Source organism: Treponema sp. OMZ 798, from assembly GCF_024181385.1.
In the GTDB taxonomy this organism is placed as follows: domain Bacteria; phylum Spirochaetota; class Spirochaetia; order Treponematales; family Treponemataceae; genus Treponema_B.
Genome location: NZ_CP051305.1, coordinates 2,595,086 through 2,652,453 on the forward strand (window position 1 = coordinate 2,595,086; position 57,368 = coordinate 2,652,453).

The 57,368-nt window shown below is 36.9% G+C and carries 55 protein-coding genes, 5 tRNA genes and 2 other RNA genes (2 of these 62 running past the window's edge); 40 read left to right on the plus strand and 22 right to left on the minus strand.

The genetic code is table 11. From position 1 onward, the window contains the following. Nucleotides 1-255, minus strand: partial view of an O-acetyl-ADP-ribose deacetylase gene (locus E4O07_RS12015; RefSeq protein ID WP_253686158.1) — the beginning only. 276 nt of this gene lie to the left of the window's left edge; only the first 255 of its 531 coding nucleotides appear in the window; the start codon lies at nucleotides 253-255; the stop codon falls past the left edge of the window. A 281-nt stretch (nucleotides 256-536) separates the two neighbouring features. Here E4O07_RS12015 and dnaN point away from each other — a divergent pair, with 281 nt between their 5' ends. The 13 genes from dnaN (at nucleotide 537) to E4O07_RS12080 (ending at nucleotide 8,812) form a co-directional block, all read left to right on the plus strand. After that, nucleotides 537-1,640 carry a DNA polymerase III subunit beta gene (gene dnaN, locus E4O07_RS12020; RefSeq protein WP_253686160.1) on the plus strand — a complete coding sequence of 368 codons (1,104 nt, stop codon included), beginning with the start codon at nucleotides 537-539 and terminating at the stop codon, nucleotides 1,638-1,640. 8 nt (nucleotides 1,641-1,648) lie between these two features. Then, nucleotides 1,649-2,731, plus strand: coding sequence for a DNA replication/repair protein RecF (locus E4O07_RS12025; RefSeq protein ID WP_253686162.1), 1,083 nt, complete (start codon nucleotides 1,649-1,651; stop codon nucleotides 2,729-2,731). A gap of 198 nt (nucleotides 2,732-2,929) precedes the next feature. Then, nucleotides 2,930-3,457: a GNAT family N-acetyltransferase gene (locus E4O07_RS12030; protein ID WP_253677610.1), complete on the plus strand. Its 528-nt coding sequence runs from the start codon at nucleotides 2,930-2,932 to the stop codon at nucleotides 3,455-3,457. Between the two features lie 170 nt (nucleotides 3,458-3,627). Next, nucleotides 3,628-3,930, plus strand: coding sequence for a hypothetical protein (locus tag E4O07_RS12035; protein ID WP_253686164.1), 303 nt, complete (start codon nucleotides 3,628-3,630; stop codon nucleotides 3,928-3,930). A 195-nt stretch (nucleotides 3,931-4,125) separates the two neighbouring features. After that, nucleotides 4,126-4,395, plus strand: a complete 270-nt coding sequence (locus tag E4O07_RS12040) for a type II toxin-antitoxin system RelB/DinJ family antitoxin (protein WP_253686166.1) — start codon at nucleotides 4,126-4,128, stop codon at nucleotides 4,393-4,395. Nucleotides 4,396-4,910: 515 nt separating this feature from the next. Then, complete coding sequence (locus E4O07_RS12045) at nucleotides 4,911-5,165, plus strand: type II toxin-antitoxin system TacA family antitoxin (protein ID WP_253686168.1); 255 nt, start codon at nucleotides 4,911-4,913, stop codon at nucleotides 5,163-5,165. Further along, a complete protein-coding gene (locus E4O07_RS12050; RefSeq protein ID WP_253686170.1) occupies nucleotides 5,162-5,683 on the plus strand; it encodes a GNAT family N-acetyltransferase in 522 nt (173 codons plus the stop codon). The genes E4O07_RS12045 and E4O07_RS12050 overlap by 4 nt, the downstream gene beginning before the upstream one ends. Nucleotides 5,684-5,708: 25 nt before the next feature. After that, nucleotides 5,709-6,482: a Fic family protein gene (locus E4O07_RS12055; protein WP_253686172.1), complete on the plus strand. Its 774-nt coding sequence runs from the start codon at nucleotides 5,709-5,711 to the stop codon at nucleotides 6,480-6,482. A 145-nt stretch (nucleotides 6,483-6,627) separates the two neighbouring features. After that, the gene (locus E4O07_RS12060) at nucleotides 6,628-6,810 is read left to right on the plus strand and encodes a hypothetical protein (protein ID WP_253686174.1); all 183 of its coding nucleotides are present in this window, start codon (nucleotides 6,628-6,630) and stop codon (nucleotides 6,808-6,810) included. Between the two features lie 26 nt (nucleotides 6,811-6,836). Then, complete coding sequence (locus E4O07_RS12065; RefSeq protein WP_253686176.1) at nucleotides 6,837-7,082, plus strand: hypothetical protein; 246 nt, start codon at nucleotides 6,837-6,839, stop codon at nucleotides 7,080-7,082. Beyond that, nucleotides 7,079-7,477, plus strand: a complete 399-nt coding sequence (locus tag E4O07_RS12070) for a type II toxin-antitoxin system VapC family toxin (RefSeq protein WP_253686178.1) — start codon at nucleotides 7,079-7,081, stop codon at nucleotides 7,475-7,477. Before E4O07_RS12065 ends, E4O07_RS12070 begins: the two co-directional genes overlap by 4 nt. A 33-nt stretch (nucleotides 7,478-7,510) precedes the next feature. Continuing rightward, nucleotides 7,511-8,317 carry an MBL fold metallo-hydrolase gene (locus E4O07_RS12075; RefSeq protein WP_253686180.1) on the plus strand — a complete coding sequence of 269 codons (807 nt, stop codon included), beginning with the start codon at nucleotides 7,511-7,513 and terminating at the stop codon, nucleotides 8,315-8,317. 6 nt (nucleotides 8,318-8,323) lie between these two features. After that, nucleotides 8,324-8,812 (plus strand): DciA family protein, encoded by a 489-nt coding sequence (locus E4O07_RS12080; RefSeq protein WP_253686182.1) that lies wholly within the window; start codon nucleotides 8,324-8,326, stop codon nucleotides 8,810-8,812. 238 nt (nucleotides 8,813-9,050) lie between these two features. Here E4O07_RS12080 and E4O07_RS12085 read toward each other — a convergent pair whose 3' ends face one another. Together E4O07_RS12085 and E4O07_RS12090 are read right to left on the minus strand one after the other, a co-directional pair. Next, on the minus strand, nucleotides 9,051-9,569 hold the full coding sequence (locus tag E4O07_RS12085) for a methylated-DNA--[protein]-cysteine S-methyltransferase (RefSeq protein ID WP_253686184.1): 519 nt from the start codon (nucleotides 9,567-9,569) through the stop codon (nucleotides 9,051-9,053). 25 nt (nucleotides 9,570-9,594) lie between these two features. Continuing rightward, entirely contained in the window at nucleotides 9,595-10,824 is a 1,230-nt protein-coding gene (locus E4O07_RS12090; RefSeq protein ID WP_253686186.1) for a class I SAM-dependent methyltransferase, read from the minus strand. A gap of 216 nt (nucleotides 10,825-11,040) precedes the next feature. Between E4O07_RS12090 and E4O07_RS12095 the strand changes: the two genes are divergently transcribed. The 8 genes from E4O07_RS12095 (at nucleotide 11,041) to E4O07_RS12130 (ending at nucleotide 13,973) form a co-directional block, all read left to right on the plus strand. Then, nucleotides 11,041-11,125 (plus strand) — tRNA-Ser (locus E4O07_RS12095). Nucleotides 11,126-11,151: 26 nt separating this feature from the next. Then, nucleotides 11,152-11,238: transfer RNA gene (locus E4O07_RS12100), tRNA-Ser, on the plus strand. Nucleotides 11,239-11,250: 12 nt separating this feature from the next. Beyond that, nucleotides 11,251-11,324, plus strand: a tRNA-Arg gene (locus tag E4O07_RS12105). A 155-nt stretch (nucleotides 11,325-11,479) separates the two neighbouring features. Further along, nucleotides 11,480-11,564: transfer RNA gene (locus E4O07_RS12110), tRNA-Ser, on the plus strand. A gap of 46 nt (nucleotides 11,565-11,610) precedes the next feature. After that, nucleotides 11,611-11,697, plus strand: a tRNA-Ser gene (locus tag E4O07_RS12115). Then, nucleotides 11,698-11,796, plus strand: an RNA gene (ffs, locus tag E4O07_RS12120) — signal recognition particle sRNA small type. It begins immediately after the preceding tRNA gene. Between the two features lie 49 nt (nucleotides 11,797-11,845). Then, entirely contained in the window at nucleotides 11,846-12,790 is a 945-nt protein-coding gene (locus tag E4O07_RS12125; protein ID WP_253686188.1) for a cyclic di-GMP binding protein, read from the plus strand. 46 nt (nucleotides 12,791-12,836) lie between these two features. Then, nucleotides 12,837-13,973 (plus strand): tetratricopeptide repeat protein, encoded by a 1,137-nt coding sequence (locus tag E4O07_RS12130; protein ID WP_253686190.1) that lies wholly within the window; start codon nucleotides 12,837-12,839, stop codon nucleotides 13,971-13,973. 103 nt (nucleotides 13,974-14,076) lie between these two features. Here E4O07_RS12130 and E4O07_RS12135 read toward each other — a convergent pair whose 3' ends face one another. The 6 genes from E4O07_RS12135 to E4O07_RS12160 form a co-directional block, all read right to left on the minus strand. After that, nucleotides 14,077-15,138 carry a zinc-binding metallopeptidase family protein gene (locus E4O07_RS12135; protein WP_253686192.1) on the minus strand — a complete coding sequence of 354 codons (1,062 nt, stop codon included), beginning with the start codon at nucleotides 15,136-15,138 and terminating at the stop codon, nucleotides 14,077-14,079. Nucleotides 15,139-15,151: 13 nt separating this feature from the next. Next, nucleotides 15,152-16,099: an ABC transporter ATP-binding protein gene (locus tag E4O07_RS12140; protein WP_253686194.1), complete on the minus strand. Its 948-nt coding sequence runs from the start codon at nucleotides 16,097-16,099 to the stop codon at nucleotides 15,152-15,154. Continuing rightward, nucleotides 16,096-17,124 (minus strand): ABC transporter ATP-binding protein, encoded by a 1,029-nt coding sequence (locus tag E4O07_RS12145; protein WP_253686196.1) that lies wholly within the window; start codon nucleotides 17,122-17,124, stop codon nucleotides 16,096-16,098. Before E4O07_RS12145 ends, E4O07_RS12140 begins: the two co-directional genes overlap by 4 nt. 9 nt (nucleotides 17,125-17,133) lie before the next feature. Continuing rightward, on the minus strand, nucleotides 17,134-18,015 hold the full coding sequence (locus E4O07_RS12150) for an ABC transporter permease (protein WP_253686198.1): 882 nt from the start codon (nucleotides 18,013-18,015) through the stop codon (nucleotides 17,134-17,136). A 17-nt stretch (nucleotides 18,016-18,032) separates the two neighbouring features. Next, entirely contained in the window at nucleotides 18,033-18,950 is a 918-nt protein-coding gene (locus E4O07_RS12155) for an ABC transporter permease (protein ID WP_253686200.1), read from the minus strand. 152 nt (nucleotides 18,951-19,102) lie between these two features. Beyond that, a complete protein-coding gene (locus tag E4O07_RS12160) occupies nucleotides 19,103-20,647 on the minus strand; it encodes an ABC transporter substrate-binding protein (protein ID WP_253686202.1) in 1,545 nt (514 codons plus the stop codon). A 386-nt stretch (nucleotides 20,648-21,033) separates the two neighbouring features. On the opposite strand from E4O07_RS12160, the gene E4O07_RS12165 reads away from it, so the two are divergent. The 3 genes from E4O07_RS12165 to ssrA all read left to right on the plus strand — a co-directional run bounded on the left by E4O07_RS12165 (nucleotide 21,034) and on the right by ssrA (nucleotide 23,153). After that, nucleotides 21,034-22,011: an ABC transporter substrate-binding protein gene (locus E4O07_RS12165; protein WP_253686204.1), complete on the plus strand. Its 978-nt coding sequence runs from the start codon at nucleotides 21,034-21,036 to the stop codon at nucleotides 22,009-22,011. Continuing rightward, on the plus strand, nucleotides 21,983-22,732 hold the full coding sequence (locus E4O07_RS12170; protein WP_253686206.1) for an ABC transporter permease: 750 nt from the start codon (nucleotides 21,983-21,985) through the stop codon (nucleotides 22,730-22,732). The genes E4O07_RS12165 and E4O07_RS12170 overlap by 29 nt, the downstream gene beginning before the upstream one ends. 70 nt (nucleotides 22,733-22,802) lie before the next feature. Then, nucleotides 22,803-23,153: a transfer-messenger RNA gene (ssrA, locus tag E4O07_RS12175) on the plus strand. Between the two features lie 6 nt (nucleotides 23,154-23,159). Here the strand turns inward: ssrA and cobO are convergent. The 4 genes from cobO to E4O07_RS12195 all read right to left on the minus strand — a co-directional run bounded on the left by cobO (nucleotide 23,160) and on the right by E4O07_RS12195 (nucleotide 27,651). Beyond that, nucleotides 23,160-23,675, minus strand: a complete 516-nt coding sequence (gene cobO / locus E4O07_RS12180) for a cob(I)yrinic acid a,c-diamide adenosyltransferase (protein ID WP_253677668.1) — start codon at nucleotides 23,673-23,675, stop codon at nucleotides 23,160-23,162. 69 nt (nucleotides 23,676-23,744) lie between these two features. Next, the gene (locus E4O07_RS12185) at nucleotides 23,745-25,031 is read right to left on the minus strand and encodes an ArsB/NhaD family transporter (RefSeq protein WP_253686208.1); all 1,287 of its coding nucleotides are present in this window, start codon (nucleotides 25,029-25,031) and stop codon (nucleotides 23,745-23,747) included. 70 nt (nucleotides 25,032-25,101) lie between these two features. After that, entirely contained in the window at nucleotides 25,102-26,262 is a 1,161-nt protein-coding gene (locus E4O07_RS12190; RefSeq protein WP_253686210.1) for a glycerate kinase family protein, read from the minus strand. 33 nt (nucleotides 26,263-26,295) lie between these two features. Then, nucleotides 26,296-27,651 (minus strand): GntP family permease, encoded by a 1,356-nt coding sequence (locus tag E4O07_RS12195; protein WP_253686212.1) that lies wholly within the window; start codon nucleotides 27,649-27,651, stop codon nucleotides 26,296-26,298. Between the two features lie 185 nt (nucleotides 27,652-27,836). On the opposite strand from E4O07_RS12195, the gene E4O07_RS12200 reads away from it, so the two are divergent. Next, on the plus strand, nucleotides 27,837-29,630 hold the full coding sequence (locus E4O07_RS12200) for a leucine-rich repeat domain-containing protein (RefSeq protein ID WP_253686214.1): 1,794 nt from the start codon (nucleotides 27,837-27,839) through the stop codon (nucleotides 29,628-29,630). Nucleotides 29,631-29,644: 14 nt separating this feature from the next. Here the strand turns inward: E4O07_RS12200 and E4O07_RS12205 are convergent, their stop codons facing one another. Both E4O07_RS12205 and gltX read right to left on the minus strand, forming a co-directional pair. Further along, nucleotides 29,645-30,709, minus strand: a complete 1,065-nt coding sequence (locus E4O07_RS12205; RefSeq protein ID WP_253686216.1) for an adenylate/guanylate cyclase domain-containing protein — start codon at nucleotides 30,707-30,709, stop codon at nucleotides 29,645-29,647. A 272-nt stretch (nucleotides 30,710-30,981) separates the two neighbouring features. Next, nucleotides 30,982-32,502 (minus strand): glutamate--tRNA ligase, encoded by a 1,521-nt coding sequence (gene gltX / locus E4O07_RS12210; protein ID WP_253686218.1) that lies wholly within the window; start codon nucleotides 32,500-32,502, stop codon nucleotides 30,982-30,984. Nucleotides 32,503-32,631: 129 nt separating this feature from the next. On the opposite strand from gltX, the gene E4O07_RS12215 reads away from it, so the two are divergent. Next, nucleotides 32,632-33,654: a hypothetical protein gene (locus E4O07_RS12215; RefSeq protein WP_253686220.1), complete on the plus strand. Its 1,023-nt coding sequence runs from the start codon at nucleotides 32,632-32,634 to the stop codon at nucleotides 33,652-33,654. A 146-nt stretch (nucleotides 33,655-33,800) separates the two neighbouring features. Here the strand turns inward: E4O07_RS12215 and E4O07_RS12220 are convergent, their stop codons facing one another. Further along, complete coding sequence (locus E4O07_RS12220) at nucleotides 33,801-34,079, minus strand: flagellar biosynthesis anti-sigma factor FlgM (protein WP_371921980.1); 279 nt, start codon at nucleotides 34,077-34,079, stop codon at nucleotides 33,801-33,803. 73 nt (nucleotides 34,080-34,152) lie between these two features. After that, nucleotides 34,153-34,824, minus strand: a complete 672-nt coding sequence (gene rsmI, locus E4O07_RS12225) for a 16S rRNA (cytidine(1402)-2'-O)-methyltransferase (RefSeq protein ID WP_253686224.1) — start codon at nucleotides 34,822-34,824, stop codon at nucleotides 34,153-34,155. 61 nt (nucleotides 34,825-34,885) lie between these two features. Here rsmI and E4O07_RS12230 point away from each other — a divergent pair, with 61 nt between their 5' ends. Genes E4O07_RS12230 through E4O07_RS12240 form a run of 3 tightly spaced genes read left to right on the plus strand, consistent with a single transcriptional unit; the run spans nucleotide 34,886 to nucleotide 39,104 of the window. Continuing rightward, nucleotides 34,886-35,296, plus strand: coding sequence for a hypothetical protein (locus tag E4O07_RS12230; RefSeq protein WP_253686226.1), 411 nt, complete (start codon nucleotides 34,886-34,888; stop codon nucleotides 35,294-35,296). Between the two features lie 2 nt (nucleotides 35,297-35,298). Continuing rightward, entirely contained in the window at nucleotides 35,299-36,915 is a 1,617-nt protein-coding gene (locus E4O07_RS12235) for an ABC transporter transmembrane domain-containing protein (RefSeq protein ID WP_253686228.1), read from the plus strand. A gap of 26 nt (nucleotides 36,916-36,941) precedes the next feature. Beyond that, nucleotides 36,942-39,104, plus strand: coding sequence for a leucine-rich repeat protein (locus E4O07_RS12240; protein ID WP_253686230.1), 2,163 nt, complete (start codon nucleotides 36,942-36,944; stop codon nucleotides 39,102-39,104). Between the two features lie 51 nt (nucleotides 39,105-39,155). Here the strand turns inward: E4O07_RS12240 and E4O07_RS12245 are convergent, their stop codons facing one another. Further along, nucleotides 39,156-40,145, minus strand: a complete 990-nt coding sequence (locus E4O07_RS12245) for an asparaginase (RefSeq protein WP_253686232.1) — start codon at nucleotides 40,143-40,145, stop codon at nucleotides 39,156-39,158. After that, nucleotides 40,130-40,336, minus strand: a complete 207-nt coding sequence (locus tag E4O07_RS12250; RefSeq protein ID WP_253686234.1) for a type II toxin-antitoxin system VapB family antitoxin — start codon at nucleotides 40,334-40,336, stop codon at nucleotides 40,130-40,132. The genes E4O07_RS12245 and E4O07_RS12250 overlap by 16 nt, the downstream gene beginning before the upstream one ends. Nucleotides 40,337-40,445: 109 nt before the next feature. Here E4O07_RS12250 and E4O07_RS12255 point away from each other — a divergent pair, with 109 nt between their 5' ends. From E4O07_RS12255 to E4O07_RS12285, 7 genes are all read left to right on the plus strand, one after another. Then, on the plus strand, nucleotides 40,446-41,585 hold the full coding sequence (locus tag E4O07_RS12255) for a vWA domain-containing protein (RefSeq protein WP_253686236.1): 1,140 nt from the start codon (nucleotides 40,446-40,448) through the stop codon (nucleotides 41,583-41,585). Nucleotides 41,586-41,688: 103 nt separating this feature from the next. After that, nucleotides 41,689-43,704 carry a helicase gene (locus E4O07_RS12260; RefSeq protein ID WP_253686238.1) on the plus strand — a complete coding sequence of 672 codons (2,016 nt, stop codon included), beginning with the start codon at nucleotides 41,689-41,691 and terminating at the stop codon, nucleotides 43,702-43,704. Between the two features lie 19 nt (nucleotides 43,705-43,723). After that, nucleotides 43,724-44,488, plus strand: a complete 765-nt coding sequence (locus E4O07_RS12265; protein ID WP_253686240.1) for a prolyl oligopeptidase family serine peptidase — start codon at nucleotides 43,724-43,726, stop codon at nucleotides 44,486-44,488. Between the two features lie 13 nt (nucleotides 44,489-44,501). Continuing rightward, the gene (locus E4O07_RS12270) at nucleotides 44,502-45,527 is read left to right on the plus strand and encodes a virulence RhuM family protein (protein WP_253686242.1); all 1,026 of its coding nucleotides are present in this window, start codon (nucleotides 44,502-44,504) and stop codon (nucleotides 45,525-45,527) included. Then, nucleotides 45,520-46,080 carry a protein adenylyltransferase Fic gene (fic, locus tag E4O07_RS12275; RefSeq protein WP_253686244.1) on the plus strand — a complete coding sequence of 187 codons (561 nt, stop codon included), beginning with the start codon at nucleotides 45,520-45,522 and terminating at the stop codon, nucleotides 46,078-46,080. The genes E4O07_RS12270 and fic overlap by 8 nt, the downstream gene beginning before the upstream one ends. A 26-nt stretch (nucleotides 46,081-46,106) precedes the next feature. Next, a complete protein-coding gene (locus E4O07_RS12280) occupies nucleotides 46,107-46,994 on the plus strand; it encodes a DMT family transporter (RefSeq protein ID WP_253686246.1) in 888 nt (295 codons plus the stop codon). A gap of 32 nt (nucleotides 46,995-47,026) precedes the next feature. Beyond that, nucleotides 47,027-47,815 (plus strand): sulfite exporter TauE/SafE family protein, encoded by a 789-nt coding sequence (locus E4O07_RS12285; protein WP_253686248.1) that lies wholly within the window; start codon nucleotides 47,027-47,029, stop codon nucleotides 47,813-47,815. 1 nt (nucleotide 47,816) lies between these two features. Here the strand turns inward: E4O07_RS12285 and E4O07_RS12290 are convergent, their stop codons facing one another. The 3 genes from E4O07_RS12290 to E4O07_RS12300 all read right to left on the minus strand — a co-directional run bounded on the left by E4O07_RS12290 (nucleotide 47,817) and on the right by E4O07_RS12300 (nucleotide 51,781). Next, nucleotides 47,817-48,716, minus strand: coding sequence for an adenosine deaminase (locus E4O07_RS12290; RefSeq protein ID WP_253686250.1), 900 nt, complete (start codon nucleotides 48,714-48,716; stop codon nucleotides 47,817-47,819). Nucleotides 48,717-48,826: 110 nt separating this feature from the next. Further along, the gene (locus E4O07_RS12295) at nucleotides 48,827-49,594 is read right to left on the minus strand and encodes an alpha/beta hydrolase (protein ID WP_253686251.1); all 768 of its coding nucleotides are present in this window, start codon (nucleotides 49,592-49,594) and stop codon (nucleotides 48,827-48,829) included. Nucleotides 49,595-49,666: 72 nt separating this feature from the next. Beyond that, entirely contained in the window at nucleotides 49,667-51,781 is a 2,115-nt protein-coding gene (locus tag E4O07_RS12300; protein ID WP_253686253.1) for a methyl-accepting chemotaxis protein, read from the minus strand. Nucleotides 51,782-51,950: 169 nt separating this feature from the next. On the opposite strand from E4O07_RS12300, the gene E4O07_RS12305 reads away from it, so the two are divergent. The 4 genes from E4O07_RS12305 to E4O07_RS12320 all read left to right on the plus strand — a co-directional run. After that, nucleotides 51,951-53,276, plus strand: a complete 1,326-nt coding sequence (locus tag E4O07_RS12305; protein ID WP_253686255.1) for a hypothetical protein — start codon at nucleotides 51,951-51,953, stop codon at nucleotides 53,274-53,276. A 104-nt stretch (nucleotides 53,277-53,380) separates the two neighbouring features. Further along, entirely contained in the window at nucleotides 53,381-55,195 is a 1,815-nt protein-coding gene (locus E4O07_RS12310; protein ID WP_371921981.1) for an ABC transporter permease, read from the plus strand. Next, complete coding sequence (locus E4O07_RS12315) at nucleotides 55,195-56,850, plus strand: ATP-binding cassette domain-containing protein (protein WP_253709147.1); 1,656 nt, start codon at nucleotides 55,195-55,197, stop codon at nucleotides 56,848-56,850. The genes E4O07_RS12310 and E4O07_RS12315 overlap by 1 nt, the downstream gene beginning before the upstream one ends. A 49-nt stretch (nucleotides 56,851-56,899) precedes the next feature. Beyond that, nucleotides 56,900-57,368, plus strand: partial view of a tetratricopeptide repeat protein gene (locus tag E4O07_RS12320; protein WP_253686261.1) — the beginning only. It continues 725 nt past the right edge of the window; only the first 469 of its 1,194 coding nucleotides appear in the window; the start codon lies at nucleotides 56,900-56,902; the stop codon falls past the right edge of the window.

Genomic DNA, 57,368 nt, shown 5'->3' on the forward strand with positions numbered 1-57,368 from the left:
GACAGGACCCGGCGTATGAATTACATATTTTGAAGGAAGTTTATAAGCCTTTGTTATCTTAGCTTCCCCTGTCTTACAGCCTTTTAATTTTCTACATTCTTCCAATAATTCAGGGCCTGCAGCGGCATGAATAGCCCCGTCAACCCCGCTTCCGCCTAAAAGAGTGGTATTTGCAGCGTTTACAATGGCATCAACCCTTAATTTTGTAATATCGGCATTAATTATTTCCATAGATGAAGTACTTGTATTTTCCATAAATTAGATTATAACACAAAAAATCAAAATAAAACACTCCATTTTGATTGTATAACCCCTGTATTTTTTTTAGAATATATGTTAATATATATCCAAGTTTTGTGGATAATTCTTTTACCGCTGTATAACCAGTAATAAAATGTTTATAATTTTACGGACTTATAAATATTATAACTCTATATTCAATATAGAATTAAGCAGCTTATCAACAAATTCACAAGGCTTACTACTATAACTACTAATTATTATAATATAGATATTATAAAACAAGGAGAAAAAATATGAAAATAAGTTTTGACAGAGACACTCTTTTAAAAGAAATCTCTATCGCTCAGGAAATTATCGCTACAAAAACAGCCCTTACGATCCTTTCAAATGTATTGTTATCCGTTAAAGATGGAAGCCTTACAATAAAAGCAACCGATATAAAGGTAAGCTTTGAAACAAAGATACCCGTAAATATCATTGAAGAAGGCTCAACAACAGTTTTTTGCGATAAATTCGCCGGTATTCTTTCATCCTTGCCCTCAGGTGAAGTAGAAATAGAGCAAAAAGATCAAAAGCTCACAATAAAATCGGTAATAAAAAAGGCAAAATTCCAGCTTAAAACAATACCGGAAAACGACTTCCCTGCCTTTACAGAACCTACAAATGTAAACTTCTTTAATATTCCTACAAAAGAATTTAAAGAAATGATTCATCAAACTATTTTTTCGGTTTCAGATGATGAAACTCGTTATTTTATGAACGGTGTTTATATCGAAAACAAAGAAGATACCTTATACTTTGTTGCAACCGACGGAAGGCGCCTTGCTCATATTAAGAAAAATTTCGGAATCCCTATCCCCGAATTTAAAGGAGTTATTGTTCCTCCTAAAATTTTAAACATCATCAATAAAAGAGCATCCGATGAAGGAAATATAGAAGTAGGAATAGGAGAAAAAAACATATTCTTTAATTTTAACTCTTATAAATTCTCTTCCGTTTTGATTGACGGTCAATTCCCTAACTACGAAAGGGTAATCCCTGAAAATCAAAACCTTTCTTTTGAAGTTTCAAGAACAGAATTTATCGAAGCCTTAAAGCGTGTTTCTCTTTTGGTAGAATTAAAAACAAGAAGAATCTTTTTAAACATTCTTCCCGGTTCTCTTATAATTTCTTCTCAAGAAAACGAAATAGGAAGCGCACGTGAAGAAATTCCTTGTAAATATGACGGCCAAGAGGTTATGCTTGCCTTAAACTATGTTTATATCGAAGACCCATTGAAAACCATAAGTTCGGACAGAATAAAGGTAGAATTTACCGAAGCTATGAAGGCTATTACCTTGAAGCCTGAACCGGAAGAAGACTTTTTCCATATAATAATGCCGATGCAGACGGAGTAAGGTTCTAAGTGCCCTTTCTTTCCGCCTCTTTCTATAATTTTAGAAATCTGGAAAATGCCACAGTAGATATTTCTTCCCCCGAAGTTTTTTTGGTAGGAAAAAACGGACAGGGGAAGACTAATTTTTTGGAAGCTCTCTATGTTTCTTCCTATGGAACTTCTTTTAGAACCCGCTCTTTAGCTCAAATATGTACAAGGGACGAAAAGGAGTTCAGCGTAAGGGCTCTTTATAAAGAAACCGATCAAATAAGCCATACAATTTCGATAATAATTCAAGATAAAAAAAAAGACATTCAAAAGAATTTTAAAAAGATTAAAAATTCCAAGGAATTGATAAGCACTGTTCCTTGTATCCTTTTTCATGGAGACGATATAGAATTTGCTGTCGGAACCCCTTCCCGAAAGAGGTTTTTTATAGATCAATCGGTTTCGCTTTGTAATTCCGACTTTATAGAAACCTTAGTAAGATATTCAAAGGCCTTAAAATCACGAAATGTAATATTGGAGCAAAAAAAGGCTTCTCTTTTAGATTCTATAGACGAAATTTTTGCTTCCCTTGCTCTTTTAATCACAAATGAAAGAAAGAATATCGTAGATGAGTATTCAAAGCATTTTTCTTCTATTTACGAGGATATAAGCGGCGTTTCCGGTGTAGAAATGGTTTATCGTCCCTCCGTTAAGGTAGAGACTGAAGAAGATTTGCTCATTTTGCTTGCCGAAAAACGCCAGAACGATTTAATCGATAGAACAAGCTCTACAGGGCCTCACCGCGACCGCATTCATTTTATAAAGGATAAAAAGCCCTTTACCGAAAGAGCCTCAAACGGCCAAAGGAGGCTTATCTCCCTTGTTTTAAGAATGATTCAAGCCAAAATCTATTCCGAAAAAACCGGCCGAAAGCCGATCTTTTTGATGGACGATATTCTTTTAGAACTTGACCCCGAAAAACGCCAAAAATTCATGGAACTCCTCCCCCCCTATGAACAACTTTTCTGTACCTTCCTCCCCGGCGAACCCTACAAAAACTACCAAAAAGAAACCACCAAAATATTTTTTGTTGAAGATGGGAGGTTTAGTGCGGAGAGGGGGTAGAATTTTTCTGATAAAATTTAATAAAGATAAATCTAATCTGCCAATAGTTTATTTATACGGTCGATTACTATGGTAGAAAAAGCTGATTTTTGATCTTATGATAGTTTAGGTTGAAAACTGTAATTTTTTTTGATATAATGAGGAAGAGTAGAAGGAATGTTGGAAGGACGCCTTCGGCGCAGAGTAATAGGAAAATATATGAAAACAAGAATAACGATACTTGAGAACAAGGACTGTGAATTAATTTCCGAAGAATTTAAAAAACAGAATTGGGATAAGCCGGTAAAGCAATATCAGAATTATTTAGTTGAACAAACTAATAAACAAAGAATAGTTTTGGTGTATTGGATTGATGATAAATTTGCTGGATATCTCACGGTTAAATGGGAATCCTATTATTCCTATTTTAGGGAAAATGATATTCCGGAAATCATGGACTTGAATGTTTTAGAGAAATATCAGGGTAGAGGTGTTGCCTCCAGTTTAATGGATGAGGCGGAAAAATTAGTATTTGCAAGTTATTCTAAAATTGGTATTAGTGTTGGATTAACAAAAAATTATGGAAAAGCACAAAGATTATATTGTAAAAGGAATTATATTCCAGATGGCAATGGAATCATTTATAATGATAATTATGTCAAGTATTTCAGTAGCGTTAGAGCTGATGATGATTTAGTCTTAGCATTGATTAAAGAAAAAAGACTTCCAACAACTGCTTCAACTTGACTCACCTGCGGTTCGCAGGTTAAGCGAATGTTAAACATCTTTTTACATATTACAATTTAGTATTTGAAAATACGGTACTATTGATATGTATTATTGTATATACTTTAAAAAAATTAATTTATCGACAAAATCAAGGTAAGTATTGTATAATCATGAGATGAGAATAAGCTATGGATTATGTTTTTGTAAAAGATATGGAAGGATTTGTCGCTAAAAAGTTAAAATCACAGGTAGAATTTGATGAAAAAATCATATCTGAGGCGGAATATAAAGAATTGTCAGGTGATAATTATTATGAAGTTCATTTTGGGCATGGAGGTAAAAGACCCGGAGCCGGTAGAAAACAAAAGCTAGGCTCTCCCTTAAAATTTCAAATTAGAGTAACGGAAGAAGAAAAAGAATTTATCAGCTATGCACGTGAACATAACTTTGACTATAAAAAGGTTATGAAACAAAATCGGATTACAGAATAGTGAAACAAATCTTTATAAAAGTGTATAAAATAGTTTTTTAGTTACAATTGATTTTCAGATCAAAAATGGAACAATAATTCCAAGTTTCATCTTTTTATTTCTTGTTGGTGGATTTATAATCTTGAAAAATTGCTTATTTAAATATATAATATTAATACAAATGTATGAATACCGAATACTTAAAAGGAGTCAATAATGGCAAATACAACGCTTGTTCAATTCAGAGTTGATGAAGCCCTAAAAGATGAAGTTACTAATATCTATAAGCATTACGGGCTGGATTTACCGACAGCCATCAGGATTTTTATGAAAAAAACGGTTGCAGTTAATGGACTTCCTTTCGATCTTAGAGATGATACAAATAAAAAAAATATCTCGCAATATTTTGGAAGCGGTAAAGATATCGAAATGAATATACCCAATGAACCTGATTTCTCTGCTTGGTGTGATAATCGGTCCCAATGATATGATGATTGCAGCAACAGTTTTAGCAAACAACGGAACACTGATAACACACAATGTCGGGGAGTTTTCAAGAGTCGAAGGTTTATTAATTGAGGATTAGGCTATAGAAGATTTGGTATAACTATCAAAATTTAATCAATTTGTATCTTAAAGACTGCACAAAAAAGAAAAAAAAGTTGGATATACAATTTTAGTAAAGACCGAAAATATTAACTTCATAAATCAGTGCAACCGCACCGGAATGTTTCTGAAGCGGTTGCCTTCCTTACTGTGCGAAATTTTGAACAAAATTTCGCATATTTTTCAAAAAAGGGCAACCGCATCATGAGGGTAAATAAAATAGCAAAAAAATGGGCTGTGAATACCTCTCTTGCAGCCGCACAGCGGCGAAAGGCGGGTTGAACAGCCTATGTTTTTTGCGAAGATAAAACTATTATGCGTTTGCCCTGATTTTATATCATATTGTGTGTACAAATTACAGGTATTATGATATATTTAATATGGAGGTAACGAAAATGGCAATTACATTAAAAAATGTTAGAATTGATTTGAGAGCCAGCAGCCACCAAAAATCTATACTTGAGAGAGCTTCTGAGCTTAAGCATATTTCTCTATCTTCATATATTCTTTCGACTGCATTAAAACAAGCACAGAGAGATTTAACAGAAAATGAAACTCTTATACTTTCTAATCGGGATCGAGATTTAATGATTGCTGCTTTAGATAATCCGCCGGAACCTAATGAGGCTTTGAAAAGATTATTTCAATGATTAGTGATTATAGATTAGTTTCAATAAAAGAAATACAGCAAAAATCTCTACTTAAAAAATTTGATTGCGGTATTGAGCAATTAAATGAGTTTTTATCGCGATATGCAATAAAAAATGAGGAGTTGGGTATAGGTAGAACTTTTGTTGCTCTGAATGCCAATAACCGGATTTTAGGCTATTTTACTTTAGCTACAGCTCAAGTCGCTTATCAAGAGATTCCGGATGAATATAGAGATAAATTACCAAAATATCCAATTCCTGCACTAAGAATTGCGAGGCTAGCTGTTGATAAAGAGTTACAGGGGAAAGGAATAGGAGGATGGCTTCTTTCACAAGTTTTTATAAAGGTTATTCAAGTAGCAGATATAACCGGCCTTTATTTGATAATAGTAGATGCAAAAGAAACTTCAAAAAACTTTTATGAACATTACGGTTTTCAAAAATTCATGGATGAGGATTTATCTTATTTCATGGTGATTGATACAATCAGAAAAGCAATCCTCCCCGTCTTTTCTTAAATAATTTTTTAGGTTATAATAGGCTATGGACTTAAAATCGGAACTGCTTGAGATCGACAAACTCAAGGCAGAATTGGATTTGTTACGGCCTCTTTCGCTTAAACAGCTTCAAAACCTCAAAAGATTGTTTGATGTTGATTTTACCTATAACTCTACAGCGATAGAAGGAAATACATACAATCTTCAAGAAACGCGTATTGTGCTTTTGGAAGGTATAACCATCGGAGGCAAATCCGCTCGGGAACACTTAGAAATCGTTAATCATAAAGAAGCCATAGATTATATAGAAAAACTTTCAAAGAAGAATTTAAGCGGTTTTACCCGTAATGATATTTTAAATATTCATCATCTCATACTAAAAGGCATCGATACCGAAAATGCCGGCATTTTTAGAAAAGTTCCCGTTTATATTAGATTAAAAAACGGCACAATTCATAAATTCTGTGATCCGCTTAAAATTCTTGATGAAATGGATAACTATTTTAATTGGCTTTTTTCCAAAAAAGAAGAACATCCTGTACTTATCGCTGCCGAAGCACATACAAAGTTGGTTAGCATTCATCCTTTTATCGACGGAAACGGCAGAACAGCCCGCTTAATTATGAACCTCATCCTCATCCGATACGGTTTTCCGCCTGCAGTCATAAAGGTAAGCCTGCGAAATGAATATTTAGATGCAATCGAAAATTGGCAGCAAAACAATGATGAGATTCCTTTTAAAAAACTCCTCATTGCTTCTTTAAAAGAAAGTCTTGAAATATATTTAGACACATTAAAAAATAATATAATATGGAAATAACCTTTTCAGACCTAAAAACAAAAATCGATGTTCTCTTAAAACAAACATCCGAGGAAAAAATAATACCTATATTGCAAGATATAATGCATACTCTTTTATCCGGTTATGTATTTAAAAGAATATTGATAAACTTGAATCTCAAAAAATGCTTATAAAAGAAGAAAAACCGGATGCAAAATTTTACCTAAGTTCAAGAATAAATATAAATTCAAATAAGAAAGATGCATTTTTAAGAATGGTGCGTATCGAAGATAATTATTTTACAGGCTTAAAAGAAATTAATAAACTTAAAAACGGCCTTTTTCCATTGATAAATCATACAAAATGATGTATATTGTATGCAGGAGGTACGATATGCCGCTCTTGCAAGTGCGGGAATGTCCTGAAGATATTTATAAAAAAATTACTTATGCCGCAAAAAATGAAAATAGAACTATTGCACAGCAAATCATTGTTTTACTTGAAAAAGCCTTGGGGCAAGAAGAATCAAACATTTCACGCCGAAAAAATATTCTAAAAAAGATTCAAAGCCGGGATGTTTCTTATGAAATAAAAATCGTAAATCCTGTAGAACTTATCAGAGAGGACAGAGACAGGTGATTATAATTCTTGATGTAAGTGCTGCAATAGAAATACTTTTTCAACGGGAAAAGAGCAGCTTATTCTCCGAGCTTTATTCTAAAGCCGGTTGGATTATAGCTCCTGATTTATTTGTTGCCGAGATCACAAATGTTTTATGGAAGTATTATAAAGCCGGACTTATAACATATGAAGATTGTATTCAATATGTACAAGACGGGCTTGATATGGTGGATGATTTCATTGATGCAAATACATTGTGGAAAGAATCTTTATCTGAAGGAATCAAAAATAATCATTCAATTTATGATATGTACTATTTGGTTTTAACTCGAAGAAATGACGGTACATTAATCACTAATAATACGGCCCTAGCTGAGATTTGTAAAAAAATGAAGATAAAAGTTTGTAATTAAAATTAGAGTGTATTATATGCAGGAGGAAAACACATGAACTTAATAGAATTTTTCGGAACTACGGTAAAGCCTAAAATTACTAAAGGCAAAAATATGCTCAATCCCATACCTACAGGGAAGATCACGGATGATATTTTTTGTATAAGAGATAAGGACGTAAATGTCTTTTTAATCAAAGCACAAAACTACTATATAGCCATAGATTCCGGCTATAAAAACAGTGAAAATCTTATTAAGGGTTTAAAAGAGCTTAATATAGACAAAAACGATGTAAAATACCTTTTTTTAACTCATTTAGATTTAGATCATGCCGGCGGCATTGACGGGAGATGTGATAATATCTTCCCGAATGCAAAAATATTTTTAGGAAAGGAAGAAGAAAAATACCTTAAGTCGATTTATTTCCGCAAAAAAGTGCTTTTTTTTAACCTTAAAACTCCTATCAAAATATTTAAAGATTATACCTGCCTTGAGGATGGCGAAACCGTTAATTTGGATGGGACTAGCATAGAAGCCGTTTTTACTCCTGGCCACACCCTCGGGCATCTTGCTTATATCTTGAACAATAAAATCATCTTTTCGGGCGATTGCCTTATAATGAATGATGAAGGCGGCTACAGTATGTATGACCTATGGAATATTGATACGGCACAAAATATCCGCTCGCTTTTTAAACTAAAAGAAATCGCCCTTCAAAAAAAATGTGAAATGATCATAAGTTCCCATACCGGTTTTACCGCCGATATTGACATGGCTTTTAAGCATATAGATAAGACTCCCGATTGGAAGGTCAAAGGGTTCAAGTTTATCGAAAATGCCGTAGAAAATCTGTATGATTAAAAAAATATGAAGCTTTTTAAAACATCCAAAGAAATAGTAGATAATTTTTCTCAAAAATTTAATAAAATGCTTGAACTTACTTCAAATTTGGATGGAGAGCAAGCTTTATCCGTTTATGAAAGTTGGGAAAAAGTAATAGGCGATAAAAAATTAGCTTCTTATTGCGAGCTTTACGATATAAAAAATGATACGGCAATTATAAAAACCAAGCATACAGGCTGGAGTCAGCAGCTTTTAATGCGAAAGAAAAAAATAATATATAATTTTAATAAATTTTATCCTGCATTGGGTATACAAAATATATCGGTTTTTGTTGAGTCCGAATTTGAGCTAAAGAAAAAAGCAGATGTATCTGAAAATCTTAGAAACGGCTTGACAACGGATATTGAAGAAGATAATCAAAAATCAATTAACGAGCCCGATAAAAATCTCCCGCCCGAATTGGCAAAAGCTTTAAAAGATTTAAAAAAATCCATATTAAAAAAGAATAAGTAAAGTGCAACATATTCACAGTTATTCAAATTTAATAAACAAGTTATCCACAAGCAAAAATTAGAATATTTTATAAAATCTTTTTATATCGATATCTTTTTTTTGAAAAAGGAAGAAAAAAGGTGATAAAACTCTAAAAAGTCCATCAAAAAGGCTATTTTAGGCTTATTTTTGCCTATCTTATAAATAAAAATGTTTCACGTGAAACATTGCTTTTATGCTTAATTTTAACCTAAGTTTATCACAAGTTATCCACAAGAGGAATTAGCTCGATTTGGCATTCTTTTTGCTCTAGGTTTAAAAGAAATCTTTTACGATCCAAGCCTGCGGAAAAACCGCCTAATTTTCCTCCGGTGCAGATTACTCTGTGGCATGGAATTATAATCGGTATAGGATTTTTCCCGTTGGCGTTTCCTACGGCACGGTAGGATTTAGGATTATTTAAATTTAGAGCAATCTGCTTATATGATAAAATTTTTCCGTAAGGTATTCTACAAAGCTCTTTCCAGACAGACCTTTGGAAGTCTGTACCTTCAGGAGCAAGAGGAACCGTAAATTGTTTTAAACTTCCTTCAAAGTATTGTTTTAATTCTTCTTTAGCTTGAGTGCAGATTTTTACGGCTTGTTCGACATTTTTTTGAGTTGATTCAGGAATCTGTATGACAGAATCCTTGTTTGCAAATCTCAATTCTTTTAAACCGGAGTTATCGGCAATGATAAGTATCTTTCCGATAGGACTATCTATTTGTTCGTATATCATAATTTCCTCTATACCATTGTTTTTCTTAGTTTTCATTTAACAGCTTTTCCAAGCAAGGCTCAATTAAAAAAGCTTGTTTTATTTCTTTAAATTCCTCTTTGGCTTTTTCAATAAGTACCGTTTTAGTTTTTGAGTTATCATCAAGCTTTACAGCCTTGATTAAAATGTTTTTAGGAGTATGTTCCGTTTCGATAAATTCCTCTACGCTCACCCTATATCCTTCCGATTCGAGGAGTTTTCCTCTAATTGTATCCGTCATAAGGGAAGCAAATTTTTCTGTAATAATACCGTAATCAAGCATAGGCGAAAAAGACTTTATAACCTTGTCCTTATTTTTACGTATTTGGGTATTAAGCTCATGCTGACAGCATGGAACTGCAAATATTATTTTTGCCTTACTTTTGATGGCCTTGGCTATAGCCAAGTCGGTAGCAGTATCGCAGGCATGGAGGCTTATAACCATATCCGGATCCTTATCAAAACTGAATCGGCCTATATCTCCTACCTTAAATGTTAGCTTATTAAACTTACATTCTTTGCTTAAATTATTACAAAAATCTATAACATCCTGTTTTAGATCCAAGCCGCATATCTTGACCGGCAACCTTTCAATTTCAGTCAAATAATAGTAAAGAGCAAAACTTAAATAGGCCTTTCCGCAGCCGAAATCTACAATCTGCAGCTCCTTCTTTTCTTTTAAAATATCTTTTAATTCGGGCAAAACCGATTTTATAAATTCCAGATACTTATTTATCTGCCGGAATTTATGATATTTGCTTTGAATTATTTTTCCTTCATCAGTAAAAAAGTTGAGCTTTTTTAAAAAGATAGGCATTTCGGAAGTGCTTAGAATATACTCCTTTTGCTTGTCATGCTCAAAAATTTCAGTTGACGATACATCTGCTTTATTTGTATGATTTTCTTTTTTTATAGCTTTTGTCTTAAAATGAATAAGCCCCTTATTGTTTTGCAAAAAAATAAGCCAGTTTTTTGAAGAACTAAATTCTGCAATCTTAAAATCCCAAAAAAAACTTTCTAGTTCTTTTTGCAAATTTTGAGGTAAAATATTTTTATGAAAAGCCTTTGTGCCTTCAAAGATTTCAAGCTGATATTGTTCTTGATTTTTTAAAACGATTTTTCTCAATTTTATCTTTTGAATCGGTAAATCTTTTTTTACTGGTTTTGAAAAAAAGCCCGAAATAATATTGTTCCCAATACAAAGTGCTGCTGCCTTTTCTGCTGATACTGTGTTCATAAGTTGCTCCGATGTTATCTTATCATAAAGCCCTGTCTGATACAAGACTGCAAAATGTTTCACGTGAAACATTTTATATTTTAATTATATAGATAAATATGTAACTAAAATAATTTTACTGTCTCGAAATAAGATAGATCTTATTGACATATTAAAAAATAGATTTTACCTATTGACAAAAAGCCCGTTTTTGGGTTAATATATGCCCTACATTTTGGAGCGATGGCCGAGCGGTTGAAGGCGGCGGTCTTGAAAACCGTTGTGCTGAGAGGTACCGGGGGTTCGAATCCCTCTCGCTCCGTTAATGTTTGTTATTGTACAAACTCTGGAGTGGTGCGAGAGCGGCCGAATCGGGCTCCCTGCTAAGGAGTTGTGCCCTTACGGGTACCGGGGGTTCGAATCCCCCCTACTCCGAACAAATTTTTTGAGGCTATAGCTCAGCTGGATAGAGCGTCAGATTGCGGATCTGAAGGTCGGCAGTTCGAACCCGCCTAGCCTCGTTAATAGCCGGCTGGAGTTTTCAACCGGCTTTTTTATTCGTGCGGAGGGTTTAATACCCCGACGCTCTGCGTCGTAACAAAGGGTATTAAAGCCGACTGCAACCACCTTATGAGAACAACATATCACGATGCTCTGCGTCGGGATTGTTGATTTTGGAGAGATGCGAGAGCGGTCGAATCGGGCGGTCTCGAAAACCGTTGTACCGCAAGGTACCGGGGGTTCGAATCCCCCTCTCTCCGTTTTATACGGAGAGTGGTTCAGCCTCAAACGCATTCCTTAACTTTTGGAGAGATGTCCGAGTGGTCGAAGGTACACGATTGGAAGTCGTGTGTGCCAGAGATGGTACCGAGGGTTCGAATCCCTCTCTCTCCGTCCCGGGGCCTATGCAAGAAAGGTTTTTCGAACCCCGTCAGATCCGGAAGGAAGCAGCGGTAGATTAATTCTTTTTGTGCCGTAGTGTTCCCGGGTTTTTTATTTTAGCCTTATTGACCTTTTACAGAATAACTATTATCATATACCCATGGCCTTTGCAGTAAGTCAGCAGTTAAACAGATATTATAACTTGTATAAAGACATTGACGTAACTTTCTCAAAAGAAGTCGTTTCTACTCTTAATTTTGATCCTAAGCAGGTTTTTGTACGCTGCTCCGGCGGACAGTGGCCCTGTATTATCAATTCGGCTTCTATGACAAAGGCTAAGATAATTTGCGGTAAAAAGAGCGGTTTTATCGATAAGTTGAGAAACGGCACCACATCTGTCAATATAAGATTTGCTTTTTTTGATACGGAAGGGAAAGCCCCTCTTTCTTTTTTTGTTGCTGCTAAATTGATCGGAATTTCATCTTATGAAGCAGGAAATCATGATCTTGTTTTAATTACATTTGAATATACTCAACGGGCTCCTGATGACTTGATAGAAAAATTAGGTGTTTTACTTGAAGCCAATGTAAACTCGCAAAAACGTCAAAATGAGAGAATTATGCTTACTCCTGAGATAAGCAGGAGAATAGGTCTTGTAGAAAAAGGAACGGTTGTTTATGTAGATGCTATTCCTCGCCGCTGTCTTATCAGAGACCTTTCTTTTTCAGGCGCAAAAATACTTCTTGTAGGTGTTGCTAACTTTTTAATGAATAAAGAAGTAATCCTCCGTTTTGCCTTTGATGATCCGCATTCCGTATTTGGGATAAAGGGAAGAACTGTAAGAACCGAACCTGTTGAAGGCAGAAAGGATTTGGTTGCCCTTGCAATTCAATACTATCCGCAAAATATTCCGATGATGTATAAGATGTATTTGAATAAGCATTTTTCTGTTGTGCGCAAATCAACTTCTGGAGGGTTTGGAGACGACTTTTTAGAAGATGTAGAACCTCCTGCATCCTTTGCTCCGGTTTCGTCTCCTATAGATACCAATAAGGTTTCTCTAACGCCTCCTCCTGCCGATTCTGCTCCTCAACAGACTACTTAATCATAGACTTGCTAAAATTTCAAAATACCATATTTTAGGAGAAAAAATGCAAAATCCTATCGATTCGCTTTTATATGTACAAATATCGGCCGAACAAGCCGGTAAAATTTTTGAAGCTCTTGAGTCTTCTATTCCTCTTCCTATTCAATTATCCGACCCTAGCCGAAAAGAAAATTTTAAGGCCGAAAATATAAAGCCGGAAATGATTCTTGCCGGAATGCTTACCGTTTTTGCCTATGACAGAGAACATCCTAATATTCAGTATTATAGAAAAATATTTAATCTTCTCCGCCCCGATATCCGTAAAGAAATGACACAAGCTGCAATTATCAAAACTAAAAACGGAGATTTTGATATGGCCGAAGAGATTTTACTTTCTCTTGAAGGCTTAAATCCTGATGATGGTATGACCAAGTTAAATCTGGCTCTGCTAATGGAAGAACGCTTTCAATACTGTGAGATGAGAAATCTTTTTGATGATGCTTTAAACTTTAATAAAAGGGCCGAAGAGTTTTATTCTGAACTTATTTCTTTTGAACCGCCCATGCCGGCTGTGTTCTTTAATGCGGCTTATTTTTTTATGAAGCAAAAAAATTATATAAAAGCAAAATCACTTTTAAAAACATATTTGGAAATAGAGAATGAAGTTACGGAAACTGCTGAATTCCGAAAAGCTAAGGCTTCCGAATTACTTAAAAGTATTTTGGACCAAGCACTTGATGATGAACATTTTCAACAGGCTTACAAACATATTGATTTAGGTGAAGAAGAAAAAGCTGCCGAAAGTATAAAACTCTTTTTAAGAAAAAATCCTAAGGTTTGGAATGCTTGGTTTTTATTGGGTTGGGCTTTAAGGCGTATGAGCCGGTGGGAGGATGCCAAATCTTCTTTTTTGCAGACCATAGAACTTTTAAAGTCTTCTGAAATCCCGGATAAAAAACCTCTTTGCGATGCTTACAATGAACTGGCAATTTGTTGTATGGAATTAAAGCTTTTTGATGAAGCCGAAAAATATCTTATAAGAGCTTTGAGTTTAGATTCTGAAAACATAAAAATTATTTCCAACCTTGGTACCCTTGCCCTAAAACAAGGAAAACAGGAAGAAGCCGAAGCCTTTTTTAGAACGGTTTTAGAAATAAATCCTGATGATAAAATAGCTTTAAGTGTTCTGCAAAAAGACTAGTTTTTACATCGTCCAACAGAGAATTCTTTTAGGCAAATAAAGCAATTAAAAGCAGAATACAAAAAAAGCGCCGCCTAATTGGACGACGCTTTTTTTGTTTAATTTATTTTCCCTCTCTTAAAACATATGAAAGGCATAACTCTGCGGTGTTATAGATAGATTCAAAAAATGTTCTTTCAATACCGTGCGAGGTATAAACCGTCATACCGAAAGCGGCATGTTTTAAGTTATTGCCGTGTATAAAGGCACACATTCCATCTGTGCTATAGCGGTGGTAAAGTTCAACCGAATACGGAATATCTATCTCCTTTGCCATTTTAATCAGCTCGGTTGTTAAAGCTCTGTCATAGTTGAACAGCCTGTCGCCTGCTACAATGGAAACACTTCTTTCAGTGCCGCTGTTATCGGGCCCAATCACGCCTATATCAATTGCGGCGTATTCTCTAACCTCAGGCGGAACATAGGAGCCGCCGGCGTTTACTTCTTCGTAATAAGGGAAAGCAAAAAGAGTTCTGTATTTTGGTTTTTTGCCGGTCGTTTTTAAGTATTCTAAAACTGAAAGGGAGGCTGCAACAGCTGCCTTATTATCTAAAAAACGCGATCTTATTCTGCCGTTAGGCATGACTTCAAAATAGGGTTCGGGAGCAATCCAATCTCCGACTGAAATTCCTAATTCCTCAACATCTTCTTTTGAATCTAACTCTTCGTCCAATAAAAAACGCATATTAACATCAGTACGAGGCATATCCTTGGCATCATCAAAAACATGAACTGAGTGATGCTGTAAAGCGATGTATCCTGTATATTTTTTCATATCTCGGGTAAACAAATAGCACTTACTGTGCTCCAAACTATGATGGTTCAAGCCTCCTAATTCTTTTACCGAAAGCGAGCCGTCTTCGTTTATGCAACGAACCAAATAGCCTAACGTGTCCATATGTGATCCTACTAAAACCGTGCGGCTGTTATCTTTTCCTTCTGCTTCAATGTAAAAGCAGTGGCGCTCGTCTTCAAAACTTTTGAATCCCAAGCTATCGGCGTATTCCTTTAAAACGGGATTTCCCAACTCGTAAAATCCGACAGGGCTGGGTGTGTTGACAACTTTTTCCAGCGTTTCCAAAAGGTATTCTGCCTTAATTCGTTTTTTGTGTGCATCTAAAAACATAAATTTCTCCTTTTTAATATAAATGACAAGCAATAATATGTCCGGCCTCAATTTCCTTTAAGGTCGGCGAAACGGTCCAGCATTTTTCCGTAGCGTGCGGACATCGCACTGCAAATCGACAACCAGGCTTAGGATCAATCGGAGAGCTTATCTCTCCTTTTAACAAAATCCTCTCCGGTTTATTATGAATCCTAGGTACAGGTATAGCAGATAAAAGAGCCTTTGTATAGGGATGCAATGGATTCAAAAAAAGCTGCTCGGAAGAAGCCTTTTCCACGGCTTGTCCCAAATACATAACCATAATTTCATCAGAAAAATAATTAACTACCGATAAATCGTGAGTTATAAAAATATATGTCAGTCCTAATTTTTCTTGTAACTCTTGCAACAAATTTAAAATTTGAGCTTGAATCGATACATCAAGGGCAGAAACCGGCTCATCGCAAACGATGAATTTAGGATTTAAGGCAATTGCCCTTGCAACACCAATTCTTTGCCGCCTCCCACCGTCCAGCTCGTGCGGATAGGCATTAAATAAACGAGGCGACAAACCGACCGTATCCATTAGCTCTTTTACTCGCTCTTCAAATTCTTTTTTATTTTTACACGTTTTATGAATCTTCATTGGGTTGCCGATTAAAGAAGCTACAGTTCTTCGAGGATTTAGCGAGGCAAAAGGATCTTGAAAAATAATTTGCATTTTCTGCCGTAATTTTCTCATTTCGCCTGCGTTTAATTTTGCAATATCGGAATCTTCAAAGAATACCGAACCTGAAGTCGGTTCCAATAAACGCAAAATAGTCCTGCCCAACGTCGATTTACCACAGCCGGATTCACCTACAACTCCTAAGGTTTTTCCTTCATCTAAAGAAAAGTTTATATCATCAACAGCGTGCAGCATTCCCTTGGGCGTTTTAAAATATTTTTTTAAGTTTGAAACTTTTAAGATTTCCTTGCTCATTTTTCAGCCCTCCTTTTCATATCTGCCATCAACTTAAAATCAAAAAGATTTTTGTATGTATCCTCATATGCCAAGCAGGCAACATAGTGGCTGTCATTTAATTGAGAAAGAGATGGTAAGTTTGTTTCACATTCAGATTTTGCGTAGGGACAACGCGGAAAAAATGAGCAGCCTGCCGGCAAGTTTGTCGGATCAGGCATTAAGCCCTTAATTGGTCGTAGGGGTTCATGCCGATTTTCGACATCGGGTAAAGAATTAAATAAACCTTCCGTGTAAGGATGCTTAAAATTATCAAAAATATCTTCCAAGTTGCCCTTTTCCACAATTCTTCCGGCATACATAATTGCAACTTCGTCACATATATCAGCAACAACTCCAAGGTCGTGGGTAATCATTAAAAGAGAAGTTTTATAATCCTTGCGTAACCGCTTCATCAAATCGAGAACTTGAGCTTGAATTGTCACATCTAAAGCTGTGGTTGGCTCGTCGGCAATAAGAAGATGAGGATTACAGGCTAGAGCAATTGCAATAATAACTCGTTGTTTCATTCCGCCTGAAAATTGATGAGGATAATCACCTGCCCGTTTTGCGGAGATGCCAACCATTTCAAGCATCTTGCCTGCTTCGATTAAAGCCTCTTTTTTATTAAGATCTTGATGCTTAATAAAGCATTCCGCTATTTGATTTCCTACCTTCATAACAGGATTTAAGGATGTCATCGGATCTTGGAATATCATAGAGATTTGATTTCCGCGAAGTTTCCGCATTTCTTTTTCCGGTAAACTGAGCAGATCAACATCTTCTTGAATTATCTTTCCGCTGTCAACGGTACCGACAGGTTCCGGCAACAAGCCCATTATAGCCAAGGCGGTGGTAGTTTTTCCTGCACCTGTTTCACCCACCAATCCCAGCGTTTGCCCCGTTTTAAGTTGAAAGGTCAAATTATTTACAGCCTTGACTACAGCTGTATCTGTTTTGTAAGAAACCGATAAATTTTGTATATCTAAAGCTAATTTTTCTGTCATTACGATATCCTATTGTTTGAGTTTTGGGTCTAATGCGTCTCTAAGACCATCGCCTAATAAATTTATCGCCAAAGCCGTGATAGCTATTGCTAAACCTGGAAATACAATTAAATATCCCGAATTCTTAAAGTATTGTCTTCCATTGGAGAGCATTGCACCCCATTCGGGGGTTGGTGCTTGAACTCCCAATCCTATAAAACTCATTGACGAAATTGTAAGGATTGCACCTGCTAATGCAATTGAGTACTGAACTATGATGGGCGCCAAACTATTAGGTATAACTTCTTCAAAAATAATCCGCCAACTGCTTGCACCGTTCGCCTTAGCAGCTTCAATAAATTCGTAACTCTTTACAGATAAAACTGAAGCTCTCGCGATTCGAGCAAAGCGGGGCATTCCTGCAATTGCAATTGCTAATATAAGGTTTACGCTACTTGTTCCCAAGGCGGCTACAACCGTAATTGCTAAAAGCATATTAGGAACAGCTAAAAAAACGTCCATAATCCTCATTATAATTGAATCTACGATGCCTCCGAAATATCCTGCAATAGCGCCAAATAAAGACCCTATAAAAGTGCCAACAGTAATAGAAATTACAGCAACAATTAACGAAATTCTTGAACCATGAATTAACCGCGCTAAAACATCACGTCCAAATTCGTCTGTACCTAAATAGTGTTCTGATGACGGAGGTTGTAGCGTAGCATCGTAATTGGGTTTTATTGCCATTGTTTCATAATCGTATAATTGATCGGCAAAAATTGCCAATAAAACAATAAACATTACTATTACCATCCCGACAAGGGCGGTCTTGTTTTTTCTAAATCGACGCCAAGTTTCGGTAAATAAACTATTTTGCTTAGGTGGTAGTGTTTGAGTTTGTTTTTCCATAATCTAGACCTCTTTATTTAAGCTTTAATTCTCGGGTCGATAATACCATAAACCAAATCGACCAATAAATTTACAAAACTGAATGCAATACAAAAGCAGGTAATTGACCCCATAACTGCCGGTATATCTTTACCTTTAATTGCACTAATCATAAAACTGCCGACGCCCGGAAGAGAGAATACTGCTTCTATCACAACCGATCCTGCCATCATTGACCCAAACTGCAAACCTGCAATTGTAACTACAGGAATGAGAACATTTCTTATTTCGTGTTTATTTACTATTTCTCTTGGGGTTAGCCCCTTAGCTTTTGCTGTTCGCACAAAATCCGTGCGTACAACTTCCAGCATAGCAGACCGTGTCATTCGCATAATATTTGCGGCACAAGAAATTCCTACTGCAAAGCACGGCATAATAAACCCCTTAAAGCCTGATAGGCCCTGTGATGGTAACCAGCCCATTCTCAGAGAGAAAAACATAATCATCATTAATCCGAACCAAAATGACGGCATTGCAATACCAAGCATACCTAATACTGTAACAAATCCATCAATGAAGGAATATTGTTTTAAGGCTGAAATTGTTCCCAAGGGTATGCCGAATAACAGTGCTATCAGCATTCCGCCAAGGGCTAATTTTATGGTAATGGGGAATCGTTGGATAACCTCCCTAAAAACATCGCGATTATTAAAATAAGATCGACCTAAATCCCCTTTTAACATATTACCAACATATCGAAAATATCTAACAAAAAAAGGATCGTTAAGCCCTCTTTCAACTCTCCATCTGTCAATACTTTCTTGGGGAGCCATTTCTCCGAGAGCTAATCTAGCAGGATCGCCAGGAGATAAGTCCAAAACAAAAAAAATCAATAAGGTTACACCTAAAATAACCGGTACTAAAAGAATACACCGGTTTAGCACATACTTTAACATTTACATACTCCCATAAAAACTATAAAACCTAACCAACCGGTTTGCTGGAACTTTTTTAAGTACCGGTCGGTTAAGTACAAATCCAAGCAAACTTACAAAAGCTTTACACTTTTGTAAGTCGTTGTAAAAATTCAACAACTTTTCACAAGCAACTACTTGACAGTATGTAATTTATCGAAGTTATGCATATAAATACTGGATACATCAAAACCTTCAATATTTTTACGCATAGCTATAAAGCCCATATCCGAGCTAAAGCCTATAATAGCACATTCTTCTGCAACAACTTTGGCAATGTCCATGTAAGCTTGTAGTTTTTCATTATTGTCGTTGGTTGTAGAGCCTTTTTCTAAAAGTTCTTCTATCCTCGGATCCCAAAAACATGCGTAATTATATCCGCCAGCTGCAACTGTTGCCTTACTGAATAAGGGACGATATGTATTATCTGGCTCTGCATTTGCAGACCAGCCTGCAAACGAACTTTGATGTAATCCTTTGCCGATTCTTTCACTGTACATAGATCTTTCAACTTGATCTAATACCAATTCTATACCTACTTCACGGCAAGCCGCTTGTACAACCTGCAAAGCTCTAGCCTGAGATTCATTTCGGAGCGTACAAGTGAATTTAAATCCGTCCGGTTTTCCTCCTTCTTTTAATTTAGCTTTTGCTTTTTCAAGATCATACTCATATTTTTTTACATCAGGAGTGTAACCCAAGGCTGCAACACCTATACAAGAGTAATTAGGCACAGCATAACCGTTACTTTGAATTTTAATAATTGCATCTCGGTCAATACAGTGAGCAACAGCTTGTCTTAGAGCCTTATTATTAAAAGGCTCCTTTGTTACATTAAAAGCAATACCATTTAATGTTGTAGTAATATATTCTTCCATCTTCAAATTTGAATTAGCTTTAATATCTTTTACAGAGATAGTGGGTACATCTAGAAGAACATCAATTTCGCCAGCTTCAAGAGCTACCATTCGGGATGTTTCTTCGGGGATGACTTTGAAGATTAAACCTGGCGATTTTGCTTTTTCCCTCCAATAGTTTTCATTTCTTGCCAGCTCAAATTGACTGCCAAGAGTCCACGATTTAAAAGTAAAGGGGCCTGTACCGATTACTGTTTCTGAATTTTCCATTTGTTTTCCTGCAGCATCTAAGGGTTCGACAACTTTTTTGCACATAATTGAGCTGCCCATGTGAGATAGCGAAGAAATCAAGGCAGAAGACGGGGTTTTAAGATGAAGAACAACCTTTAATTTGTCTATAACTTCTATATCACCAACCATTGCAATTAGGTGACCAACCTTGCCTGATTTCTTTTGTCTGTCTAAAGAGAATTTAACATCTTCAGCTGTTAAAGGTTCTCCATTGCTAAAGGAAATTCCTTCTCGTAACGAAATTTCAAGCGTTTTGGGATCTTTGTAAACAAAATCCTTTGCAAGCCAATTTTCAAACTGCATTGTTTTATTGTTCAGTTTGACTAATGTTTCAAAAACATTTCTGGTAACACTTGCAGAAGAAACGTCATTGTGTAGATGCGGATCCAAAGAAGTTATATCAGATGTTTGGGCAATTACGATAAATCCGTCTACAGAGTCTTGATTTGCCTGCTCTGCATTATTACCTCCGCAGCTGATAAGACAAAAAACCATCGTAAAAATTAACAAAGTCGTTAATATCCTTTTCATTTTATACCTCCAGATACAATAAAATAAGTTCATAAAAGAACTAAAATTTAACTGAGAAAAAGGTAAGATAATTATCAATACATTTTTCTCAGTTAATTTATTTTAGCATAGATTTATAAATTTGGCAAGAAAAATTTTTTTTCTAAAAAAAATTAATATATTTTTACTCTGCAAATAAAGGAAATAGTGAATCGGATAAATAATTATCCTAAACGAATGTTTGGATATAAAACAGACAATCAAATGTATACATACATTTTAGATTTTTTTTTGCAATACCTCTTATAATTTATACTTTTTGATGCGGTTGCCTTAATCTCTTGACGTCAAAATGATATTTATAGTATTCTTGTATTGTCAACAATAATTGACAATTGGAGGAAAATATGAAAAAAATGTATTTAAAATTTTTTTTATTGTTTGTTTGTTTTGGTGTACTATTTGCAGGCGGAACCAAAGAGAAGTTGGAAAAGGATAATTTTAATGTAAAAGTTGTCATGCCGTCAGGAGCTCCTGCTGTGACTCTTTCAAAACTTGTGTATGAAAAGATGCAGTTTGATAATTCTAAAACTGAATATGAGGTTCTTTCCGGTCCTGAGCTCTTACAGGCAAGAGTTTTATCCGGTGAAGCCGATATTGCAATTGTGCCGACCAATCTTGCATCGGTTTTATATTCCAAACAAAAAAATATAAAATTATTGGCTCCCATTATTTGGGGAAATCTTTATGTGATAAGTTCCGAGACTATTTCTTCTGTTAGTGATTTAAAGGGAAAGACTCTTTATTCTTTTGGAAGGAATAATGCTCCCGATTTAACGGTTCGCGAAGTTCTGAAAAAGAATGGAATTGATCCTGATAAGGATGTGAGCTTTGAGTATGTAGCGGCCGCAAGCGATATTCCTCCGGCCTTTATAAGCGGAAAAGCTAAGTTTGCTGTTTCGGCAGAGCCCTCTCTCAGCATGATTATGACAAAAAAGCCCGGCACCAAGGTAATCGCCGATATTCAGGCAGAATGGAAAAAGTTTTTTGACGGAGCTTCGTATCCGCAAGCCTCTTTAATTGTTAATTCCGAATTTGCAAAAAAGCATCCTGAGTATGTAAAAGCTTTTTTGGATAAGGCTAAAGAGTCGTCTGAATGGGTAAATACAAACCCTCAAAAGGCTGCCGAGTACGCTTCTCAGATTGCAACATTGCCCCCGCCTCCTATTTTATCGAAGGCTATCCCAAAATTGAACATAGCTTTTGTTGAGGTTGAAAAAGCAAGACCCGCTGTAGAAGCTTATTTGAAGGTTTTAGCTGAAACAAATCCTAAATTTATAGGCGGAAGTTTGCCTGATGATGCTTTTTACTACAAGGCAAAATAAGTTTAAAATTTATAAAATAGGCGGAGTCTTTTTTTGTCTCATCCTTTGGGAGCTTTTTGCACAAATATTAAAGGCTCCGCTTATTGTTCCCCCTCTTAAAGAAATAGTAACTGCCTTTGTTCTTATTATAAAAACTCAGGAAACCTATGTTTTTATTTTAAGCTCGCTTATTAGGGTTTTTATAACATTGGCCGTCGATTCACTTATTGCCTTTGCATTCGGGATAATTTCCGGTTTAAATAAAAATATAGAAGACTTTTTGTCGGCTCCCGAAAGTATTTTAAAATCCAGCCCTACAATAGCCGTTTTGCTCTTAGCCCTTATTTGGTTTAAATCAAACATGACACCCATTTTTGTTGCAAGCTTGATAGTTCTCCCTATTTTGTATAGGAACATTGTGGACGGCGTGAAAAACATAGACAAGAATTTAATAGAAATGTCTTATGATTTTAATGTCCATTTCGGTAAAAGATTAAAAAGTTTATACCTGCCCTGTATCAGGCCTTTTTTAAAAAACGGTTATGTTTTAAGCACAGGCTTTGCCGTAAAGGTTGTTATAATGGCTGAGGTTTTGAGTCAGCCGAAATACGGCATCGGTTCCGCTTTTCAGACGGCTAAGGTTCAGCTTGAGACAGCTTCTATCTTTGCATGGACAGGGATAGCCGTTTTACTTGCAGCCCTTTTGCAAAGGGGAGTAAAAAAAGTTTTTCTGCACTATTAAAATTAGCTTTCTTTTCTATTTTTAGTATGCTTGACTTTTCCATATAAATATGGTAGATTACTCACAGCTTGGGGATGTTCCGGTTTCGACCGGAAAGACGGAGGCTTAAGCTGCAGGCGGAGTGCCGATCTCCTGATTCGGCAAACACTATAACTGCCGAAAATAACGACAGTTTCGATTACGCCTTAGCTGCATAATCGCGGAATCTGCTTTGCACTGCTCCGAGCGGGGCATGATTCCGACGCCAATCGGGGCTTGCTTTTTAGCGGTGTGCGGACGTTAAAAAGGACTTTTTCTGCACTAAGGATTCGACGCTTTCGGTGCTGCTACCGGATCCCGACAACTACCTCGCACCGATAAGCCTGTAGACGCTTCTGATTCCCTTTTCGGGACGGGGGTTCAATTCCCCCCATCTCCATCAGCGTTTTTAAGATTCAATACCGCGTCTTGCCTGTACACCGTCATTAAAGTAATGTTTTATCATCTTCATTTCCGTTACAAGGTCGGCGGCTTCAATTATCTTTTTGTTTGCATAGCGGCCTGTCAAGATGAGCTCGACCGTTTCGGGCTTGTTTTTGATGATGTGCAGGATGCGTTCAATGTCAAAAAGACCGTATAAAAGGGCAACATTGACCTCTTCCATGATTACGACATCGTAGTCGCCTGACATAATTATCTTTTCAATCTTATCCAAGCCTTCATTTGCCCTTTGGATATCCTTTTCTGTAGGATCATTATGAACAAAGTGAGCTTCTCCATATTGCTCTATTTCAAGATTGGGCAAATATTCGGGAGCTTTTAGCTCGCTGTAATTCATTCCCTTTAAAAACTGGCCTATATAAACCTTGTATCCGGCGCATACAGCTCTTAGGGCAAGTCCGAAAGCCGCTGTCGTTTTTCCCTTACCGTCTCCGGTATAAACTTGTACATAACCTTTTTTCATATTTTCCTCCAGAAAAATTAAGCAAATTCGGTATGTCTCAATTATACCGATTTTTTGTTAAAGATACAATTACACGCCGTAAAATAGCCATATGAGTATATAACCGATGACTACTGCAATTAATGTGTAGGGAACGCTCATCTTCATAAATTCACCGTTTTTTACCTGGTGGCCTTCATTTCTTAAAATACCTAGGGAAGCAATATTTGCAGATGCCCCAATAGGTGTTATGTTTCCTCCAAGCGTTGCTCCTGAAAGTAGACCGAAGAACAAAATAGGCGAAGCAACATTTAGTCCCTGTGAAAGGATTTCGATGATGGGTATCATTGCGGCAACATATGGAATATTATCTACAAAAGCCGAAATTAAAACAGAGCCCCATACGATGATTGTATAAATTAAAAATACATTTGAACCTAGAGTCAAAAACCAGTCGGCAATGGCTTGTATAACTCCGGCCTTTGTAACGGCTGCGATTACCGTAAAAAGCCCCATAAGCAAAAAGAGTGTTTCAAGGCTGAGTTCTTTTTTTACAACCTTTAAAATATCGAGTTTTTTTGTTTTTATGATATTGTAAAGAATACCGACAATCATAAGCCCTGTACAAATTAGGCCGTTTATTGTTTGCGGTTTTTTGTCCTCGGGCAAAAATGAGGCTCCTATCATAAGAACAACCATTACAAGAAGCAGCATTGAGGGGAAATAATCAGTTACTTTGGTAAGTTCAACCTTATCCGGCTTTTGGTTCGCCTTGCGGAAAATAAAGTAGATAATTCCGGTGGCTGCCACTGCTGCAATTTCAACAGCAAAGAAAAGAGAGGGTTTTCTCAAGTACCAGAAGAAGTCAAAGAAGGTCATGTTCAAATGGCTTCCCAAAAGAATTGAAGTTGTATCTCCTACCAAGGTCGCTGCACCTTGAAGGTTTGCCGAAATTGAAATAGCGATTATGGGCTTAACAGGTGACATATTCAGTTTTTTCGATAGGACAATTGCAATGGGAGCAAGCATAAGTACCGTAGCCACATTATCCATAAAAGCCGAAATAAAACCGGCGAAAAGGGATAGACATACTATTATCCATTTTACATTGGGTACGTTGTTTATGATTTTATCTGCAATGCGTTGAGGCATCTTAGATTCGGTAAAGAGGGCGACCAAGCCCATTGTTCCTGCAATCATTAAAATAACATTCCAATCTATTGCAAAAAAAACTTCATTATAGGGCAAAATTCCTAAAATAACAAAGATGAGGGCTGACGAGCAGGCAACTATGGGTCTGTAATTGGTCAAAGTAATCATCAAAACATAGGTTAGACCGAATAGTACAGCCGCTAAGATGAGGGGATTTGTAAGCATAGATTATATCTCCTAAAAGGAGAATTATTACACTAAATGAAGCTATTTGTCAACATATAGCAAATTTTTCTTACTGTTTTATTTTGATTAGACGCAAGATATCCTTCATTGTTGAACCCAAATCAGTCTCGGCTGTTTTTTGTGCCTGGCTGAAGGGAACAGCAAGGCGGTTTATGCTGAATACGGCAGAGACCCCCATATCATAAACAGGTTCTATTCCGCTTTCCGCATCGCCTACTACGGCTATGACAGGGACGTTTTTCTTTTTGGCTCTTTTGGCAACTCCTACAACGACCTTTCCTCTTAAGCTTTGACTGTCCAATTTTCCCTCTCCCGTAAAAACAAAGGAGGCTTCGTCGAGCTTTTTATCAAAATCAACCGTATCAAGAACAATCTCAATACCCATTTTTAATTCGGAACCTAAAAAGATTAGAGTGCCGTAGCCCATTCCTCCGGCCGCCCCTGCACCGGGAATTTCAGCAGCTTTGGAATAGGAATTAAGCGCTTCCGTTTTTTCTGCAATTAAGGCCAGGTGTTTAAGGCCTTGGTCAAGTTCTTCAACCATTTTAGGATCTGCACCTTTTTGAGGGCCGAAGATATAGGCGGCTCCGTTTTTACCGAAAAGAGGGTTATCTATATCGCACATGGTTGTAAACCTTGCTTTTTTTACAAGGGGGTTTAAGCCCGACATATCTATGCGCTCAATGTTTTTTAATGTTCCGCCTGTAGGAACAAAACTTTTGCCATCCTTGTCAAAAAACTTGACTCCCAAGGCTGCTGCCGCTCCGCAGCCCCCGTCGTTTGTGGCGCTTCCGCCCAAGCCGATTATAATATTTGTGCAGCCGTTTTCGAGAGCGTCGGCTATGAGTTCCCCTGCCCCGTAGGTTGTGGTAAGAGAAGGGTTGAGCCTCCCCATGGCAAGGGGGAGGCCTGCACAGGCGGCCATTTCAATTACGGCGGTTTTTTCGGCATTCGGATTCTCATTTTTTAAAATACCGTAAAAGCCGTCCATTTCTTCAAAAAAAGGATTTTTCACTTTAACCGTTTTTTTTATTCCGCCTGCGGCTTCTAAAAAAGCATCGACACTGCCCTCCCCTCCGTCAGCTACAGGGATTGAAAGAGTTTCTGCCTCAGGCAAAATCTCTTTTATCGCAGAGTTCATCAAAGTGCAGATTCGGGCCGAGCTCATTGTTCCCTTAAAGGAGTCGGGGATAAGCAGTATCTTTTTCATAATATTAACCTCTTTTTAATTAAATATCCTTTATTATAAAAAGAAGGATATGATAAATATGCCTATAATCGCGGCAATACCGATTACAAGGGTCATAAGAGTTTGAGTCTTGTATCCGTCCTCCGCCTTTAAACCGCCGAAGTTGGTAACTACCCAGAAATAACTGTCATTTGCATGGGAAACGGTCATCGATCCGGCTCCTATTGCCATAACGGTTAAGGCCGATAGAGGTACAGTCGCAAGCCCTAAGGGAGCCATAAGGGGAGCAAGGATACCGGCTGTAGTTGTAATTGCAACAGTCGAAGAGCCTTGTGCCGACTTTAAAATAGCAGCCAAGAGGAAGGGGAAGAAGATGCCTACTGTCTTTAAAACTGCAGCGTGTTCGGTAATATAAGTTACAAGACTGGAAGCGGCTATAACCTTTCCTAAAACACCGCCTGCAGCAGTTACAAAGAGGATGGGACCTACAACCTTTAAGGTTTCATTTGTGAGGGTAGAAAAATCCTCTGCTCTTTTTTGACTTGCAAAGAGCACAACTCCGAATAGAAGTCCGACTGCTAAGGCTATAATCGGAGCGCCGAGAAATTTTAAAATATCGGCACCTATACCGGTCATCTTTGCCATAGAAGCAACCGAAGAAAGAGCCATGAGGAGAATGGGCACAACAATAGGTGCTATGGCGCTAAAACCGTTCGGAAGGGTTCCGTAACTTGCAACCAATTCTTCATAGGATTGAGAAACTTCATTTGTAGAACTGTCATCCGAGGCCTTTACCTTAGTTCCTATATATCTTGCAAAAAAATAACCTGCAATGAGGGGGAAGATAGAAGCCAAGGCTCCCATACCGATTACTAAAAGCAGATTGTTTCCTATGCCTAGAGTATTTGCGGCTGCAATCGGCCCCGGTGTAGGCGGAATAAATACGTGGGAAATATACAAACCTGCCGATAAGGTCACGGTCATGGCAACGCTTGAAATCCTTGTTCTTTGTACAAGGGCTTTTCTTATCGGGTTTAGAATAACAAAGCCGCTGTCGCAAAATACGGGGATTGAAACTATCCAACCCATGATAAGCATGGCAAGCTCAGGATGCTTTTTACCTACAAGCTTGATAACCATATCTGAGAGCTTTAAGGCTGCTCCTGTTTTTTCAAGGATTGTTCCGATTAGGGCTCCGAGAATAATAACAATACCGATACTTGTAAAAGTTCCGCTAAAACCGGCTCCGATTATGCCGGGAATCTTTACCAAGGGGATTCCTGCAGCCAGAGCCAAAAGAAGCGAAACGCCCATAATCGATAAAAAGGGATGAATTTTCAGCTTTGAAATAGCGAAAATCATAAGAGCAATAGCAATAACAAATGTGATAATAAGTGCTATACCTTGCATATAAACCTCCTAAGCATTTACATAAATGCAAGAAGGATTATATCATAGAAATGTTTATAATGCAAATTTAAAAGAGATTATTATTTTTCTTCTAGCTTTCAACTTGGGTGACCCTTGACATCATTTTGAAAAAAAGTCATCATAGCCTTAGCGTATTTGATAATTTTAATGAGAGGTTTTGTTTTATGGATATTAAAAAACTAAAGAAGACTATAATTTTTATAAGTTTTATTCTTTTTGCTGCAGCTTGTTCGGATAATAAGCCGGAAAAAGAGCAAGATATAAAAACTGCCGATAACAAAAACGATAAAGAAGAAGCATCGATCAATTTACCGAATACGGAATCTATAAGTTTGACTACAGCAAAATCAAAGGGAGAAAAAATACGACTCAAAGTTGAAAGATTTGTCGATAATCGTGAACTTATATGGATTGATTTAAACGGAAATAAACAAATAGATGAAAAAGAAGATATAACTTCATTTGTTACTCCCGGTATGTCCGCTTATCGTGATTATGTTATTGATAGTGATACTATAACTATATACGGTAAAATAAATAGATTTTTTTGTGATGGAAACCGTATCACAAGCATTGATTTGGGTAATAATCCCTCATTAACAAGCCTTTCATGTTTTGACAACAATCTTACAGACTTGCAGCTTACAAATAACAGAAATCTTGTATATTTGTCTTGTTTTAAAAATCGTTTAACCGATATAGACCTTGGCCAAAATTTCGATTTGAAAAAAATTTTTTGTTATGAAAATCAAATTACGGAACTGGATGTTTCGCATATCACAGGATTAGTACATTTAGAACTGCAAAATAACAAATTAGACTCTCTCGACGTGTCCAAAAATACCTCTCTTACAACATTATATTGTCATGACAATGAGCTGACATATTTGAATACAGACAATTGCAGAGATTTAAAATTTCTCGCTTGTTCAGGTAATGCTCTTACTTCTATAGATATCAGCTCAAGTCCTCTTTTAAAGAAATTATGGTGCGGTAATAATAAGCTTGAAAATCTCGACTTGTCGAAAAATGTTAATATAAGTTTTCTTGGAGCCGGTGATAATTTATTATCCGAATTGGATATAAGCAAAAATTTAAGACTTAGAGAGTTTTATTGTTATAAAAATAATCTATCTTCTTTATCTTTAGATAGACATGAAACACTTGAAATATTATCTTGTTACGGGAATCCGCTAAATTCTTTGGATATTACTAATCTTACTGAATTGCAAGAATGTTATTGTTCCAATACAAATATAAGTGAACTGGATGTATCAAAAAATAGTAAGTTGATAACATTGTCTTGCAATGAAAACAATATATCTCAAATAAATTGCTCCAATCTTAAAAACCTTGAGTATCTTTATTTATCCGAAAACCGGCTTACATCTTTGGATATAACGCAAAATTTAAATCTTACAGAGCTTGGCTGTAAAACGAATATGTTGACAGAATTGAATATAAGCAGCAATAGAAAATTAAAAGAATTATATTGCCAAGATAATAAACTAAAAGCCCTTAATACGTCTAATAATACAAAATTAAATACTTTATATTGTCATGAAAATGAAATCGGTAATCTGGATCTTACAAAAAATCCGGAGTTGGAGTTTTTGTCTGTAAACGATAACCGGTTGCAATTTTTGAATTTACGAAATAATTCAAAGTTGCAAAAGTTATGGTGTTATAATAACTTACTTATAGGTCTTAGTTTTCTAAACAATAAAAGTATAAAATACATATCCTGCTACAATAATCTGATAAAAGAAAAAGAGATGGAAAGACTGATATTCTCTTTGCCCTCCCGTTCAAGTGATGATATGGGAAAGCTATATGTTGTTGATCGGCGTGATAATAGTACAGATAATAATATCTGTACTATTATTCAGGTTAACAATGCAAAGAAAAAAAATTGGAATGTATTAAAATCCACCGGCGATGCGTTTGATGGCCATTAAGAATTTTATAAATCTTAGCCTTCAACCTTTATATGATAAATAGTCGCTTCTTCTTTCATTCCCTTAAAAGTTATGCGTTGGCGCTGGACCTTGTTTGTAACGGCTGCTATGGATTTTTGTATTTCTTTATCCTCAAAAAGCTTTTCCGAAATTACTACTTCATTCGGTAGAGCTGCATTTTGAATACGGGCGGCCATGTTGACGCTTGTGCCGAAGTAGTCCAAGCGGTTATTCAAGGTAACGACCAGAGCCGGGCCTGAGTGAATGCCTATTTTTACTTCAATTCTTTCAATTTCGGGATTGTTTTTATAGTGCTCGTGCAATTCTTTTTGTACCTCAATGCTTGCATCGACTGCATTTTTAGAGTTCATAAAAACACCCATAATCGCATCGCCTATTGTTTTTACAGGAACACCATTAAATCTTTTTATTACATCAAATAGAATTCTAAAGTGATCCCTGACAAGGGCAAAGGCCTTTGCATCTCCTAATTCCGAATACATAAAGGTCGAACCTTTTATGTCTGTAAACAGGATTGCCGTTTTCATTATTTGAAGGGATTGTTCGGCTATCAAAACATCCGAGCCCATGAGTTCTCTGTAAAGGTTATTTTGAATTAAATCGATTCCCTTTATGGAATTAGTCTTTTTCCATGTGAGGTAATTCCCGGTGTTTACGTCGTTTTCTATTTTTGCAAGATAGGTTTCCTTCAATGAAGGCTCCAAGGGTATTATATTCGGATGAATGGAGAAGAAAACCTCAATATTGTCGTCTAAGGTATTGTTAAAGGTCTTTTGACAAGCAGAGCAGTAGTTTTCCGAAACTGCTTCATGGATTGAAAGGGTTTCATGGGCAACTCCTCCGCAGGTCGGACAGTGATAGATCCAGTCGATTATAAAAAAACCGTCATATACGCCTTGGATAAAAATATTTAAGGCCAGTTCTTTGTTTAAACTTAATTCCTCTGCAAGACCGTACGCATCAATATGAAATAATTTTTCGTCTTGCAGTGCCGATAAGGATGCAGCAATTTTATCTGCAGCTTCTTGATTTTGTTTGTACTGTAAATTTAAATTCATAATTAACTCCGATAAAAACTTTTTGCAGCAAATATCAATTTGCGAAAAAAGTTTTTTCAAGTGTGTGCCGGAAAGCACACACATATAATAATGCGATGTTTTGTACCACAGGCACAAAACTCGAAGATAAACATTGAGGCTGAATTTCTGCCGAAATGTTTATCATAACTCCGATAGTTCAACATAAAGAGAATAAAACCGTTACATGTTTAGTATAAAAATAAAGGCTAATCTTTTATATTTAAAAGATCAGCCTTTTAATATCTTAAAATTTAAAAGCGTTCCGCTATAGCTTTTTCTATGCGCTTAACGGCTTTTTCGATTCCCAATATTTGGATTGAACCTACAAGGGGCGGGCTTATTCTGCTGCCGGTAACTGTCATTCTGACAGGCATCATAAAGTCTCCCATCTTAATACCCATAGCATCTGCTTCTGCTCTAAAGACTTCACCGCCTTCATGGTCGTCAAGACCTTTGATTTTAGGCATTACTTCTATGGCTTTTTGAAGTACTTTCTTGGTAGTCTCAGAATCGAGCTTTTTGGGGATTATTTCCTCAGCCGGAGGAACAGGCGGTTCTTCAAAAAGGAAGCGAACCATTTCGGTTATTTCGCTCAAAAGGTGAAGTCTTTCTTTTACCAAGGGCATTACCTTCATTAAGACTTCTTTTTGCTCTTGAGTCGGCTTTAGATAGGTTTGATTTTCAAAACGGCAGCCGGCATTTTTTAATTGCTCTTCGTCTGTTTTTCCGAAAAGGCCCGAATTTGCAATATAGGGCCATGTAAGCTCAAAAAGCTCCTCATCGGTTTTTTCCCTCATGTACTGGCCGTTAAACCATTCCAGTTTTTTATAATCGAATACGGCCGGGGCCTTGTTCAAGTGTTTTACGTCGAAAAGTCTTTCCAAGTCTGAAAGGCTGTACATATCCCTTCCGTCTTCGTAAGAACAGCCGAGCATAGCTACATAGTTGATAATTGCTTCTTTTAAGTAGCCCTTGTTTCTGAATTCGTTGCAGCTGGTGGCTCCGTGACGCTTTGAAAGTTTTTGCCCGTCATTTCCCATAACCATGGGGAGATGGCAGAACTGAGGCGGATCCCAGCCGAAGGCCTTGTACATAATCACGTGCATGGGGGTTGAAGGAAGCCATTCTTGGGCACGCATAACATGGGTTATGCCCATCAGGTGGTCATCCACTATGTTTGCTAAGTGATAGGTGGGAAACCCGTCGCTTTTCAAAAGGATTTGGTCGGGGTTTATGTCTTCATTTTTCCATTCAATGTCCCCTAAGAGGGCATCGGTAAATTTTGTGCTGCCTTCAAGCGGAACCTTTAGGCGGATAACGTAGGGAACCCCTTCTTCCATTTTAGCCTTAATTTCTTCATCGGTTAAATTGCGGCAAGCCCTATCGTAGCCCGGAGGCATCTTGTTCATGGTTTGGATTTTACGGATTCTGTCGAGCCTTTCCGAATCGCAAAAGCAATAGTAGGCAAAGCCCTTATCTACAAGTTCTTGGGCATATTTGCGGTAGATTTCAAATCTTTGCGACTGAATATATGGAGCGCAGGGGCCGCCCTTTGGGCCGCCTTCATCCCATTCAAGGCCGAGCCATTCAAGGGTATCATAAAGGTTCTGTTCATATTCCTCGCTGTATCTTGTTCTATCGGTATCTTCAATACGTAAAACGAATTTTCCGCCCTTTGAGCGGGCAAAAAGATAATTGAACAAGGCTGTACGGACTCCGCCTATGTGCTGAAAGCCTGTAGGAGAGGGAGCATATCTGACTTTAACTTGCATAGTTACAAAACCTCCTAAAACTGTTATAGATAATGTCAAGTTTATTAAGGGACTCATTATACATTTTTTTAGGCTTAGGTGCAAGGCTTGAATTAAAGCTTATTTTTTTTAAGCCGATAAGAGGTATTAATGAAGACTTCTCTTATTAAATTTGCCGTTAGGTTAGTGTTTTTTTTATTTTGTGTTTCAGCCGTTTTTTCCGAATCCGGAGATATAAAGCAAAATATTCCGGCTGCTTCGATGCCCCCTAAGTGGGATCCATTGTTTCCTGCAGCCTTGTGGGTAAAAAATGCCCCAATCAACCAAGAAGCCGTCATTCATACGGTAAAAACAAAAGAAGAAATGGAAGCTTCTCTTAAATTTGACGAATCAAAACTGCAATCTGTTTTATTAAATAACGATATTTTTGCCCTATATGGAAAACCCGGGGCATACACAATGGGAATTTTAGGCCGATATACCCCCGAAGCCATTGAGCCGATTATGAATGAATTTGCTGCAACCTATGACGAAGCAAATAAGGAAAGAGGAATTATACCTGCTTTTTATTTAATTTACGGAACATGCTGGCCTGAAGGCGAGATCGGCCTTTTACGCTTATCCACCGTAAAAAAATATATAGAATTTGCTGCCGAAAGGGGCTGGTATGTATTTATTGACCACCAAATCGGGAAATATACGGTAGAACAGGCTATGAATACAATCTTACCCTTTTTGAAGTACCCAAACGTTCATCTTGCCTTGGATCCTGAGTGGCGTACAACGCAGCCGATGAAGGTTATCGGTTCCGTTACAGGTGATGAGATAAATAAGGCCCAAGAGATGATGGATAAATACATAAAGGAAAATAATATTACAGGCAGAAGGATGCTTGTAATTCATCAGTTTAATTCTATAATGATTAAAAAAAGAGCTAATGTAAGAAGCGATTATGAAAGAGTTCAGCTTATCCACTGTGCAGACGGCTTCGGCTCTCCACAATTAAAGAAGGACTCTTATGCCTATAATGCTCTGGCAAAAAACATTCCGCTTAAGTCGTTTAAGCTTTTTTCAAAACCGACTGTTGCCGGTGCAGGTTATGACCAGCCTATGATGAGCCCTGAAGAGGTCTTTAATTTAAATCCTCGTCCATATCTGATAATGTATCAATAAAAAAAGCTGTCAAAAATTAAGAAAATTAAATAAAAAAGGCTGTAAGCTCACAAAGAGATACAGCCTTTTTTGTTTTAAAGATGATATTGAAACCATGATGCCGGCTTAGCATGGTCATCCATGCCTTTATCAATAAATTATTTTAACTAAAATCCTAAAGAGTCTAAAATTTTATCTGCTGTTTGATCCAAAATACTGTCTATATATGAAGGATCTTGAAATTTTCTGGTAACTTCTTCTATTTTTTCTTTTCGGATGTCCGGGGCAGCCTTTACCGCATCCATTGCAAAATAAATTTCCGATAATTTTTGAGCCTCAGGAGACACTTGTACCGAATCGGAAATTTCTACCTTTTCCATTCTTCTGGGTTTTTGAGTGTTTTGTAAATTCTTGATCGGATCAATTCCGCCCAATTTTTCTATCATCATGTTTTCCTGCCTTCCTAACCGATTATCGGTTAATCTTAATCAAAAGTTAAGGTTTTATTTTTACAAAAGTCTATTTTCCTGTAACAAAAACCGAAAACTCCCCCTTTATCGACGGCCTTTTTTCAAAGTTTTGTAAAACTTCAACTGCCGGCCCCTTGATAATTTCTTCATGGAGTTTTGTAAGCTCCCTCCCCACAATAAGCTCACGGTTACTATCTATTTCGGCAATATCGGCCAAGAGCTTTACAATTCTATAGGGTGATTCGTATAAAACAAAACCTGCCCCGAAGTCAAAAAGCTCCTGCAGCCTCCGCTTGCGTTTTCCGGCCTTGGGCGACAAAAAACCTTCAAAAACTACTGTTTTGTCGTATGTTCCTGCTATACTCATGATAGCTCCAAAGGCTGAAGCTCCCGGAATCGGAATTATTGTGTGCCCTGCCTCCCTCGCCATCCTTACTAAAATAGAGCCCGGGTCGCTGATTGCCGGGGTTCCTGCATCGCTTGCATAGGCGATCTTTTTTCCTTCATCTAAAAGTTTTACAATTTTTTCGGAGGCTGCCGCTTCATTTACCGCCCTGCATGAAATTAGAGGCTTTGAGATTTCATAATGAGTTAAAAGGCCCAAGGTGTGCCTTGTGTCCTCACAGGCTATAAAATCGGCTTCTTTAAAAGTCTCCAAAGCTCTAAAACTGATGTCTTTTAGATTGCCTATAGGAGTGGCAACAACAAATAAAATTCCCACTTAGTCATTATATCATAGTTTTAGTATTGAATCAATAGAAAAAAAGGTGTATGATGTATTTATGACGGATTTACAGCCTTTATCATGGATGATATTAGTTTTTATAGGTCTTTTCTTAATTGTATTCGCCTATGTTCTTTTTAGCGCATCTGCAAAGCATGCAAGCGGAAAGAAGATTAGACAAACAGGAGAAAAAGGTGCTCCCGGCGTCTGCCCTGTCTGCGGTACTGTTTTAGCTCGAGGAGAACAAGTAAAGTCTGCTGTTTATCCCGGTGAAGATGACCGCTTATGTTATATCTACGGCTGTCCGCATTGTTATCCCAGCTGTGAAAATGAAGTGCATCGTCAGTGTCCTGTCTGCCATAAAACCGTTCCGAATGAAGCCCACCTTATTGCAAGGTATTTTGACCGTAGAAAGGGGAAAAAACGGGTCCACATACTGGGCTGCTCTAACTGCCGCTTTATGAGTTAAAAATGAAAAAAAACGCCTTTGCATCAAAATATTTTTTTAAAAATAAGTTATCATTTTTTTTGGTAATTATTTTAGCTGCAGCGGCTTCTTTATTTAATGTCGGTACGGCTTTTCTATTAAAACTTATTGCCGATTCGGTTCTCAACTACGAACTGAATAAAATGATTTTTCTTGCAGTCTGCACTGCGGTTTATATTTTTGCGGCCGTTTTATCTGATTTTTTAGCTCATTATTCTCGTGTTAAATTTTGTAAAAATATTTCCTACCTGCTAAAAAATGACATTATTTTAAGTCTTTTAAATAAAAGCGTTCTTCATAAAGAAAAAAAATCTTATTCCGATTATCAATCATTATTATTAAACGATGTTTTAAGTTTGGAGCAAAACTATTTTGATGCTCTTTTATCCTGTCTATATCAGGTTCTTAATTTGGTTTTTTCGTTCTTGTCGGTTTTATACATTCAGCCGATTTTTTTACCCGTAATTTTGCTCATCTGTGTTTTTCCTGTTTTGTTTCCTAAGCTGACACAAAATAAACTTGAAGGCTTACAAAAAAATAAATCGGACGCCCGTTCGTTTTTTATAAAAAAATTAAGCGATGTATTGAACGGTTTTAGAACAATTAAAATGTATGGAGCGGAAGAAGCCGGAACAAAATATTCCGGGAATGCAAATTATGATTATACCCAAGCCGAAATAAAACTTGCAAAGCGTGAAAATCTTATTATGTCATCAGCATTCGGGGCAGGGCTTTTAATTATTCTTTTAACATGGGTTTCCGGAGCCTTTTTTATAAGGGCCGGGCTGTTGACCTTTTCCGGTTTGATAGCCCTTACCAAAATTGCCGAATCGATAGCGGGACCTTTTCAAATTATAGGCGAAAGATATGCCGGTATAATGTCTTCTAAAGCCATCGAAAAAACTATAAATTCGGTTCTGCAAGAAAAAGAGGAACTTCATAGGTTAAAAGATTTTAAAGAAGTACAAATTAAGGATTGTGTAATTGTTAAAGAAGATAAAGAATGTTTGAACGTGGAAAATTTAGCCTTACGGATAGGAGATAGAATTCTTGTAACAGGGCTAAGCGGTTCCGGCAAAAGTACCTTACTTAATGTTTTGGCAGGATTTGAAAAAAATACGGGTAAACTTTATATAGACGGAGTTTTACAAGAAACGGATATTAACCTTTCAAGTTATGTTTTTATGCTGGAGCAAAAAACTCATATTTTTGATGCAGGATTAATAGAGAATATTACATTGTTTGATAAGTCAAAAAATACTGCTGCCGAAGATGCAATAAAAAAACTTAATATAGCCTATTTAAGCACAAAGCTTGAAAATCAAAAGAAATTTTCAGGCGGAGAAGAACGCCGTATTGATTTTGCAAGGTTGCTTATAAGAAATTTAAGTGAAAAAATAGTTTTACTTGATGAACCTTTTTCGGGACTGGATGCAGAAAATACCGAGAATATGATAAAAATAATAAACGGTTTAAATCCTAAAATCTTAATTGTAACAACACACGAAGCAGAAAAATTAGGCGGCTTAAACTATAACCGCCTTTTAAAAATCGAGAATACCGAAATAAAACCATTGAAATTTTTAGCAAATAAAATATAATTAAAGATAGAATTGGAGTATCCATAATGAAGCAAATAAAGAAAAAAGTATTAGCCCTTATAAAAGTTTTTATTATGACAGCCATATGTATGCTGCCGTTGTTATTTGTAAGTCCTCTTATAGCAGAAGAAACTTATGAAGCACAGGTACTGCGCCGGGAGGCCGAAAAAGGACATGCCGGGGCTCAGTACGACCTTGGCTTCATGTATAAGGAAGGCCGGGGTGTAGAGCAAAGTTATGAACAAGCTGTCTATTGGTATAATAAAGCTGCTGAACAGGGATTTGCCGAGGCACAGAATAATCTCGGCTTTATGCATAAGGAAGGTCTGGGTGTAGAGCAGAGTTATGAACAAGCCGTTTACTGGTATGGAAAGGCTGCAGAACAGAAACTTGCTGAGGCACAGTTTAATCTTGGAAATATGTACTTTGACGGCTTAGGTCTTGCAAAAAACGCCGAAAAAGCCGCAGAATGGTACCTAAAAGCAGCGGACCAAGGGCTGGCAAAGGCAGCGAATAAACTCGGCTGGATGCACCACAAGGGTGTCGGGGTTCGGCAAAATGATGAGAAAGCAGTCTACTGGCACCGCAAAGCAGCGGAACAGGGAGATGCCGAAGGACAGTTTAATCTTGGCTGGCTTTATTATGAGGGAATAGGGGTAAAAAAAGATTATAAGAAAGCTGTAGAATGGTTTGCTAAGGCTGCGGAGCAGGGGCTGGCTGAGGCACAATACCAACTTGGAAAGATGAGCCAAGAAGGACAGGGTAGAGTTCAAGATTATACTCTTGCTGCCGAATACTTTAGTAAAGCAGCAAAACAGGGACATAAGAGGGCGCAAGCAAAGCTTAAGGAATTGGAAGATCGGATAAATAAAAATAGTAAGCCCTTATTGATTATAGATAAAGACGGTACTCTCACCGGAGTTACCGATAAATCAAAACTGAAAGGAAAACTTGTTCTTCCTGCTGAGGTAAAAAAAATCTCTAACTGGGTTTTTTCCGATTGTATCGGCCTAACGGAAATCTACTTATCGGCAAACCTTACTAAAATCGCCGATAATGTTTTTTCCGGCTGCACTAGTTTAACAAAGATAGACTTTTCTTCTTGTAAACATCTTACCGAAATCGGCGTAAGGGCTTTTTCCGATTGTACGAGTTTAGCAAAGGCGGATCTTTCTTCTTGTACACGTCTTACAGGAATCGGTATGGTTGCTTTTAACGGCTGTATCGGCTTAACTGAAGTCCGATTTCCTTCAAGTCTCACCGAAATCGGCGGATGGGTTTTTTCCGGCTGTAAGGGTTTAACAAAAGTAGATCTTTCTTCCTGCACACATCTTAAGGAAATCGGTGAACAGGTTTTTGAAGGTTGTACCGGCTTAACTGAAGTCCGTTTACCTGCAAGCCTTACGGAAATCGGAGAATTGGCTTTTGCACACTGCAGCAATTTGCATACGTTGACAGTCAACCCTGCAAATCCTGTTTACGTCAGCAAAGATAATGTTATATATGCAAAAAATATGAAGAAACTTGTATGTGCGGCCGGCGGTATTAGAAAAGTTTACATACCCGATACGGTTACCGAAATCGGCAAAAGAGCTTTTGAAAGCTGTACTGGCTTAGTGGAAATTAGTTTCCCTGTCAATCTTACAGAAATCGGAGAGCGATCTTTTTCCGGTTGTACGAGTTTAGTCAGGATAGACCTTTCTTCTTGTATAAGTGTTACGAAAATCGAAAAAAGAGCTTTTGAAGACTGTATCGGTTTAGCAGAAATTAATTTTCCTGTAAATCTTACCGAAATCGGAGAGCGATCTTTTTCCGGTTGTACAGGTTTAGTAAAGATAAATCTTTCATCATGTACAAGTCTTAAGGAAATCGGTGAATGGGCTTTTTCCGGTTGCACAAGTTTAGCAAATGTAGATCTTTTTGCTTGTACAAGCCTTACAGAAATCGGAAAATGGGCTTTTTCCGGTTGTAAAGGTTTAACCAAGATAGACCTATCTGCTTGTACAAGCCTTACGGAAATCGGTGAATGGGGTTTTTCCGGCTGTACTCACTTAAGCGAAATCAGTTTGCCTGCAAGTCTTACCTTTATTGGACCGAAGGCTTTTAAATATATTTCACCTAGTGTAAAGTTTAATATACCGAACAAAAAGGTAGAAAAACTGCTTAAAGGTAGTACCAATGCTTCCTAGTTTTTATGTCATAGGCGGCTTATTGATTTTGCACGATTGCCTATAATAACTTTAAAACTGAGGTACAACCTCTCCGGCTGTTTCTCCCCGATGGTTTTTAATGCTTTTATCGGCAATGTTGTCGAAATATTCGTAATCAGACTCAGCGATTACTCCGAGTTTTTTTAACAAGTGAACCAAAACGATATCTCTTGTCTTTGAAATTCCGTCATAGACTTTGATTGCTATTCCGTATTTTTTATCGGGTAAAAGGCCGCCGAAGTATCCGTTTGCTCCGGATTTTACGACGAGTTTGCCCGGGTATTTTTTGACCAGGAGGTGGTCGATTCTATCCGTGCCGGAAGTGTATTCGGAACAGGCTGTTATGGACTCTATGATGTCTTTTGCATGGCTAGACAAATTTTGAGGAAGGTTTTCGTAGTCGGCCATTCTTGCCATTCCGAATGCAAAATTGTAAAGGGGCAGGGAGTGGACGGGAACACCGCAGCCGTCAACCGAGATGTTATCACCCGGAATTTTGCAATCACAGATTAGTTCTATCATTTCCCTTATTTTTTGTTGAACGGGGTGATGCGGCTTGTAATAATCCTCAGTGGAAGCCTTCATCAATACGGCAGCCGTCAGCATACCGGAATGCTTACCGCTGCAATTATTGTGTATATCGCGGGGTTTTTCGTTATTTATCTTCATCTGCAACTCTACTTCACGTTTAAAAGGGTAGTGAGGGCCGCACTTTAAGGCTCTTTCATCAAGACCGATCTTGTTTAGTATTCCGGTTACGGTTTTAATATGAAAATCCTCGCCCGAATGCGAGGCGCAGATTTGAGCTATTTCTTCGCGGCTTAAATTGAATTTTTCCTTAGCCCCAAGCGAAAGAGGTACCATCGCCTGAAAAAGTTTTGCACTTGAACGCGGAAAAGACACTTCCTTGGTATCTCCTGCCGAGAACACAATGTTTCCGTTCTTATCGACTACGGCTATTGAACCGAATGTGTAAAGGTCTTCAATTTTGCCCCTGTAAGATTTTAAAAGTATTTCCATCTTTTTATCCTTAAATTATCAAGATCTATGTCTAAGTTGCATTTGCCAAAATAGTTTTTTAGGTCTTGAATTTGATACTTTTTTATTAAGTTATCAAGAGCAACTTCAATAAGCTCTGTTTTGGTTTTTATTTTTGTCAATGCGAATGCTTTTTGAATTTTTGAATCATTTAATACAATAGTTGTTCTCATCTTATCCTCCATGCATAATTTTACTATAGTTTATACATATAGTCAATAATGGTTATTATGCATAAAAATTTCTATTTAAAAAATAAGAATTTAATCCGATAATTAGTATATGCAAAAAAGTAAGTTTTTATTGATTGTTATTGTTTTTTTTTCTGTTTTTCTTGAAGCTGAAGACTTAAGCATTTCAAGGGAAGATTTGCTTGTTATACAAAACCCCAAGGGCGGTTATCATTTATACATAAGAGCTAAGGCCGATATAAAAAGTGTACTTTTAACCGAGACAACAAAGGATCCCGATTTAAAGTTGGATAATTATGCCTACCGTGATCCCAATTATAATGAAATAAACGGAGACGAAAAACGCCTTTTAAACGGCGAGTTTTTACTGCCCGAAAAAAAGCTTTACAGCCTTATAGATTCGACTCCCGAAATAAATACCCCTCTGGGTGAAGCCTATCATATTTGGATTCCCTATGTAGTTTTTTACGGATATGATTGGTCTCGCAGCGGTGAGGTCGAAGTAAAGGATGGAACCTTTTTTAATATCCGAACCTTTTCAAAACCTTATGGGGATTATACGGGAACTTTTCAGGATAACCCCTTTACTTTGAGAGTAACTCAAAAGCCCGTCAAAGAAGATCCTCCCCCCGATCTTGCCTACAGCGATGAGGCTGTAAAAACCTTTACCGACCTGGCCGACAGTACTGAAGGAGAGATGATTTATGCAAAGGGCCCTGAGGATATTCTCCCAATTATAAAAGAAATTTTAAAAAAGGGAGATAAAGATCATCTTGATTTACTCTTTGCGTTAGACTCCACTGAAAGCATGATGGATGATATTGCAGAGGTGCGTAAAAACATAAGCTCAATGCTTGGCGACATTCTTCCTCAATATAAAACTTATAGAATTGCTTTGATTTTGTACAAGGATTATCATGAAGATTTTTTGGTGAGAGAGGCTTGCGTTTTTACGGATAACTTAAAAAAGTTTGAAAAAGCCCTTTACGGTTTTAAAGTTTTCGGCGGAAGAGATATTCCCGAAGCTGTCTATGAGGGCATCTTCTTGGGACTTCGTCAGTCATGGCGTGCTTTGGATGCCGATGTGGATAAAAAGTTAATTTTGATAGGCGATGCCCCTCCTCATCCCAGACCCCGCGGAAAGGTAACAAAAGAAAATGTAGATAAACTCGCCGCCGATAAGGGCGTAAAAATTTACCCGATAATACTGCCTCATAGTTTATCGTATTAGAGGTTTTTTAGGCAATTAGTTAAGCCTTCTCCTACTTTTATTTTTTCCCCTTATGTGATAAAATATTACCTCGCTAAAAAATTTTCGGTAAGAGGAGGAAAAGATGAATCCCAAAGATGTTGTCGAGTGGCGGGAAAGCCTTGTAAAATTGCCCGACCATAATTTTTTTGATTTAATGCAGCTTTATTTGGGAAAAATCAAAACTCCCTTTAATAAGCAAAGGCTTGCGGAACAGCTGAGTGCTTTTTTACGAAAACCCGCTATACAAGAAAAAATTGCAGAAAGTCTCGATTCTCACGATATATTGATTTTAAAAGCCGTAAAAGAAATTCCCAATCCTACGCAGGCTATGCTCTCTTTGTTTTTTTCAAAAAAAATATCCTACGCCGAGTTATCCGAAAAACTTTTAAATTCGGAAGAACGTCTGCTATTGTACCGTGTTCAAAACAGCGATGGCGATAAGGTTTATAAGATTAACCCTCTTTTACAAAAAACTATAGAACCTTTTTTATTAAATAATCTTTTTTTTATGCCCGAAAAATCGGGGCAGGTAAAAGCTAAAGAAATAAATATAAACGATGCGGCCCTTGCCGGGCTTTATTCCTTTTGTATTCATAACGAAACCGTTTTAAAAAATGACGGTTCTTTTAAAAAAAGATATGAAGATTTAATCAAAGAAATTTTTCCGTGGCTTTCGGAAAAGACAAAACGTATTTACTCCATTTTTTCGGCATGTGAATCCCTAGGGCTTATTTTTAGAACGGAAAACGGCTTTACAGTTCAAAGGGCAAAATGGGAAGCTTTTTCTCAGATAAGCAAACCTGAGCGGTTGATATATTTTACTGCTGCTTCTTTATTTAAAACGAGAAAAGAAAATTTACAAAAACTTGTTTTAATTCTTTTTGAATTTTTAAATGGGTTTTATGATAGGGCCTATTATGAGGAAGATGACGTAGAACAATTTTTTCTTCTTTTGTGTATGCAAAATTTTTCTTCATCCTTTATTAAAAATGAAATTGACATCCTTCATTTAAATTTTATAGAGATTGCTGAAACCTTCGGTCTTTTATGCAGGGATAAGCATTTGATTTATTTGAATCCTGAGCTTTTAAAAAATGTAACTGAACCTAAAAAGCCTCTTTTAATAGATCCGTCTTTTGAGGTTACCGTTTTACCTGACAGCAATTTAAAAAGCCTTTTAGATACAGCGGAGTGTATGGAGCCGGTCTTAATTCAAATGACGGGAAAATTCGAAATTACAAAAAAAGCATGTTCGAAGATTTTTCAGTTAGGATTTACTTCCGAGAATGTGTATAAAATTTTATCGGAGGCAACAGGGCATGAGATTCCTCAAAATATAAGAGTTTCAATAAACGAGTGGTATAAGAATTTTACTTCACTGGAATTATACAGCGGTTTTGTAGTTTCTGTTGCTAAGGAAAAAGAAAAATTTTTTGAGCTCGATACTCCTTTAAAAAAGCTTGTCCATAAAAAAATAGCAGAGGGGGTCTATCTTTTAAATGTTCAAGATTTAAAAGATTTTGAACAAGCCGTTTACAAAAGCGGTTTGGAATTTATCTTTTATAAAAATAGACCTCTCCAATCTCCTTCTGTAAGAAATTTTCAAAGGCTTAATTTATTTTCTCAAAAAGAAAAAAAGGATTACACAAAAAAACTTGATTGGGTAAAACATCAAAAAGAAAGGGAAGATAAATATTCAAAGACCTTATCGCAATTAAGTGCAATACTAAAAGATTTACAGTTAGCAAAGGAAGATACCAAAATTGTAAGCGGCAGGATAAACCGTAAAGCTATAATTACGGAGGAGCAGCTTAAAGACGGAGTTTTTAAGTTTACAAAAAAGGAAGCATCCGGGCTTGATTTTTTGGGAAAACAAAAAATAGCGGAGCAGGCAATCCTAGGTAAACACATCCTTGAAATAGAGTTGAACACAGAAAAGGGTCCGGAAAAAATAAGCGGAGTTCCCGAGGAAATTTTAAAAGAAGAAAAAGATGCAGTTCTTACCATTGTGTGTGATAATCCTAAAGATAGGTTGAAAATTTCTATTGCTCATATTTCAAAAATAAAACTGATTCACAATTCTATTTTTTCGGAATGACCGTACTGAGGGAGGAGTTATGGGAAAATACAAAAATCAAAATATAATCGAAGAGAGGGTCGAAATAGAAGGTATACCCTGTTTGCGTTTTTATCCTGCAAAGATGAGCGGATTTCTTCCGCCTTTTCCTACCTTATTTTATTATCACGGCTGGTCTTCAGAAAAAAATAAGCAAAAGCTGATTGGCTATGTTTTTTCTACCTTGGGATATCAAGTAATCTTACCGGATGCTGTCCATCACGGTGAAAGAAATAAGTTTGAAGATTATGATGAGGCCTTAAACGAGTTTTTTTTGCCTGTCATTATGCAAAACCTTGCCGAGTTTCCCATAATAAAAAACTATGCCATAAAAAATTTTAATGCAGATGAAAAACGCCTTGCAGTTTCGGGACATTCTATGGGCGGTTTTACTACAGCAGGAATCTTTACCCATAATCCGAGCATTAAAACTGCGGTCGTTTTTAACGGTGCCTGCGATTGGCAAAATGCAATCCTTCAAATCGAAAAAGAATATGATGAAGGCCATATCGAATTTGATGAGGCAACAAAAAAAGCTGATCCCGCACAAAACATCGACAAACTCATAGATCGGCCTCTTTTTCTTTTACACGGAATAAAGGACTCCCTGGTTTCTTACAAAATCCAAAAACAATTTTACGACTCAACCCTTCCGCTTTATAATAATAAAGATTTATTAAGGCTTATGAGTGTCGAAAGAATGGATCATTATATAAGTATTCAAATGCTCGACGAGACCGTTTTATGGTTAAGTGAAAATCTATAAGGAGGTTTGAAGGATGAATGATTTAAAGGAGCTTTCGTTTTTGATGTACACCTCAAAAGAGGAAAACGTATCGGTTAATGTGGTTGTAAAAGATGAAACCATTTGGCTCACCCAAAAAGCCATGGCGGAGCTTTTTGGTATAGGAGTACCTGCCGTATCCAAGCATTTAAAAAACATCTTTGATGAGGGAGAGCTTAATGAAAAAGTGGTTGTTTCCATTTTGGAAATAACCACTGACCATGGTGCTATTCCCGGAAAAACACAAACGAAGGATACGAAGTTTTATAATTTAGATGCAATCATCTCGGTGGGCTACCGTGTGAATTCTCAAAAGGCAACAAAATTCCGTATTTGGGCGACAGGGGTTTTAAAAGAGTACATGATAAAGGGCTTTGCCCTTGATGATGAAAGATTAAAACAGGGTAAAACCCTTTTCGGCAAGGACTATTTTAGAGAATTATTGGAGCGAGTCCGCTCAATCCGTGCAAGTGAAAGGCGTATATGGCAGCAGATAACTGATATTTTTGCCGAATGTTCTATAGATTATGATAAAGACAATCATATTACAAAAGATTTTTATGCTATGGTGCAAAATAAATTTCATTATGCCATAAGCGGAAAAACTGCCGCTGAAATTGTATACGAGAGTGCAGACAGTAAAAAAGAAAACATGGGGCTTATGACATGGAAGAATTCTCCGAATGGTCGTATTTTAAAATCGGATGTCAGCATCGCAAAAAACTATCTTGATGAAAAATCGATAAAAAGACTTGAACGGGCTATTACCGGATATTTTGATTATATCGAGGATATCATAGAAAGAGAAAATACCTTTACCATGCAGGAATTTTCTCAAAGTGTTAATGAATTTTTAGCCTTCCGCCGATATGACATTCTTCAAAATAAGGGAAAAGTTTCATATGCCAAGGCAAAAGAAAAAGCCGAATCCGAATATGATATATTCAATAAAACACAAAAAATAGAATCGGATTTTGATCGGGAGCTAAAAAAAATTTTAAAGGAAACAAACTATGAATGATGAAGAAAAGCTGACAAAGATCAGGGCTCTCGAACTTTGGGATAAAAATTTAATTGAAAATATTGAAGTTGGAACCTTTAAGGGTTTGCAAGAAATACATAGATACCTGTTTCAAGATGTGTTTGATTTTGCAGGAGAAGTTAGAAAGGTAAATATTTCAAAGGGAAACTTCCGCTTTGCTCCAATTTTATTTTTGACTGAAAATCTTAAAATAATCGATAAGATGAAGGACGAGGCCTTTGATGAGATTTTGGATAAATATATCGAAATGAATGTTGCTCATCCTTTTAGAGAGGGCAACGGAAGGAGCATGAGGATATGGCTGGATATTCTTTTAAAACAACGCTTAGGAAAGTGTGTTGATTGGTCAAAGATAGACAAGTTTTCTTATTTAAGTGCGATGGAACGCTCTCCGGTAAACAGTCTGGAACTCAAGTTTTTATTGAAAACAGCCCTAACCGATGATATTCAGAACAGGGAAGTTTATATGAGGGGCATACAGGCCTCTTATGAATATGAGGGTATGAGCAGATACGATATAGGGGATGTGTAAAAGAATTTAGTAGGAGTTGAAAAAAAATGAAATTAACATCAAAACAAAAGGGTATTATGTTTTTAATTCTTTCGGCGCTTTGCTTTGCATCGATGAATTTGTTGGCAAAGCTTGCAGGGGATCTGCCTTCGATGCAAAAGGCTTTTTTTAGAAATCTAATAGCGGCTCTTGTGTCTTTTGCAGTACTTATACGGTCAAAAGAAAAATTTCATTTGGATAAAAAAAATCTGCCCTTCTTTTTTATGAGGGCAATTTTCGGCACTATGGGGATTGTCGGGAATTTTTATGCGATAGAGAATATGCTTCTCGCCGATGCTTCTATTCTTGCAAAACTGGCGCCTTTTTTTGCCATCCTTTTTTCGTTCCTTTTTTTAAAGGAAAAAATAAAGCTTTATCAAATTCTTGCAGTTATAACGGCTTTTTCGGCTAGCCTTCTTATCATAAAACCTGCCTTTGCAGATAAGAGTCATGTTATTGCAGCCCTTATAGGGGCCTTCGGGGGAATGATGGCCGGGGCAGCTTATACCTGCGTACGCTATCTTTCAATAAAAAAAGAAAAAGGCGCAACTATAGTTTTTTTCTTTTCGTTTTGCTCGATATTGATCCTTCTTCCCGTATTTATAATATTTTATCGTCCGATGACTCTTTTACAAACTATCACCCTCTTGCTTGCAGGTCTTGTAGGAACGGGCGGACAGTTTTGTGTTACTGCTGCCTATGCCCATGCTCCTGCAGGTTCAATTTCGGTTTATGATTATACTCAAATAGTTTTTTCTGCACTTTTCGGCTTCGCTTTTTTGGGAGAGCTTCCCGACCGGTGGAGTTTTTTAGGATTTGCTATAATATTTGCAGTTGCTCTTTTTATGTTCTTACACCATGAAGATAAGGTAAAAAAGCATTTAGGTGCAAATTGATGTTTACCGAAAAAATAGTATAAGGGGTTTTTATGTATTTATCGTTACAGGCAATGATTTTTTTGTGCTTTTGCGTTTTTCTTGCTGGCTTTGTAGATTCGGCTGCCGGCGGCGGCGGTCTTATTTCGCTCCCGGCCTATTTTTTTGTGGGCCTTCCGGCTCATACAGCCATAGGCTGCAATAAATTTTCGGCAGCCTGCGGGACAACTCTTTCAACCTTCCGTTTTTTTAAGCACGGGGCTCTTGAATGGCGTGTAGCTCTGGTTTCGGCAGTTTTTTCTTTTGGGGCTTCTTATATAGGAATGAAAATTGCGCTCAGAATAGACCAAGCGGTCTTAAAAACTGCCCTGATTTTAATATTTCCCGTGATAGCGGCTGTTCTTTTGATAAAAAGAAATTTCGGCAACGAAAACAAATCCAAGGAAATTCCTCAAAAAAAGGCTTATGTTTTGGCAGGCTTAATAGGTGCTTGTGTAGGTTTTTATGACGGACTTATAGGGCCCGGTACCGGTACAATCGCAATTATAGCTTATTCCGCATGGATGAAATACGACCTAAAAACAGCCTCGGGAAATGCCAAGCTTTTAAACTTAGCTTCAAACTATGCTTCTTTGACTGCCGCTTTGCTGAATAATAAGGTTGTTTTTTCGCTTTCTGTTCCTGCTGCAGTTTGCGGTATTATCGGTAATTACTTAGGTGCCGGATTTGCTTTAAAGAAAGGGGCTGCCTTTATAAGGCCTCTTATGATTGTGGTTATAATTTTATTGTTTGCAAAATTATTTTATGACGTCTTCGGCGAAATGATACTAGGATTATTTTAGATTATCTAATTGCCATCAGCTTGTCGGCTTCTTTTTCGGTTATAATTTTTTCGCTTACGAGGTCATAAAACTGCTCGCTGTTTGTTTTCCCAAAAAAGAGAATATCATCGGTTCCTATGCTTATCGGTACACCTGCATCCATCATTTTACGTAATGGATGAGATTTTAGGTCTTTGACCGCTCCCAGCATTACATTGCTTTGGGGGCAAACATTGCAACGGACCTTTCTATCTGCTAAAAACTGCAGCACCTTGTCGCTTTGGGCTGCTCCTATACCATGCTGAACCTCATCTAAATCAAACATTTCAACAAAATACTTGACTGAAGCTGCATCTGAAAATTCGCCTACATGGGCCTTCTTTTTTAATCCGTATTTTTCGGCCAATCTAAATATATATACGCACTGTTCAATGCCTTCCGAAACTTCAGGGCCATAAAGGTCTATGTTTTTAAATACCTTTGATGACATCATAGGTTCTACCCATTGCTTTAAAAAAATTTGATCTATAGTTTTTGATATTCCCAATTCGGGAACAATGTTAATCTTACTTTTATATTTTTTTACAATATTATTTATTCCGGTTAAAAAACCGTCCAAATCACCTTTAAATTGTCTTATAAAACCTATATCAATTGAGCCTTCTATGTGAACAACATTGTCTTCTATTGCACTCAGTATGGACATTTCTATTAAATCTATAACGTGTTGCGCTGTAGTACATGCAGGGCGAGTATATTGTCCGATGATTTCATGCATCTCATCAAGACCGTTCATTTTGCGAGGAAAATTGGGAATGTCAAACCCTGCCCATTTTTTATAGTCGGAATACTTCATACTTAAATTCAGATGATTATGAGTATCAGCTTTGGGCTGCTTTTTATAGTAATCAAAATCTCTCATTAAAACTTCCTTGTAAAACCTATAAGTATAAGTATATCACTCTTTTTTAAAAAAGTCATACTAAATATACTATAATCCGGCAATATTATCGGTAAATTTTATTAAAAAGTTTAATCCTTTAGAAATTCTATTATTTTTTTTGCTACAAGTTCTTTTTCAATATCGTTTGTAACTATATGACTGCTTTTTTCAAGTATTAGATACTCGTTTTGAGTTCTTAAATTCTTATCTATTAGATCTTTTACCTTAAAAGGGACTAATTTATCGGCCTTTGATAAGATTGTAAGGCTTTGAGATCTTATAAAAACCATGTTTTTTAAGGCTAATTTTTGTAATTTATAAAGATCCGCCGTTTTTGCTAAGTATTCTACACCATTATAGTCCGTCATTGATCTTCCGTATTCAGGATCGTTCTCATAAGTTTTTTTTACGGTTTCTATCTTTTTGACAAAAAATTTTAAAAAAGGTGTCAATTTTATCCTGTTATCCGTTGCTATAAAGGCAGGTGCACATAAAAATATTTTTTCCGGATTAAAACGCGCTGCTATTAAAGATGCCAGTACTCCGCCCATAGAAAGACCTCCGACAAAAACTCTTTCATACATTGCACAAAGGTCAATATATTCGTCACAAACCTTGCGGAGCCAGTCTTTCCAAGATGTACTTAAAAAATCGTCTTTTTTGGTTCCGTGTCCTGGCAGGCGGGGGATATAGACATTGTAGCCTGCTTCATTTAACTGGCGTCCCAGCCAAATCATCTCTCTGGGAGAGCCCGTGTAACCATGAATCAGCAAAATAGCCGGCGCGGTTTTTAGTCCTTTTAAAAAAAAGGGTTTCGTTGTATCTGAAAGTTTTATAGGATAATTGTCAAAAAACACGTAAAATCTCCTTAATAAAAAATATAAGAGTATCTTAACATTATATATCTTTTTTTACAAATAAACTAGGTATTACACCTTAAATTTTTTAACCTCTTCAGATAGGGCTTCAATGCTTTTTTTATTTTTCTGAGTGATTTGGTTTATTTCCTGTATTGTATTGTTTATATGCACTGCACCTGCAGCCATTTCATTCATGCTGTCGGTTATAAGATCGGTTAAATTATTAAGTTTTCCCATTTCTCCCGATACAGCTGTTCCTCCTTTTAGCATTTCACCGGATCCTTCTATTACTTTTGTGGTTACCGTTCTGATTTCTTGGATTGCAAGTAGAACTTCCCTACTGCCGTTTTCTTGCTCCTTCATGGCATCTGTAAGATCGGTACTCATATTTTTTACTTTATCAGAAAGGTTAAATATAAAGTTGAATTGTTCCTCAGCCGATTTTGCAGAATCTGAAAGGGTATCGATTTCGGAGCTTAAATTTTTTAATGTGAAGGTAATGGCTTTGGCCTGAGCTGCCGATTCTTCTGCCAGTTTTCTTATTTCGTCGGCTACTACAGCAAATCCCTTTCCTGCTTCTCCTGCATGAGCCGCTTCAATAGCTGCATTCATGGCTAGAAGATTCGTCTGACTTGCAATGTGCTGAATTACACTTGAAGCTTCTAAAAGACTGCCTGATTCTTCAGCTATTTGCTGCGTTATAGCATTTGAACTTGCAACGTTCTTTTTGCCGTCTGCCGTTGCATTTGCAAGCTCGCCTATCATATCATCGGTTTTTTCAATAGTTTGAGTGATTGAGCTTATATTTGAGGTCATCTCTTCTATTGCAGATGATGATTCTGAAACACTTGCCGCCTGAATTTCAATACTGCCATTTTGACTTTTGATTCTGTCTATTATACTGTCTACTGTTTTTGATGTATTATCCACACTTGATGCTTGTATCAGGGCTTGCTGTTTTACTCCTTCAATTCTTGAGCTGATTTGGTTTATTTCACTTGCCGTTTCAGTCATATTTTTTGCAAGTTCATCTCCTACCATATTCATGATTTCGGTATTTTTTTCAAAGGATTTTATAGCATTCCCTATCTGTTCCATTGCGTTGTTAAAGTATGCTGACAGCTCTCCTATCTCATCATTTGATTTTATAGGAAGTCTTACGGTTAAATCTCCGGACGTTATTTGTTTAAGGGCTTGAACAATTTTAAAAAGAGGTTTTATAAGAATATTTCTCATAAAAAATATGACTAAAAAAATCAAAACAAGTACAAAAAAAACGGCAAGTAAAATATTTACTGTAAGCAGTTTATAAAAGCTCTTAAATATGACTGCCTTTGTTACTTCAAGTGAGATATAAATGCCGGTGTCTTCTATAGGTGAAATAAATATTATTTTTTTGCTGTCTTCTATCAGCTGTTTCCTAGCCTCTATTTCAAAGTCAAAAATTTTTTGACCGATTAAATCTTTATTTTTGTTATTTAAACAAAATCCTTTATTGTTTACTAAAGATAAAGAGTAATTTTTTATATCTTCAAAGGCTAGACTTCCAAAGTAACGGCTTAAAGGTTCAAGCCCAAGGTCTATAGTGACTACGCCTAATTTCTTTGCTCCTGAAACAATGGGAGATGTCGCTGTTATCATTGGTACTCCGGTAACCTCATCATTATAAAGTTCGCTCCAAACAACGTTTTTCTTTTGAGCAATACCGTCATTTTTGTACCAAACGAATTTCCGGTAGTCGTTTTTTTCGTTACTGTATTCCCAAGTCATTTTTACAGTATTATTTTCGGTGTACCAATAGGGACCGTAAAATTTTTCTCCTTCTATAACATATGGTTCAAGCCAAAAGCCTCCTCCTACGATGTTTTTATCGGACCCCATAGTTATGCTGCTTATCTTTTTGAGGTTTTCCGGATCTTGAAAGCCTAAATTAGTAATCAGTAAGGCGTAATCAATAGATTTAGTTTCCATCTTTGAAAAAATCCTACCGTAAATTATATTTGCCTCATTATCTATGCGTGACGAAAGACTTGTTTTTATATCTCCCAGAATTATGTTAGCAAATTGCTGAAAAATGATAGTTCCAATAAGTCCTGCAGAAAAAATAAAAACACAACATACTACTGTAGAAATTTTAAAAACAAGACTTCTGCGTGCCGTTTTTTTTACCTTACTTTTTTCCATATTCTATATTCTCCCTATTTTACATATACTATTCTAGTATAACATAAGAAGTAATATAATGTAAGTTTAAATTTTAAAATATTTTTTACTTTTATAAGAGGCTCTTGTGTATTTAAAGAATATGTACTATAGTTATAGAAAGATATACATATATTGAGGGAGATTTTAAATGAAAAAAATCATTTCAGCATTATCGATCGCACTGCTATTGCTTGCAATTACAAGCTGCGGCGGCAAATCGGAAAAGAACAACGCTGTTCTTAAGGTAATAAAGGAAGCCGAAGGCATGACCCTTGATCAGCTTTTCGAAAAAGCCTATCAAGAATCAAACGGAAAGGTTTTAAAAGGTCTGGGGAACTCAAGCCGGGGTAAAACTGCGGGCGAAACCTTTGTTGAAGCAATAAAGGCAAAATATCCAGATTATACAGGAAAAATAGATTGGTCCCAGCCTAAGAACAATACTATCTTTGATCAGCTTACAAACGATAACAAAAACGTTAAGCCCGAATTTTCTATGACCCTTATCCAGGATGGAGCCCAGATTAAGTCTAAGATGATTGATACGGGTATTTTGCATAACTTTGTTCCTAAAGAGTGGAAAGAGTCTAAAGGAACCGACATGAAAGAAAACGGAAATCCCTTGGCCTTGCAGACCTTGAACAAGGTTTTTATGTACAATAACGTAGAAGCCTCAAACAAGTTTTTAAACGTATGGGATTTTGTAAAAGAAGGTCAAAGCCCCTTATTTATGGGTTTGGAATCCGAACCTATCGGAAAGAACTTTTTGCTTATGCTTACTCACGAAAAGTACTCAAAGGTTGTAAAAGCCGCCTATGATGCTTTGCCTGAAACGGACAAGGCTTATTTTAAACCCGTTGTAGACAGCTTGGAAAAAACAGCTAAGGAGCTCGGTTTAAGCGAAAACGGCAAGTACGCTCTCGGCTGGATTAAGCTTTTTGTTTCTCAATTTAACTTAAAAACCGATGACGGCCCCATCAGTGTAGACCTGGTAAAAAAATCCTCTAAGGATCAAACAGGTTTATTGGTTTACTCCAAACTGCGCTCTATTAAAGAGACTGACGAATCTTCAGTAAACAATATCACTGTTGCAGCTTATCAGGACGGATATAAGGGCTTCGGGGGTTATGCCTATAAGCACTATTTGCAGGTATTAAACAATGCACCTCTTCCTTGGACTGCCTGTGCCTTTATCGCCTACATGGTAACTACAAAAGAAGGCTTCCATCCTTGGGGAAAGGATATGGGCGGATACAGCTCCAACCCTGCTATCAATCAGGACCACAGCATGGACGGCTATGTTGATGAAGAAGTAAAAGGCGAAATCAAAAAGATAAATAAATTCCCTGCCAAAAACGACAGGGGCTATGACTGGTGGACAGGAGAAGGAAAAGGCGGCTTAATTGTCGAAGACCCCGTATACTGTGCAAGCGTAACCTTTACCGTAGGTGAATGGATAAGCTCTTTAAGAAATTAATAGCGGTTAATTAACATTTGCTCTTATTTAAGTAATTAAAAAGAGTTTTTATAAATAGGTTTCCGCTGTCTTAATTTTAAAAACGGCGGAAACCTTTGTTTTTATTGGAGGAGATTTTGACTAAGACAATTCCGCGTGCCGTATTTTTAAATCAAAGCAAAGATTTTTTTAGAAAGCCGCAAAATATGATATTGCTTATATTCGGTGTTGTGCTTTCTGTTACGACTATAGCTCCGATAGTAACTATTCTTTTGGATACAATTACAGTTCACCCCGGTACTATAGATGCCATGCATGGGCCTGACGGCTTTACCGTTTTTAACTGGAAGGATATTTTTACCGGCTCTCTTGCTGTAAGAAATTTTTGGAGCCCGCTTACAAATACCTTGCTGCTTGCGATATTCAGCTGCATAGGAGCTATCTTAATAGGCGGCGTTTTTGCATATTTGATTACGCGTACAAATATAAAATGTAAAAAATATCTGAATATCGTTTTTATTTTTCCATATATAATGCCTCAGTGGACATTAGCTCTTACATGGATGAACCTTTTTAAGAGCACAGCCGTTACGGGAGGCTCTAACGGAATTCTTGCAGGGCTTTTCGGCATTACGATGCCTGCATGGTGGGCAGAAGGCCTTTTCCCTTCTATAGTTGTTTTGTCCTTGCACTATGCGGCCTTTGCCTATATCTTAATAGGCGGCATATTTAAAAATATGGACTCCAACCTTGAAGAAGCAGCCTTGATCTTAAATACCTCAAAATCAAAGATATTCCGCAAGGTAACCCTTCCCTTATTAAGACCTGCAATCCTATCTACTATTTTGCTCGTATTCGGAAGTGCTATGGGAAGCTATCCCGTTCCACACTACTTAAAATTGACAACCCTTTCTACAAAATACATAGACTTAAAGGTTGTAAGGACGGGACAGGCGAGCATTATCGGCGTAGTGATGATGGTCTTTGGAATTTTAATTCTGATTACAAACAGGCTCAGTATGAAGTCCCGAAAAAACTATACCACAATCACGGGCAAAAGCGGACAGGTCAGCAAGGTAAATGTAGGGAAAATCGGACAATATTTAATTCCTGCAATTTTAATTATCGTTACCTTATTTACAGGAATATATCCTGTTATTTCCTTTGCCTTTGAAACATTTTTACCCAACCCGGGAGATTACAGTTTTTTTAGAACCGGAGACTTTGCAAACCTGACCTTAAAATGGTGGACTCATCACTCTGCAGAAGATGTCGGTATGTACGGCCAGTTCGGTATTTTATATAACCGGGCCTTTTGGATGAGCTTTAGAGGAACCATACTCGTTGCCGTTTCTTGTGCCTTGCTTGCAGGAACAATAGGTCTTTTAATAGGCTATGCAGTAAGCAAGCACAGAAGAAACAAATTTGCAAACTATGTAAACGACATAGCTTTTTTGCCATACCTTTTGCCTTCTCTCGCTGTAGGTATAGCATTCTTTATCTTCGGGTCGATGATGGGCATCTATGATACATTTTTGCTTTTGATAATAGTCGGAACAATTAAGTACATTCCTTTTTCGTCGAGGAGCTCTCTTAACTCGATGCTTCAAATCAGCAACGAGATAGAAGAATCGGCTTTGATACAGGATACGCCTTGGCATAAGCGCATGACAAGGATAATAATTCCTATTCAAAAGACGGCAATTTTAAGCGGCTATCTTTTACCCTTTATAACCTGCGTTAGAGAGCTAAGCTTATTTATGCTTTTGTGCAGTCAGTCCAAGATAAGCACAACCATGTTGGACTATTATGACGAAATGGGCTTATACGCCTTTTCAAGTGCAATCAACTTAATTTTAATTATATTTATTTTGGCCGTCAACTTTGGATTAAACAAACTTACAAAGGCTGGAATTGATTCGGGACTAGGAGGAAGATAATGCCTGAGATAATTTTACAAAACCTTACCAAAAGATGGGGGAAATTTTACGGAACGGATAATTTAAATTTAACTATAGAAAATAATTCGTTTATTACTCTGCTGGGGCCTTCAGGCTGCGGCAAAACAACAACACTTAGAATGATTGCCGGTCTTGAAACACCGACAAGCGGAAAGATAATAATCGACGGAGAAACCGTTTTTGACAGCGAACAAGGCATAAACATTCCTGCAAATAAAAGAAAGGTCGGCTTTTTGTTTCAAAACTATGCCCTCTGGCCGAATATGACCGTCTATGAAAACATAAGTTTCGGCTTAAAAAATATCAAAGAAGAAATGCCCCTCTGCGACTTTGAAATTAAAAGAATAGACGATTTAAAAAAGATTTTAAGTGAAAGCGAAAAACTTATCGAAATTATTTCCGATTCTCAAGTTAAAGATAAAAAAGCAGGTAAAAAGCCGGACGAAAAAATTGCCTTAATTAAAATTATCGATGGGTTTATCGTCTCAGAGCATACGGCAAAAACCGTTTTGTCTTACGGACTTGAAATACTTGATAATCGGGAAGAAAAAATAAAGACAATACTTTCCGGCTTGGATGAAAAAAGAGCTGCTCTTTTGGATAGGCATAAAAAGAACGGAGTTTCAGTAAATGCAAATTATGAGCTTGTAGATTCAAATGGTGAAGTTGTAAAGAAAGTGCGTAAACTCGAAAACGAAGAAATAGACTTAATAGTCCGCCGAGTTTCCCGCATCGTAAAAATCGGAATGTTTATGGATAGGTATCCTAACGAGCTTTCAGGCGGACAGCAGCAAAGGGTTGCCATTGCCCGAACCTTGGCTCCCGGGCCTAAGGTTCTTTTTATGGATGAACCCCTTTCAAACCTCGATGCAAAGCTGCGTCTTGAAATGCGCAGTGAATTGCAGCGCCTTCATCTGGACACAAAATCGACCTTTATCTATGTTACCCATGATCAGCTCGAAGCTATGACCTTGGCTACAAAGATATGCTTGATGGATAACGGCCTTTTGCAGCAATATGATGCTCCCTTGGACATCTACGAAAAACCCGTAAACCTCTTTACGGCAGACTTTATAGGTAACCCCTCTATAAATTTTGTAGAAGCCGTAGGTGAGACCGGTGAAGACGGAGATTTTAATTTAACTTGTTTAGAAGGTTTAAAATTTAAATTTAAACCTGCACAAAAAATCGATTATAAAGAATGGCTTTTAAAAACGGAAGCTGAAATTAAAAAAGAAAGGGAAGAAGAAGCCGAGCGTACAAAAAACGCCGAAAAAGAAAATAAGATTTTGCCCTTTAAGTATCATATTGCAAAAACCGACGAAACCGAGCTTGCTTTAAATTCGCCAGCTCCGAGCGAAAAAGATTTTATTCTCGGCATCCGTCCCGAATTTATTAAAATACACGAAAACGGAAAACTTACCGGAACAATCTACAGCTCGATGCCCACAGGTATGGAAACAACAGTAAAAATAAAGATAGGGAACCTTCTTTTAACGGGTGTAGTATTTTTAAACATAGCCTACAAGATAGGTGAAAAAATAAACTTCGATATTGAAAGCGACAGAATTATGATCTTTTCGGGACTTAATCAGAGGTTGATTTCTTTGGGCTCCTTGGAAAAAGAAGTTTAATTCCTGTATGTTTTTTAATATAATCAAGTTTTTACGAGGAGAGTAAAGTATGAAAAAGATTATCTTTTTTTTGTGTTATTTGTTGTTAATAACAAGTTTGGTTTTTGCTCAGGATATTAATCATGATATGATTAATCCTACCAGAAATAAAAATGCTGAGGCGGCTTATAAGGAAGGAACGAATTATTATGAAGCACAAAATTTTGAAAAAGCTGAGGAGTTTTTCAAAAAAGCCCTTAAATTCGACCCCGATTTTATTGATGCCTCTAATTTTCTGGGACTTATATATTACAGGCAAAGCAAAAATGTTGAGGCGATAAAGACCTTTGAAAAAGCCATAAAAGATGCACAAAGATTAAAGGTATCGGATATTATGCTGCATCTTAACCTTGCTCTTGCTTATGAAGAAAATGGAATGATTGATAAAGCAATCAGTGCATATCTTCATGTTGTGGCTAATGATGAAAACAACCCTGAGGGAAATTACGGATTGGCCTTATTATTATACAATAACGGTA

Excerpts from the sequence above, each read along its gene's own strand:
- E4O07_RS12220 (WP_371921980.1), bottom strand. The coding sequence starts at position 34,079 with ATGATAGAAAAATTGGGCGGAATTGATCCGATCAAGAATTTACAAAAC.
- E4O07_RS12030 (WP_253677610.1), top strand. The coding sequence starts at position 2,930 with ATGAAAACAAGAATAACGATACTTGAGAACAAGGACTGTGAATTAATT.
- E4O07_RS12205 (WP_253686216.1), bottom strand. The coding sequence starts at position 30,709 with ATGAATTTAAATTTACAGTACAAACAAAATCAAGAAGCTGCAGATAAA.
- fic (WP_253686244.1), top strand. The coding sequence starts at position 45,520 with ATGAATGATGAAGAAAAGCTGACAAAGATCAGGGCTCTCGAACTTTGG.
- E4O07_RS12200 (WP_253686214.1), top strand. The coding sequence starts at position 27,837 with ATGGATATTAAAAAACTAAAGAAGACTATAATTTTTATAAGTTTTATT.
- E4O07_RS12055 (WP_253686172.1), top strand. The coding sequence starts at position 5,709 with ATGGACTTAAAATCGGAACTGCTTGAGATCGACAAACTCAAGGCAGAA.
- E4O07_RS12240 (WP_253686230.1), top strand. The coding sequence starts at position 36,942 with ATGAAGCAAATAAAGAAAAAAGTATTAGCCCTTATAAAAGTTTTTATT.
- E4O07_RS12315 (WP_253709147.1), top strand. The coding sequence starts at position 55,195 with ATGCCTGAGATAATTTTACAAAACCTTACCAAAAGATGGGGGAAATTT.
- E4O07_RS12065 (WP_253686176.1), top strand. The coding sequence starts at position 6,837 with ATGCCGCTCTTGCAAGTGCGGGAATGTCCTGAAGATATTTATAAAAAA.
- E4O07_RS12045 (WP_253686168.1), top strand. The coding sequence starts at position 4,911 with ATGGCAATTACATTAAAAAATGTTAGAATTGATTTGAGAGCCAGCAGC.
- E4O07_RS12035 (WP_253686164.1), top strand. The coding sequence starts at position 3,628 with ATGGATTATGTTTTTGTAAAAGATATGGAAGGATTTGTCGCTAAAAAG.
- E4O07_RS12290 (WP_253686250.1), bottom strand. The coding sequence starts at position 48,716 with ATGAGAGATTTTGATTACTATAAAAAGCAGCCCAAAGCTGATACTCAT.
- gltX (WP_253686218.1), bottom strand. The coding sequence starts at position 32,502 with ATGCAAGTTAAAGTCAGATATGCTCCCTCTCCTACAGGCTTTCAGCAC.
- E4O07_RS12270 (WP_253686242.1), top strand. The coding sequence starts at position 44,502 with ATGAATGATTTAAAGGAGCTTTCGTTTTTGATGTACACCTCAAAAGAG.
- E4O07_RS12265 (WP_253686240.1), top strand. The coding sequence starts at position 43,724 with ATGGGAAAATACAAAAATCAAAATATAATCGAAGAGAGGGTCGAAATA.
- E4O07_RS12285 (WP_253686248.1), top strand. The coding sequence starts at position 47,027 with ATGTATTTATCGTTACAGGCAATGATTTTTTTGTGCTTTTGCGTTTTT.
- E4O07_RS12060 (WP_253686174.1), top strand. The coding sequence starts at position 6,628 with ATGCTTATAAAAGAAGAAAAACCGGATGCAAAATTTTACCTAAGTTCA.
- E4O07_RS12040 (WP_253686166.1), top strand. The coding sequence starts at position 4,126 with ATGGCAAATACAACGCTTGTTCAATTCAGAGTTGATGAAGCCCTAAAA.
- E4O07_RS12125 (WP_253686188.1), top strand. The coding sequence starts at position 11,846 with ATGGCCTTTGCAGTAAGTCAGCAGTTAAACAGATATTATAACTTGTAT.
- E4O07_RS12215 (WP_253686220.1), top strand. The coding sequence starts at position 32,632 with ATGAAGACTTCTCTTATTAAATTTGCCGTTAGGTTAGTGTTTTTTTTA.
- E4O07_RS12235 (WP_253686228.1), top strand. The coding sequence starts at position 35,299 with ATGAAAAAAAACGCCTTTGCATCAAAATATTTTTTTAAAAATAAGTTA.
- E4O07_RS12230 (WP_253686226.1), top strand. The coding sequence starts at position 34,886 with ATGACGGATTTACAGCCTTTATCATGGATGATATTAGTTTTTATAGGT.
- E4O07_RS12245 (WP_253686232.1), bottom strand. The coding sequence starts at position 40,145 with ATGGAAATACTTTTAAAATCTTACAGGGGCAAAATTGAAGACCTTTAC.
- E4O07_RS12255 (WP_253686236.1), top strand. The coding sequence starts at position 40,446 with ATGCAAAAAAGTAAGTTTTTATTGATTGTTATTGTTTTTTTTTCTGTT.
- E4O07_RS12050 (WP_253686170.1), top strand. The coding sequence starts at position 5,162 with ATGATTAGTGATTATAGATTAGTTTCAATAAAAGAAATACAGCAAAAA.
- dnaN (WP_253686160.1), top strand. The coding sequence starts at position 537 with ATGAAAATAAGTTTTGACAGAGACACTCTTTTAAAAGAAATCTCTATC.
- E4O07_RS12305 (WP_253686255.1), top strand. The coding sequence starts at position 51,951 with ATGAAAAAAATCATTTCAGCATTATCGATCGCACTGCTATTGCTTGCA.
- E4O07_RS12250 (WP_253686234.1), bottom strand. The coding sequence starts at position 40,336 with ATGAGAACAACTATTGTATTAAATGATTCAAAAATTCAAAAAGCATTC.
- E4O07_RS12170 (WP_253686206.1), top strand. The coding sequence starts at position 21,983 with ATGATGCTTTTTACTACAAGGCAAAATAAGTTTAAAATTTATAAAATA.
- E4O07_RS12260 (WP_253686238.1), top strand. The coding sequence starts at position 41,689 with ATGAATCCCAAAGATGTTGTCGAGTGGCGGGAAAGCCTTGTAAAATTG.
- E4O07_RS12165 (WP_253686204.1), top strand. The coding sequence starts at position 21,034 with ATGAAAAAAATGTATTTAAAATTTTTTTTATTGTTTGTTTGTTTTGGT.
- E4O07_RS12300 (WP_253686253.1), bottom strand. The coding sequence starts at position 51,781 with ATGGAAAAAAGTAAGGTAAAAAAAACGGCACGCAGAAGTCTTGTTTTT.
- E4O07_RS12140 (WP_253686194.1), bottom strand. The coding sequence starts at position 16,099 with ATGAGCAAGGAAATCTTAAAAGTTTCAAACTTAAAAAAATATTTTAAA.
- E4O07_RS12075 (WP_253686180.1), top strand. The coding sequence starts at position 7,511 with ATGAACTTAATAGAATTTTTCGGAACTACGGTAAAGCCTAAAATTACT.
- E4O07_RS12195 (WP_253686212.1), bottom strand. The coding sequence starts at position 27,651 with ATGCAAGGTATAGCACTTATTATCACATTTGTTATTGCTATTGCTCTT.
- E4O07_RS12090 (WP_253686186.1), bottom strand. The coding sequence starts at position 10,824 with ATGAACACAGTATCAGCAGAAAAGGCAGCAGCACTTTGTATTGGGAAC.
- E4O07_RS12135 (WP_253686192.1), bottom strand. The coding sequence starts at position 15,138 with ATGTTTTTAGATGCACACAAAAAACGAATTAAGGCAGAATACCTTTTG.
- E4O07_RS12145 (WP_253686196.1), bottom strand. The coding sequence starts at position 17,124 with ATGACAGAAAAATTAGCTTTAGATATACAAAATTTATCGGTTTCTTAC.
- E4O07_RS12150 (WP_253686198.1), bottom strand. The coding sequence starts at position 18,015 with ATGGAAAAACAAACTCAAACACTACCACCTAAGCAAAATAGTTTATTT.
- E4O07_RS12155 (WP_253686200.1), bottom strand. The coding sequence starts at position 18,950 with ATGTTAAAGTATGTGCTAAACCGGTGTATTCTTTTAGTACCGGTTATT.
- E4O07_RS12190 (WP_253686210.1), bottom strand. The coding sequence starts at position 26,262 with ATGAAAAAGATACTGCTTATCCCCGACTCCTTTAAGGGAACAATGAGC.
- cobO (WP_253677668.1), bottom strand. The coding sequence starts at position 23,675 with ATGAAAAAAGGTTATGTACAAGTTTATACCGGAGACGGTAAGGGAAAA.
- E4O07_RS12085 (WP_253686184.1), bottom strand. The coding sequence starts at position 9,569 with ATGATATACGAACAAATAGATAGTCCTATCGGAAAGATACTTATCATT.
- E4O07_RS12160 (WP_253686202.1), bottom strand. The coding sequence starts at position 20,647 with ATGAAAAGGATATTAACGACTTTGTTAATTTTTACGATGGTTTTTTGT.
- E4O07_RS12080 (WP_253686182.1), top strand. The coding sequence starts at position 8,324 with ATGAAGCTTTTTAAAACATCCAAAGAAATAGTAGATAATTTTTCTCAA.
- E4O07_RS12185 (WP_253686208.1), bottom strand. The coding sequence starts at position 25,031 with ATGCTTACAAATCCCCTCATCTTAGCGGCTGTACTATTCGGTCTAACC.
- E4O07_RS12280 (WP_253686246.1), top strand. The coding sequence starts at position 46,107 with ATGAAATTAACATCAAAACAAAAGGGTATTATGTTTTTAATTCTTTCG.
- E4O07_RS12130 (WP_253686190.1), top strand. The coding sequence starts at position 12,837 with ATGCAAAATCCTATCGATTCGCTTTTATATGTACAAATATCGGCCGAA.